This is a genomic window from Burkholderia seminalis DSM 23518, from assembly GCF_902832885.1.
Taxonomy (GTDB): domain Bacteria; phylum Pseudomonadota; class Gammaproteobacteria; order Burkholderiales; family Burkholderiaceae; genus Burkholderia; species Burkholderia seminalis.
The window spans coordinates 1-55,162 of record NZ_CADFDK010000020.1; the positions used below are offsets into that span (position 1 = coordinate 1).

Here is a 55,162-nt window from a genome sequence, read left to right on the forward strand (position 1 = left end):
GTCGGCGGCCGCTCGCCGCTCGCGCTCGACGAACGCCTGTTCCGCTTCGAATTCCCCGAGCGGCCGGGCGCGCTGATGAAGTTCCTGTCGTCGATGGCGCCGGACTGGAACATCAGCCTGTTCCACTACCGCAACCAGGGCGCGGACTACAGCTCGATCCTCGTCGGCATCCAGGTGCCGGAAGCGGACCGCGCGGCATTCGATCACTTCCTGTCGACGCTTGGCTATCCGTCCATCGAGGAAGGCGACAATCTCGCCTATCGCTTGTTCCTGTAGGACCGAAAGCGCATGCCGACGGCGCACACGACGCGCCGGCGGCATGCCCCCGCTCTCCTACTTCCCCGCGCCCGCCACCTTCTTCTGCCGCCACAGACACAGCAGATCGCACGCGACATGCGCGGCCGCGATCGCGGTGATGTCCGCGTGATCGTACGCAGGCGCGACCTCCACCACATCCGCGCCAATCAGATTCACCGCCCCCAGCCCGCGCACGATCGCCAGCGCCTGCGCGGACGACAACCCGCCCGCGACCGGCGTCCCCGTCCCGGGCGCGAACGCCGGATCGAGACAGTCGATATCGAACGTCAGATACGCGGGCCGCGACCCGACGATGTCGACGATCCGCTCGACCGCCGCACGCGAACCATGGTCATGCACCCACGCGGCATCGAGCCGCTCGATCCCGAGAAAATCGTCGTTCCACGTACGGATCCCGACCTGCACCGATGTCGCCGGATCGATCAGCCCTTCCTTCACGGCCTTGTAGAACATCGTCCCGTGATTGAGGCTGTCCGGCTCGTCGTCGGCCCACGTATCGCAGTGCGCGTCGAAATGGATCAGCGAAAGCGGTCTGCCGTAGCGCTCCGCATGTGCAACCAGCAGCGGATACGTGATGTAGTGGTCGCCGCCGAACGTCAGCATCTTCGCGCCGGACCGCAGGATCGTGCGCGCATGCTCGATGATCGCGGGCTTGATCGACAGCGGGTTGTGCGCGTCGAACCAGCAGTCGCCGTAGTCGACGGCCGCGAGATCGTCGAACGGATCGAAGCCCCACGGATACGGATTGAGTTCGGCCAACTGCACGCTCGCCGCGCGGATCGCGGCCGGCCCGAGCCGCGCGCCCGACCGATAGGTCGTCGCGAGATCGAGCGGCACGCCGGAAATCGCGACGTCGACGCCGTCGAGCGTGCGCGAATAGTTGCGGCGCATGAACGACAGCACGCCCGCATAGGTGTTTTCGATCGAGGAGCCGTACGGCGTCGTGCGACGGATCGCGCCGTCGCCGTGGAGAAGTTCGGTCATGGGTCGGACCTGTTTTCGTGGGGAGCCGGCGCCGCCCTGCTCCCTGTGAGCGCACGGGTCGGGCACGGCAGGGATTCATCGGGCACGCACCGGCTGCGCAGCCAGTCGCGCGGCCGGGCGGAACAGCGACAACGACAACGGCAATACCGCGGCGATCATAACAAGCCGAATTGAAGTCGTTGCCCCGGTTCAACCGGGGCAACGCGCCGAGAAATCCGGCGGCGGCATCGCCGCCGGCCGCCATCGATTCCTAGAAGGATTCGCCGGTTTTCGCCCGCGCGTTCTTCCGGATAATGGCCGGCAGCCGCGCCCTCGACGGCGCGCCGTCCACCGCGGACCACGACACACCGGAGACCCCCGCCTTGCTCGCCACGCTTCCCGCCACCTACCGCCGGCTCTGGCCGCTCGCCATCGCCGCCGCGCTGCTGTACGGGCTGTCGCTCGCCGCGGCGCCCTATCCGGGCCAGGCCGCCGCGAAGGCCGCGATGGGCATCCTGCTGCTCGCGGCCGGCGGCACCTGCGGCGCGCCGCGCGAACGCGCGTGGCTGTGCGCGGCGCTCGCGACCGCCGTACTCGGCGACGTCCTGCTCGCGCTGCCCGACTGGCCGCTGTCGTTCGTCCTCGGCCTCGGGTCCTTCCTGCTCACGCACGTGTGCTACTGCGCGATCTTCTTTCGCTGGCGCGCGCGGCCGCACGGCTGGCGCATCGTCGCGCTGATCGGCCTGTGGATCGCCGCGCCGGCGTTCTACGCGGCGTTCTTCCCGCATCTCGGCGCGCTGCTCGCGCCGGTGGCCGTCTACATGCTGGTGCTGTGCGTGATGGCGAGCTTCGCGCTCGCCGCCCGCACGCACGGCGCGCTCGTCGCGATCGGCAGCCTGATCTTCGTCGGCTCCGATACGCTGATCGGCGTCGGCCGGTTCCTCGGCGGTTTTCCGGGTATCGACTACCTGATCTGGGGCCTCTACGCGCTCGCGCAGGTCACGATCGTGGCCGGGGTTTTCCATGAGACGACCGCCCGACCGATCCGTCCCTGATACCGTTTCAAACAGGCCGCCGCGCGCCGGCGGTCTCGTCCATCGCCGGTCTCGTCCTGTCGACGGCCCTTTCCGCCGATCCCGCGGCGCGGAAAACGAACCGTTCCAAACCCCGCTCAGCCTTTTCCCGCCTGGCTTCCGGCCCTTAGAGCGCCGCTTCTAGCCTCTTGCGGTTTCCGGGTTCACCCACTATCGTTACATCAAACAATGTAACATTCAAAAATGAGCCAAATCGGAGACACCCGGATGAATGCTCGCACGTTGCCTTTCGGTCCACCCGGCCACGACGGCCAGGACGAAACCATCGACATCGCCATCATCGGCACCGGCTTCGCCGGCCTCGGGATGGCGATCCGCCTGCGGCAAACAGGCGTGACCGACTTCGTCGTCCTCGAGAAGGCCGCGTCGGTCGGCGGCACGTGGCGCGACAATCATTACCCCGGGTGTGCATGCGACGTGCAATCGCACGTCTATTCGTTCTCGTTCGCGCCGAACCCGCGCTGGACGCGCATGTTCGCGCCGCAGCCGGAGATCCGCGCGTATCTCGAAGACTGCGTGCAGCGTTTCGGCGTCGGCCCGCACCTGCGCATGAACCACGAGCTGCAGCGCGCCGAATACAACGAGGCCGCGCAACGCTGGCGCCTCACGTTCGCGAACGGCAAGCGGCTGTCCGCGCGCGTGCTGATCTCGGGGATGGGCGGCCTGTCGCGCGCCGCGCTGCCGGCGATTCCCGGCGTCGAGCATTTCCAGGGCCGCGCATTCCATTCGCAGCAGTGGGATCACGACTACGCGCTCGAAGGCAAGCGCGTCGCGGTGATCGGCACCGGCGCGAGCGCGATCCAGTTCGTGCCGCAGATCGCGCCGCGCGTGAAGACGCTCGCGCTGTTCCAGCGCACGCCGCCGTGGATCATGCCGAAGCCCGACCGCAACCTCACCCGCTTCGAGAAATGGCTGTTCCGCACGCTGCCGTTCACGCAGAAGGCCGTGCGCAGCGGCATCTACTGGATGCTCGAATCGCGCGTGCTCGGCTTCGCGATCCATCCGTCGCTGATGAAGAACGTGCAGAAGCTCGCGCTGCGCCATATCCGCAAGCAGATCCCCGATCCCGAGCTGCGCAAGACCGTCACGCCGAACTACACGCTCGGCTGCAAGCGCGTGCTGATCTCGAACGACTACTACCCGGCGCTGTCGCGCAAGAACGTCGACGTGATCACCACCGGCATCGACCACATCGAAGCCGACGCGGTCGTGACGACCGACGGCCGCCGCCATGAAGTCGACTGCCTGATCTACGGCACCGGCTTCCAGGTCGCCGATCCGTATCCGCGCGGCGCGATCATCGGCCGCGGCGGGCTCGACATCGTCGACGCATGGCGCGACGGCGCGCATGCGTATCTCGGCTCGACGCTGCCCGGCTACCCGAACTTCTTCATGATCGTCGGCCCGAACACCGGCCTCGGCCACAACTCGATGGTGTTCATGATCGAGTCGCAGATCGAATACATCCTCGGCGCGCTGCAGGCGATGCGCCGCGAGCGCGCCGAGGCGATCGAGGTGCGCCCGCTCGTCGAGGCGCAGTTCAACAGCGACCTGCAGGGCAAGCTGAAGAAGGCGATCTGGTCGACGGGCGGCTGCAAGAGCTGGTATCTCGATCCGCGCACCGGCAAGAACACGACGCTGTGGCCGGGTTTCACGTGGCGCTTCCGCCAGGCGACCGCGCACTTCTCGATCGCCGATTACCACGCGTATCGCGCACCGCAACACGACACGGCCGCGCGGCCCGCCGCCGCGCCCGCCGCTTCCACGTCCGCCGAAGCGGCCTGAGCCAGACAAGGAGTCACCGACATGAGAGATTTCGCCAACAAGGTCGCCGCGATCACGGGTGCCGGTTCGGGCATGGGCCGCGCGCTCGCGGTCCAGCTCGCGCAGGCCGGCTGCCACGTGTCGCTCGCCGACAAGAACGGCGTCGGCCTCGCCGAAACCGAACGGATCGTCCGCGCGATCGCGCCGAACGTGCGCGTATCGACGCGCGTGCTGGACGTCGGCGAGCGCGACGCGATGTTCGCGTGGGCCGACGACACCGCGAAGGAACATGGCAAGGTCAACCTGATCTTCAACAACGCGGGCGTCGCGCTGTCGAGCACGATCGAGGGCATGGAATACAGCGATCTCGAGTGGATCGTGAACATCAATTTCTGGGGCGTCGTGCATGGCACGAAGGCATTCCTGCCGCACCTGAAGGCATCGGGCGACGGCCATGTGATCAACACGTCGAGCCTGTTCGGGATCTTCGCGCAGCCGGGCATGAGCGGCTACAACGCGACGAAGTTCGCGGTGCGCGGCTTCACCGAATCGCTGCGCCAGGAACTCGACATGATGAAGTGCGGCGTGTCGGCGACCTGCGTGCATCCGGGCGGCATCCGCACGAACATCGCGCAGGCGAGCCGCGTGTCGAAGAACATGGTCGGCTTCATGGTCGCGAGCGAGCAGCAAGGCCGCGACACGTTCGAGAAGTTCTTCATCACGACCGCCGACGACGCCGCGCGCACAATCCTCGCCGGCGTGCGCAAGAACAAGCGCCGCGTGCTGATCGGCCGCGACGCGAAGGCCGGCGACTGGATGGCGCGCGTGCTGCCCGCCGCGTACCAGGCGCTCGTCGTGCTCGCGACACGCCGCGAGGCCGCGCGGGCCCGCCGCGAGGCCGCACGCGGCACGCCGGCGCCCGCGCCGCTGCACGCCGCCACCTACAACAATGCAGGCAATCAGGGAGGAGAACAATCATGACGACCCCGAACATGATGCCCGTGCGGCGCGACGTCCGTTTCGCGCTGCCGCCCGAACGCGCACGCGACTGGCACGTTCAAGGCGTGCCCGTCACGCACTTCATGAATGCGCTGTCGCTGCTGTTCCCGGCCGGCGAGCGTTTCTTCATGGATTCGGTGCGCAACTACCGCGACCGGATCGAGGATCCCGAGCTGAAGAAACAGGTGCTCGGCTTCATCGGCCAGGAAGCGATGCATACGCGCGAGCACATCGAATACAACGACCTGCTGCAGGCGTCCGGCCTGCCCGCGCACAAGCTCGACAAGCGCCTGTGGACGATCCTCGGCTGGTTCAAGAAGGTGCTGCCGCATTCGATGCAGCTCGCGATCACGATCGCGCTCGAACACTACACGGCGATCCTCGCGAACCAGCTGCTGTCGGGCCACGAGCACCGGATCGACGGCTCGATCGAAGGCTACCAGCAGATGTGGATGTGGCACGCGATGGAGGAAACCGAGCACAAGGCGGTGTCCTACGACGTGTGGAAGACCGTGATGAAGCCGGGCCTCGGCAGCTACCTGCTGCGCACGGGCACGATGCTGACGACCACCGTATTCTTCTGGACGATCGTGTTCGACTTCCACGTTCGGCTGATGCGCGCGCACCGTCGCGAACACGGCAAGTTCGGCGGCATGTGGCGCCTCGTGAAGTATCTGTACGGCCCGAAGCACGGCGTGTTTCCGAGCATCGCGCGCGAATGGCTCGACTACTTCCGCCCGGGCTTCCACCCGTGGGACCACGACAACCACCAGTACCTGCAGGGGCTCGACTCGCTGCTCGAGAACATCGACGCGACCAACGCACGCTACGCGGCGCAAGCCGCCCCGCGCCGCGTGCCGCTGCACCCGGTCCCGCAGGCATGACGCCATGGCGCGCGCCCACGAGATGCTGACCGTCCAGTCCGGCGACGTGAAACTCGCCGTCTACGTCAGCGGGTCGCGTCGCGCGCCGCCGCTGATCCTCGTGCACGGTTACCCCGACTCGGCCACCGTGTGGGCGCCGATCCGCGCGCGGCTCGCGAAGCGCTACCGCGTGATCGCATACGACGTGCGCGGCGCCGGCGCGTCCGATGCGCCGCGCCGCCGCGCCGACTACACGCTCGAGCGGCTCGCCGCCGATCTGAAGGCGGTGGCCGACGCAACCTGCGGCGGCCGGCCGTTCCATCTGGTCGGCCACGACTGGGGCTCGATCCAGTGCTGGGAGGCCGTGACCGATCCCGCGTTCCGCGGCCGGATCGCGTCGTACACGTCGATCTCGGGCCCGTGCCTCGATCACGTGTTCCGCGCGAAGATGCGGCTCAGGCAGAGCCTGAAGTCGTGGTACATCGCGTTCTTCCATCTGCCGGTCGTGCCGTCGCTCGTCTGGCGGCTCGGCGGCGCGGCGCTGTGGCCGCGCTGGCTGCAACTGACCGAGCGCGTGCGTGCCGAGCGCGATCCCGTGCAACTGAAGAACGCGCTGAACGGGCTGCAGCTGTACCGCGCGAATTTTCTCGCACGGGCACGCAAGCCGCGCGAACGATACGCGCAGGCGCCGGTGCAGATCCTCGTGCCGGTGCGCGACCGCTACGTGACGCCCGAGATGTCGGTCGACCTCGACCGCTGGCTCGGCGACCACGTGCGCGAGGAAATCGACGGCAGCCACTGGATCGTGCTGCGCCACCCCGACATCATCGCGTCGCGGATCGACCGCTTCGCGTCCGCGCAGGAGCGGCCGTCGATCGCGAACGCGGCGGTTCAGCGGCCCGCAAGTGCCGGCAGGCGTCTGAACAGCGTCTCGTAGTCGACGACGAGGCCGTCGTCGTCGATATCCATCTCGGCCGTGAAATTCCGGAAGATCCCTTCGTAGCGGTAGCGCCGGCCCGGCTCGATGCATGCGTAGGCCTGCTTGACCGGCGTGACCTTCAGGTCCGGCGTCGAGATGTACGCGACGTCGATCGGCCGCCGCTCGCCGCGCGCGAGCCCCAGGCGGCCGATCGGCAGCGAATTCGTGAACGGCGTCGCCGCGATGTCGATGTCGACGCAACCGTCGAGCTCAGGCAGCGCGCGGCCCGAGCCGTCGCGCCAGTGGCCGGCACCATCGCCATGCAGCTCGAGCGTGCCGCCGCCCATCACCTTGAGCACCGCGTAGGTCACCCGCCATTGCGGATCGCACTCGACGCGATACGCGAGCCCGTACGCGCGGCCGTACCGCTGGCCGACCACCGCGCTTTCGACGACGATCGCGCCGCCGCTCCGGTCGAACGTCAGATGTTCGACCCCGTCGCCTTCGAGCGACGCCCAACGCACTTCACGCATCTTTTCCCCTCCCGGTTGCCCGATGCCGGGCATCGTCGCACGAATTCGCCGGCGGCAACGCCAGCGAAGGCCGCCATTCGCCCACCACGCGGATTTCGTATCAAAAAAACGTTCATGCAGCGCCGGTACGACAGGGTCGCTCCGCCTCATTCCCCACCTCGGTGCATCGGCGACAAATCCTGACTATCCAGAATTCCCTATTCCGGTGCATGGGATTGTGTCCTATGCTCGCGGCTCGTCCTGCTACGCCACCATCATGCCTACCGCCCGCCCCGCCTCGCCGTCGATCGACCTGCGTACCCTGCTGCGCGGCATCGGGCAGATCGTGCTGCAGGCGAACGCGTTCACCGGCGCGCTGCTGCTCGTCGCACTGGCGCTGACCGACCTGCGGCTCGCGAGCGCGGCGCTGGTCGGTTCGGCCGCCGCCAGCATGACCGCCGTGCTCACGGGTGCCGAGCGCCGCGACGTCGAACAGGGGCTGCACGGCTTCAACGGCGCGCTCGCCGCGCTGATCGCCGTGCTGTTCGCGCCCGGTCAGCTTGCGGCCGTCGCGCTGGTGCCGCTGGTCTCGATCGGCGCGGCGCTCGTGCAGCGCGCGACGCGCGGGCCCCTCGCCCGGTTGCACCTGTGTCCGTATTCGAGCCCCTGTCTCGCCGTCACCGCGCCGTGGCTGCCGTTTGTCGCGCTGCAGCATGCCGACGGCGCGGCGACTGCCCCGGTGCCGACGCTTGCATCCGCTGCCGGCGCATTGCTGTCGGGCGTCGCGCAGACCACCTTCGCGCAAGGCGTCTGGCCCGGCGTATTGATCGTCGCCGGCCTCGCCATCGCATCGCGCCGCGCGGCCGCGTTCGCGCTCGTCGGCGCGAGCGTGTCGACCGTGCTGCTGGTCGCGCTCGGCGCGAACGGCGCCTGGTTGGCCGACGGCCTGCTCGGCTTCAACGGCGCGCTCGCCGCGCTCGCGCTGATGTCTCGCGGCCCGCGCGCCGCACTGGCCGCCGCCGCACTCGCCGCGCTGATCCAGTGGCTCGCGATGCGCGCGGGCGTCCCCGCGTTCACGGCCCCGTTCGCACTCGCGTCGTGGGCAACCGTCGCCGTCGCGCGCCGCTTCCCTCTCGGAGAACCCGATGTCGTCATTCGCACACCGTCCTGATGCCGTGAAGCCCGGCGGCCCGGTCTCGGATGCCGAACGCCGGATGCGCGTCGATCTCGCCGCCGCGTACCGGCTCGTCGCGCTGAACGGCTGGGACGACCTGATCTACACGCACCTGTCGGCGACCGTGCCCGGCGAGCCCGGCCACTTCCTGATCAACCCGTTCGGCCTGACGTTCGACGAGGTGCGCGCGTCGAACCTCGTGAAGATCGACCTGGCCGGCAACCGGATCGGCGACAGCGCGCACGCGGTCAACGTGACGGGCTTCGCGCTGCACGCGGCCGTGCATGCCGCGCGCGCCGACGCCGTCTGCGTGATGCATCTGCACAATACGGCCGGCATCGCCGTGTCGATCCAGCGCGACGGGCTGCTGCCCGCGTCGCAGCATGCGCTGCGCTTTCACGGCGACCTTGCCTACCACGACTACGAGGCGCTCGCGTTCTCGCCGGCCGAAGGCGTGCGGCTGACCGCGAGCCTCGGCGCGAAATCCGCGATGCTGCTGCGCAATCACGGCACGCTGACGGTCGGCCGCACCGTGGCCGAAGCGTATGTGCTGATGGATACGCTGATCAAGGCCTGTGACGTCCAGGTGCGTGCGCAGGCAGGCGGCGGGCCGCTCGTGCTGCCCGACCCGGCCATCGCCAATCGCACCGCCGAACAACTGCGCGACGGCGGCGCGATCGAAGGCGAACTGGAATGGCCGGCGCTGCTGCGCCGCCTCGACCGGATCGACCCGTCGTATCGCGACTGACGCCGCGTGCCTCATCCTCGTCCTGCCGAATCGTTCAACCTCAACCGGAGCATTGCCATGCCGACTTTCAATATCCAGCTGTTCGAAGGCCGCAGCGTCGACCAGAAGCGCGCATTCGTCGAAGCCATCACGCGCGTCACATGCGAGACGCTCGGCTGCACGCCGGGCTCGGTCGACATCATCCTGACCGACGTGAGAAAGGAGAACTGGGCGACGGGCGGGAAGCTGTGGAGCGACGAGGGCTGAGCATCGGCGGCGCCGCTTCGGCACCGCCCACCCCGCGTTGATTCACACGCTGCGGCCGCCTCGGGCCGCCCCGCGTTGTGCGCCCGCACATCGCTTTGTCACGCATTCGGCGCCATAATGCCGGACAGACGCAGCAGCCAATGGCCACCCGACGAGGAGACCGCCATGGAAGCGAAGAACGAGGAAGTCGTCACACACCTGCTCTCCGATGTCGTCGAATTCGCGCGCGGGCGCCTGCCCGAAGCCACCTTCCGGATCGTCGAACCCTTCCTGCGTCACTACTACGATTTCGTCGACGCCGACGATCTGCAGAGCCGCGGCATCGCCGACCTGTACGGCGCCGCGATGGCGCACTGGCAGACCGCGCAGAAATTCGTGCCCGGCATCGAGCGGCTGCGCGTGTACAACCCGATCCTCGAACAGCACGGCTGGCACTCCGATCACACGGTGATCGAGATCGTCAACGACGACATGCCGTTCCTCGTCGACTCGGTCACGATGGCCGTCAACCGCCTCGGGCTCGCCCTGCACTCGGCGCTGCACCCGGTGTTCCGCATCTGGCGCGGCGCCGACGGCGGCATCGCGCGTGTCGACGCGGGCGGCGCGACGCCCGGCGACGGCCAGTCGCAACTCGCGTCGTTCATCCATTTCGAAGTCGACCGCTGCGGCGACGCCGCGCTGCTCGACACGCTGCGCGCGGACATCGCGCGCGTGCTCGGCGATGTGCGCGCGTCGGTCGAGGACTGGCCGAAGATCGTCGACATCGCCCGGGCGACGATCAAGGAAATGAAGGCGCGCGAATCGACCGCGGAAGACATCGAGGCGCGCGCGTTCCTCGAATGGATGGCCGCCGATCACTTCACCTTCCTCGGCCAGCGCGACTATGCGCTGGTCTCGGACGGCACGGGCTTCGGCCTGCGCGGCATCGCGGGCTCGGGCTACGGCATCCTGCGCGAATCGCTGCGCACGTCGGGCACGCCCGACGTGACGCCGCTGCCGCCCGCCGCCGCCGACATCATCACCGGCGCGTGGCCGATCTTCCTGACCAAGGCAAACTCGCGCGCGACCGTGCACCGGCCCGGCTATCTCGACTACGTCGGCGTGAAGCTCGTCGGCGCGGACGGGAAAGTCACCGGCGAGCGCCGCTTCATCGGGCTCTACACGTCGACCGCCTATTTCGGTTCGTACACCGAGATCCCGATCGTGCGCCGCAAGTGCGCGAACATCGTGCGGCGCGCGGGCTTCCTGCCGAAGGGGCACCTCGGCAAGTCGCTCGTGACGGTGCTCGAAACCTATCCGCGCGACGAACTGTTCCAGGCCGACGAAGACCGGCTCTACGACATCGCGCTCGGCATCCTGCGCCTGCAGGAACACCAGCGCACGCGGCTGTTCGTGCGGCGCGACCGGTTCGACCGCTTCGTGTCGTGCCTCGTGTTCGTGCCGCGCGACAAGTACAACACCGACCTGCGCCGCCGCATCGCGAAGCTGCTCGTCGACGCGTACAACGGCGTGAACGTCGAATTCACGCCGCTGCTGTCGGAATCGGCGCTCGCACGCATTCATTTCGTCGTGCATGCCGAACCAGGCACGATGCCCGACGTCGACACACGCGAGCTCGAAACGCGGCTCGTGCAGGTCACGCGCCGCTGGCAGGACGATCTCGCCGATGCACTGCTCGACGCCTTCGGGGAAGAGCAAGGCAACCGCCTGCTGCAGCGCTATGCCGATTCGTTCCCGGCCGGCTATCGCGACGACTACCCGGCCCGCACGGCCGTGCGCGACATCGAGCTGATCGAGCGCGTGAAGGACACCGGCCAGCTCGCGATGAATCTGTACCGGCCGATCGAGGCCGAGCCGCGTGCATTCCGCTTCAAGGTCTATCGCGCGGGCGACCCGATCGCGCTGTCGCGCAGCCTGCCGATGCTCGAGCATCTCGGCGTGCGCGTCGACGAGGAGCGGCCGTACCGGATCCAGACGCAGGACGCGACGCACGCATGGGTGCACGATTTCGGCCTCGAACTCGCCGACGATACCGAGTTCGACATCGAGCGCGTGAAAGGCCTGTTCGAGGATGCGTTCGACCGGATCTGGACCGGCCGGATCGAGAACGACGACTTCAACCGCCTCGTGCTGCGCGCGCACCTGAGCGCACGCGAAGTGACGATCCTGCGGGCGTACGCGAAATACCTGCGGCAGGTCGGGTCGACGTTCAGCGATGCCTATATCGAACGCGCGCTGACCGGCAACCCGGCGATCGCGCGGCAGCTCGTCGAGCTGTTCCTGCTGCGCTTCGACCCGGCCACCGGCGATTCGCGCGACGTGCAGGCCGAACGGCTGCTGAAAGCGATCGAAGGCGCGCTCGACCAGGTGCCGAACCTCGACGAGGACCGCATCCTGCGTCAGTTCCTCGGCGTGATCAACGCGACCGAGCGCACGAACTACTTCCTCGCCGATGCGAACGGCGAGTCGAAGCCGTATCTGTCGTTCAAGTTCAATCCGGCGAAGGTACCGGGCCTGCCCGAACCGAAGCCGATGTTCGAGATCTGGGTGTATTCGCCGCGTGTCGAGGGCGTGCACCTGCGCGGCGGGCGCGTCGCGCGCGGCGGCCTGCGCTGGTCGGACCGCCGCGAGGATTTCCGCACCGAAGTGCTCGGGCTGATGAAGGCGCAGATGGTGAAGAACGTCGTGATCGTGCCGGTCGGCTCGAAAGGCGGCTTCGTCGTGAAGAACCCGCCGCCGCCGAGCGATCGCGAAGCGTGGATGCGCGAAGGCGTCGCGTGCTACCAGACCTTCCTGCGCGGGCTGCTCGACCTGACCGACAACCTCGTCGGCAACGCGATCGTGCCGCCGCCCGGCGTGGTCCGCCATGACGCCGACGATCCGTACCTGGTCGTCGCCGCCGACAAGGGCACGGCCACCTTCTCCGACTACGCGAACGCGATCTCGCACGAATACGGCTTCTGGCTCGACGACGCGTTCGCGTCCGGCGGCTCGGTCGGCTACGACCACAAGAAGATGGCGATCACCGCACGCGGCGCGTGGGAATCGGTGAAGCGGCACTTCCGCGAGATGGGCATCGATACGCAGACGACCGACTTCACGGTGGTCGGCGTCGGCGACATGTCGGGCGACGTGTTCGGCAACGGGATGCTGCTGTCGCCGCATATCCGGCTCGTCGCCGCGTTCGATCACCGGCACGTGTTCCTCGACCCGAACCCCGATCCCGCGGCGAGCTTCGCGGAGCGCGCGCGCCTGTTCGCGCTCGAACGCTCGAGCTGGGCCGACTACGATCCGGCCGCGATTTCGCCGGGCGGCGGCGTGTACCCGCGCACCGCGAAGACGATCCCGCTGTCGCCGGCCGTGCAGGCGGCGCTCGGCATCGACGCGCATGCGCTGCCGCCGACGGAGCTGATCCGCGCGATCCTGCAGGCGCCGGTCGACCTGCTGTACAACGGCGGCATCGGCACCTACGTGAAGGCCGCGCGCGAAACCCACCAGCAGGTCGGCGACCGCGCGAACGACGCGGTGCGCGTGAACGGCGCGGACCTGCGCTGCAAGGTGGTCGGCGAAGGCGGCAACCTCGGCTGCACGCAGTTCGGCCGCATCGAGTTCGCGCAGCGCGGCGGCCGCATCAACACCGATGCGATCGACAACTCGGCCGGCGTCGATTGTTCGGATCACGAAGTCAACATCAAGATCCTGCTCGGGCTCGTCGTGTCGGACGGCGAGATGACCGAGAAGCAGCGCAATGCGCTGCTCGCGGAAATGACCGACGAAGTCGGGCTGCTCGTGCTGCGCGACAACTACTACCAGACGCAGGCGCTGTCGATCGCCGGCCGCCATGCGGTCGAGCTGCTCGACGCGGAGGCGCGGCTGATGCGCTGGCTCGAACGCGCGGGCCGGTTGAACCGCGTGATCGAATTCCTGCCGACCGACGACGAAGTCGCCGAGCGGCAAGCCGCGAAGCTCGGCCTCACGTCGCCGGAGCGCGCGGTGCTGCTCGCGTACAGCAAGATGTGGCTCTACGACGCGCTGCTCGAATCCGACGTGCCCGAAGACCCGCTCGTCGCCGCGATGCTGGTCGATTACTTCCCGAAACCGCTGCAGCAGCGTTTCAGCGAACCGATGGGCCGCCATCCGCTGCGCCGCGAGATTCTCGCGACGCACCTGACCAATGCGCTCGTGAACCGTGTCGGCTGCGCGTTCGTGCACCGGCTGATGGAGGAAACCGACGCGCAGCCGGGCGATATCGCGCGTGCATGCATCATGGCGCGCGACGTGTTCGATCTCGATGCGGTCTGGCGCGACATCGATGCGCTCGACAACCGCGTGGCCGACGACGTGCAGGCGCGCATGTTCGTCGACGTCGCGCGGCTGCTGGAGCGCGCGGCGCTGTGGTTACTGCGGCATCTGCAATCCGGCGCGGTGGCCGACGGCGGCGTCGCCGAACTGATCGCCCGCTGCCGCGACGCGGCGCAACGGCTCGCCCCGCAACTGCCGGCGCTGCTGCCGGCCGACGATCTCGATGCGCTGTCCGAGCGGCAGCGCGTGCTGGTCGAAGCCGGCGTCGACAGCGCGCTCGCGGTGCGCGTCGCGAGCGGCGATATTTCGGCCGCGCTGCTCGACATCGCCGAGGTGGCGGCCACCTGCAACCGCAGCCTCGAACTCGTCGCGGGCGTCTATTTCTCGCTCGGCACGCTGCTCAATTACGGATGGATCAGCGAGCGCGCGGCGACACTGCCGACGCCGACGCACTGGGACATGCTCGCGCGCGCCGCCGCACTCGCGGAAGTCGCGCGCCTGAAGCGCACGCTGACGACCAGCGCGCTCGCGGAATCACCGGATTCGACGACGCCGGAGACGATCGTCGGCGCGTGGCGCGAGCGCCGCGACGCCGCGCTCGCGCGCTACGCGCACCTGCTGGCGGATCTGCGCGCGTCGGGGGGCGCGAGCCTGGCGGTGCTGCTCGTGGTCGTGCGGGAAATGGCCGTGCTCGAACGCGCGTGACGGTTCAGACCGTCGCGACCAGCAGCTCTTCCGCGTTGTTCGGCGGCCGCAGGCCGTCCGCGCGATCGGCGAAATAGCGGCGCGTCAGCTCCGCGGCCGATACATGCACGGCCTTCGCAAAACCGGCCTCCAGCGCGAGCGCCCGGATCTGCGCCGGCATGAAGAAGCTGATGAACGGCGTGCCGCTCGCGCGCGCGCCCTTCGCGGCCATGTCGAGCGCCGGACGCACATCCGGATCCGCGTTCTCCAGCGGCAACAGGAACGTCATCGCGAGCGTCGAGCCCGGCGCGAGCGACGCGACCTCGCGCAGCGCGGCCGCGTTCGCCTCGCGCGTCAGGTACATGCTGACGCCGGTCGACACCACGACGGCCGGCTTGCCGGCATCGAACCCCGCGCCGACGAGCGCGTCGCGCCACGACGCTTTCGCCTCGAAATCGACCGGCACGAAACGCAGCCAGTCGGGCACGCCGAAACCGAGCTCGGCCAGACGGCGCTGCTTCCAGGCCTGCGGCGCCGGCGGATCGACTTCGAACACGGTCACGCGCGACGCCATGTCCGGCCGGCGCTGCGCGAAGCTGTCGAGGCCCGCGCCCAGGATCACGTACTGGTTCACGCCGCGCGCGGCCTGCTCCGTCACGAGATCCTCGATGAAGCGCGCCCGCGCGACGATCGATGCGCGAAACGGCCGCGTGAACTGCGGATCCATGTCGCCGCGCTGTTGCCAGCCCGGCGGCGGCGCGAGCAACTGGAGCCCGACCTCGTCGGCCAGCACGTGCGGTGGCGCGTCGAGCCGCACGTGCAGCGCGCGCCACAGCGCGACGCGGGCGGCCGTGCTGTCGGGGGCGTCTTCGCGGATAGCGGTCATGCCGGCCTCACGCACCCTGCTTGCCCGGCGCCTGCAGGCGCCACACGCGGCCGTCGGGGTCGCGCACGGTCATGTCGCGCGTGCCCCAATGCGTGTCCTCGAACGGCGTGACGACGTCGACGATCGGTTGCGGCCGCACCGACTGCTCGTCGGGCACCTTGAGCACGACCTGCATGTCCGGCGTCTCGCTCGGCGGCACTTCGGCGATGAACAGGAACGGACCGTCGCCGCTGCGCAGCTGGCCCGACTGGTGATCGGTTTCGAATTCCAGCCTGAAGCCCAGCGCCTGGAAGAACTTCGCCGACTTGCCCCAGTTGTGCGTCGTCAGGTACACGGCTTCGATTCGCTCGGATGACATGTCACGGCTCCTTGATGGACGGTTCCGCGCCGGGCGGCGGCGCGGCGAGATACGCACGCAATGCGTCGGCCACCAGCGCGGACAGCGATTGCTCCGTTTCGATGGCGCGATGCTTCACCTGCCGGATCAGGCCGAGCGGCAGGTACACGTTGAACTGCTTCACTTCTTCGTCGGTCATGGATACTAGTATGCTAGCAATCTAGCAAATGTCAATCGCGCAAGCGGCGGGATCGACGATGAAAGCCGGAAGCGGCCCGCGCACGGGCCGCCCTGCGACGATCGTGCGTTCGCGTTATTGCGCGGCGGCACGCGCCGCGAGCCGCGCAAACAGCGCGTCGAGATCGAATCCGTCGGTATTGACGCCGATGGTGTCGCGCAGGCACGCGCTCCACTCCGCCGCGTTGTCGAACGTGACGGCGCGCCCCGCGCCCGCTGCGTCGCGCAGCGTCAGCGTGGTGTTGCGCAGCGCGGCGCGGCCTTCCGGCAGCACGCGGCACGCGATCAGGTCATGCAGGAAGATGGAGTCGGGATAGGTCGACGTGAACCAGTTGGCGGCGTCGTAATCGATCCATTCGACCGGCTTCGGCAGGAAGCGGTACGTGGTCTGCCAGCCGTCCGGCGTCTCGAGCTGCACGTCGAATTCACCGTCGACCGGCGCGGCGACGATACGAAACGCGCCGTGCGGCGTCGGTTGCCGCTCGTCGGGCACGAAACGCAGCGGCGCCGTCAGCGTCGCGCTGCCGAAACCGATGTCCGCGAGCCACGCCGCGCCGTCGAGGTCGATGCGCAGCAGCATGTGCGTGTGCGCGGCAGGCACGTCCGGCGGCCGCATCCAGCGTACGCGTGCGATCAGCGGCGTCACGCGAAAACCGATCGTCGCGAGCGCGGTGTAGAACAGCTTGTTGAGTTCGAAGCAGTAGCCGCCGCGGCGGCGTTCGATCACCTTGTCGACGATCGACGGCAGGTCGAGCGCGACCCGCGCGCCGGTCAGCGGGTTGAGGTTTTCGAACGGGATCGCCTGCGGATGCAGCAGATGCAGCCGGCGCAGCACGCCGAGCGTCGGCTCGGCCGGGCCGTCGTAGCCGATGCGGGAAAAATAGCGCGAGAGGTCGAACGAATCAGTCATGAACCGGCACCGATAACAGGGACACGCCACGATAGCATCGTGCGACATCCCCATGTTGGGCGGGGCGATCGTTCATCGCCGCACCCGATGCCGATGCGTCCACGCCCGCACCCGAACCCGCAACCGCAACCGCACGACGTTACGGCAGCAGCTTCAGCGCGGACGATGCGACCGACGGCACCGAAATGCCCTGGCTCGTCGCGAACTGCACGGCCTGGCTGAGCGTCGCCGCGAGCGACTGCAACTGGCCCGGCGCGCTTTGCGCGATATACGACGCGGCCTGCATGTTCTGCGGGTTCAGGCCCGACTGCAGCAGCGACGCCGCGCTCGTCGAACCGAGATTGCCGAGCCCCGACTGCAGTTGCGAATACTGCGTGAGCCCCTGCCCGAGCGACGCGAGGCCGTTGCTGAACGCCTGCTTGTCGATCGGGCCGTGCGTCGCGCCGCCGCTCGCGAACGCCTGGCCAAGCGCCTGCGACACCGATTGCTGCGCGCCGCCCATCTGCGACAGCGCGGCCGGCGTCAGCGCATTGCCGCCGGACAGCTGGCTCGCGGCCTGCTGCGCCTGCCCGGCCGCACCGGTCAGCCCCATCGCCGACGCGAGCGACGACTGGCCGGTCAGCACCTGCTGGTTCGCGCCGACATAGGCTTGCAGCAACTGCGCGACACCGCCGCCCTGCGCGGGGGCCGCCTGCTGCTGCCCGCCGCCGAGCAGCGATGCGCCGAGCGATTGCAGGTCGAGTTGCGCGTGCGCGGCACCGCTCGCCAGGATGCCGAACGCGATGCCTGCCGAGGCCAGGTACCGGCCGGTCGCGCGAATGTGCTTCATGTGTTTCCCTCGTGCCCGAATGGTCGAGGCGATATTGTCGAAGCGCGTCGCGCCGTACCGCAACGACTGAAACACATCGAAACGAAATCGCGGTGCGTAGCCGCTTGCCATTCCGCGACCGGTGGACGTCGTTGCGCGGATTCGTCCACGTTTGCCGTTCGATCTCACGCGCGCACCGGCATTCGTTCTTCCGTTGCGTCAATGCGGGCGGAGTCAAGCCTTGCATGCAGCAGGGCAACACGCATCGCCGCCGGACGTCGCGTTCGGCGGTCGAAACAAAACGGGCGGCTCGCCGCCGCCCGTTTCATCACCCCGATACCGGCCGTCGGCCGGCCGCGCCATTACGCGGCCATCCACGCCGGCAGCCGCCGGCCCACCCAGTCGGCCGCCTGCTCGTAGCCGCGCGCGAGTTGCAGCACCGCGAGATCGGCACGCGGGCGCCCGATCAGTTGCATGCCCATCGGCAGCCCCGCGTCATTGAAGCCGACCGGCACGTTGATCACCGGGCAGCCGGCCAGCGTCCACGGCACGACCGTCTCCATCCAGCGGTGATAGGTGTCCATCGCACGGCCGGCGATCTCCTTCGGCCAGCGCTGGTCGACGTCGAACGGGAAGACCTGCGCGGTCGGCGCCGCGATGAAATCGTAGCGCTCGAAGAAGCTCAGCACGGCCTGATGCCACGCGGTGCGCTCGACGCTCGCGTCGAACACCGCCGCGCTCTGCATCGCGAGCAGCCCCTCGACTTCGTAGATCGCCTCCGGCTTCAGCAGCGCGCGGCGCGCCGGGTCGCGATAGTGCGCGAGCAGCCCGCCGCCGGACAGCAGGTGCCGGTGCGCGAGCCACAAGCGCCAGATGCGGTCGGGGGCGAACGCCGGCAACGCGGCGTCGACGTCGCAGCCGATCTCGCGCAGCACCGCGAGCCCCTGCTCGCACTGCGCAAGCACGCCGGCCTCGGTCGCGAGATAACCGTTCCAGTCGCCGACCCACGCGATGCGCTTGCCCCGCAGGTCGGCGTCGAGCGGCCGCGCGAACACGGCCGGATCTTCCGCGAGCGACAGCGGATCGTTCGCGTCGTAGCCGGCCTGGATCGCAAGCAACTGCGCGACGTCGCCGACGGTGCGGCCCATCGGCCCTTCGATGCCGAGCTGCTGGATGAATACGTCGACGCCCGGCCAGCGCGGCACGCGACCCTGCGACGGACGCAAGCCGTAGATGTTGCAGAACGCGGCCGGGTTGCGCAGCGAACCGCCGAAATCGCTGCCGTCCGCGACCGGCAGCATCCGCGCCGCGAGCGCCGCCGCCGTGCCGCCGCTGCTGCCGCCCGCGCTCTTCGTCAGGTCGTACGGGTTGCGCGTGGCGCCATAGACCTCGTTGAACGTGTGCGAGCCGAGCCCGAACTCCGGCGTGTTGGTCTTGCCGATGAAGATCGCGCCGGCCGCGCGCATCCGCGCGACGCCGACGGAATCGGCCTGCGGCACGTTCTCGCGGAAGATCGGCGAACCGTAGGTCGTCCGCAGCCCCTTCGTCATCGCCAGATCCTTCGGCGCCTGCGGCATCCCGTGCATCCAGCCGTGGTACTCGCCGCGCGCCAGTGCGGCATCCTTTTCCGCGGCTTCGGTCAGCAACGCATCGCGCTCGCGCAGCGCGACGATCGCGTTGACCGCACCGTTCACTCGCTCGACGTGATCGAGATACGCGCGCATCGTCTCGACGCACGAGACCGCTTTGCTGCGGATCGCCGCGGCGAGCTCGCCGGCCGACAGGCGCACGATCGGATCGACGGAAATGGAAGCGGGAGCGAGAAGCTGCGGGGCGCCGTGCGGCATGCGGGGTCTCCTGGAATCGCAATGGAATGGCGGGCCGCGAGGCGGCGGTCGCTCCCGGCCGGCCGGAAGGGGCCGCCGCCGCGGCTGATGCTCTACTCTACGCGACGCCGGATCGGCGACCTCCGATATTTTCCGTCGCGATTCATTGCGGATCCGACTAAATCGGCGCGTGACGCGTCGGGCCATGCACACGGTCCCGGCCAGTGAAACCGTTTATGCGCATAAACTTAAATTTCTTATATTTCTAATTAGGCGCGTCACACGACGACGCGCGTTAACGACATTTTTACGCGGCCGCCCGATCTCTTTAGATCGCCCGCCGCGGCCGCACGCTACGCTGGAAGCATCTCGTTTCCTGGACATCGTTCATGCTCAAGCTGCTGGTTCCGGTCGGTCACTCGCCCCGCTCGCTGCAGGCGGTTCGCCATGCGACATTCCTGTATCGCGAACGGTGCGCGTCGGAGATCGTGCTGATCAACGTGCAGGCGCCGCTCGAATCGACGCGGCTCGAGGCCTATTACCCGCTGTCGCGGCTGCGTTCGATCGAGGAGAAGTTCGCGTCCGACGATCTGGCGACGGCGGAGCGGATCCTGCGGGAAGCCGGCGTCAAATACACCGTCGTGATGAAGGTCGGCCCGGTGGCCGACACGATCGCAACCGCGGCAGCCGAGACCGGATGCGACGAGATCGTGGTGGTCGCGCCGCGGCACGATCCGCTGCATGCGCTGATGTCGGTGTTTCGCCGCAGCGTGATGGGCCGGCTGGTGCGGATTTCGAATGTGCCGGTGACGGCCGTGCAATGACCGGCATCGGGCGCGGGGATGCCCTTGCCGCCGGTCGCGTGACGGGCCGCGGGCTTGCGCCGTCGGCCGTCGAACGCGCGGCGAGGACGTGCGCGCACGGTGCGTCGCGCACGTCCTGTCATCGAGCGGCGTTCAGTCGATGACCTTGCGCCAGAACACGAAATAGGCGGCGGCGGACGACGCCAGCAGCAGGATGGCCCACATCGGGGCGAGACTGAGCAGGACGGAAGAGACGTTAAGCATTTGGATTCCTCACTATTTCGACAGCGATATTCGACATGCACCTGCTTGCCGGAACCGGGGCATTGATCCGCCATCGCATTCCGTCAAATCATGTGTTCATGCTATCGCCTCGAGCGGCCGCGCAACCGCCGCCGCCCGTCCGCACCCTGACATTCGTCAAACTCGCGCGAATCACCCGCGCGCCGGCGCGGCGACGTTGGACAGGGCGGGATCACACCGCCCCCGCCGCCGTTTTCAGCAGATGTTTACCGGGGGAAGCCCCAAGTGCTTCGTCAGACGTATCCGCGTTACGCTGCAGCGACGAGGAGACGAATCATGAGACGAACCGTACATATCGCCGTATTCGCGCTGCTGGCCTATCTGATCGGCGATCGCGCGATCCTGCATGCACAGGGCCGCGACGCCAGCCCGCTCGCGTGCGAGCAAGGCGCCGCGCAGGTGAAGGCCGACGCGCTCGGCCGCGGCTTCGGCGAGGCCGCCGCCGGCAGCCAGAGCGAGGCCTACATGTCCGGTTGCCTGGTGACCGGGCGAGACGAGCGGGACGTCACGATGGCGAATCGTTGACGCGCATCCTGTAACATGCCGGCCGCGGGCGAAACCGCCCGCTCACGCCGCTCGGCGCCATTTTCCTTATCGACGCTTCGACGGACGTCATGGTCCGCCCATCCGCCACGCCCCACGATGAGTCATCCGAACACCGAACTGATCCAGCGCTTCTACACGGCCTTCCAGCAGCGCGACATCGACGCGATGCTCGCCTGCTATGCCGACGACGTCATCTTCAGCGATCCCGCGTTCGGCGAACTGCGCGGCGACCTCGCCCGCGACATGTGGCGCATGCTGGTCGCGCGGGCGCAGGAATTCTCGCTGACGTTCGGCGACGTGGCGGCGGACGAACAGGCCGGGCGTGCCGCGTGGATCGCGCACTACCGGTTCGCCGCGACCGGCCGGATGGTGGGCAACCGGATCGACGCGCGGTTCCGGTTTCGCGACGGACGCATCGTCGAGCATCGCGACAGTTTCGACCTGTGGCGCTGGGCGCGTCAGGCGCTCGGGCTGAAAGGCGCGCTGCTCGGCTGGACGCCGTTCATGCAACGCGCCATCCGCGCGCAGGCGCGGAAAAATCTCGACGCGTACCGGGCGAAGCGGAAATAAGTCACGCCCCGCAACCGCGCCGCTACGGCGCCATCGTCGCGCGAATCAGGTCATCGGCCATGTCGGGCAACACGCCGTCCGGGTTCCTGAGGCCGTACCGGCGATACCAGCTTTCATCGGCCTCGGGATGCGGGCCGGCGAGCCCGACGCGCCCTCTGCCGTAGCGGTACGTCGCGGCGGCGATATCGCGGTTCGGATACGTCGCCAGCACGACACCGCCCGAGCCGGCCGGCACGGCCGGGAGCATCGCGCCGTCCTGATAGTAGATCCAGCGCCTTTTGCCGCGCCAGACGACCGGCGTGACCGTGTCGGCGATGCCGTGAAGCGCCGAGCCCGGCCGGCCGACCTCGGAATCGATCTCGCCGTCGACCAGCCGGAAACCGTGTTCGCCCGCCAGGTACGCGCCCATGCAGAGCCCCAGGTAACGCCCGCCGTTCGACACGTAACGCCGCACGGCCCTGATTGCATTTTTCCCGATGCTGGCCGCCGCGCCGGAAATGTCCTGCCCCCCGCCGGGCTGCACATACAACGCCGCACCGGCCAGCGCGGCGGGCGTGATCTTGAGTTTTTCCGCCGGGCCGACGTAGATCACCTTGAACTTGTCGTCCGATTCCCGCAGGCGGCTGGCGATCGCCTCGGGGCAGCCATCGCACGCGGCGGGGCCGCGATAGACGAGCGCGACGGGCCGGCTCGCCTCGCGACGCGTTTCGTCGCCGGTCGCCGCCGCATGAACGGCCGACGACGCGACGAGCGACATCGCCAGGAAAATCGAGTCTCTGGATCGCATGGTCCTGAACACCGGAGTAAGAGGATCGCCGTCGCCGGGGACGAATCGGCGGGCACGCGCCAATTTCCGCCTCGCGCTGTCACACCCCGATCGCAAGCTGCGCGACAGGAAGCGTAGCCGCGCGAACGCGCCGCGTGTGTGCCGTTTCCCGCGTACTTGTGCAGAAATGTGCGGCACCGGCAACCTGATCCGGGCTCGCCGGCCGCCCACCGGGCCACGCCAGACAAGGCCAGCTCGGCCATGCAGCCCCGATGCCCGGCCCTTCGCACATCAACTCTTATATAAGACATAAGACATTTGACGTTCCAGACCATTGAGATTAGAATCCCGCTCAAAGCAGTGCCTGGAATCGCCCCGGAGTGCCGGCAAGGCCTTCCCCTCAAACGCAATATCAGCAGGTCTCCCCATGCTTGAAAACTTTCGTGCTCACGTGGCCGCCCGCGCCGCGCTCGGTATTCCTCCCCTGCCGCTGACGGCCCAGCAGACCGCCGAACTGGTCGAATTGCTGACGAACCCGCCGGCCGGCGAAGAGCAGACGCTGGTCGACCTGATCACCCATCGCGTGCCTGCCGGCGTCGACGAAGCCGCCCGCGTGAAGGCCGGCTTCCTGGCCGCCGTGGCCAAGGGCGAAACCGCCTGCCCGCTGATCTCGCGCGCACGCGCCACCGAACTGCTCGGCACGATGCTGGGCGGCTACAACATCCAGCCGCTGATCGAGCTGCTGTCCGACGACGCGGTCGCGGCCGTCGCGGCCGACGCGCTGAAGAAAACCCTGCTGATGTTCGACCAGTTCCATGACGTGAAGGAACTCGCCGACAAGGGCAACGCGCACGCGAAGGCCGTGCTGCAGAGCTGGGCCGACGCCGAATGGTTCACGAGCCGTCCGGAAGTGCCGCAAAGCCTGACCATCACCGTCTTCAAGGTGACGGGCGAGACCAACACCGACGACCTGTCGCCGGCGCCGGACGCCACCACCCGCCCGGACATCCCGATGCACGCGCTGGCGATGCTGAAGAATGCGCGCCCGGGCATCACGCCGGAAGAAGACGGCAAGCGCGGCCCGGTCAAGTTCATCGAATCGCTGAAGGAAAAGGGTCACCTGGTCGCGTACGTGGGCGACGTGGTCGGCACCGGCTCCTCGCGCAAGTCGGCCACCAACTCGGTGCTGTGGTTCACCGGCGAAGACATCCCGTTCGTCCCGAACAAGCGCTTCGGCGGCGTGTGCCTCGGCGGCAAGATCGCCCCGATCTTCTACAACACGATGGAAGATGCCGGCGCGCTGCCGATCGAGCTCGACGTGTCGCAGATGGAAATGGGCGACGTGGTCGAACTGCGCCCGTACGAAGGCAAGGCGCTGAAAGATGGCAAAGTGATCGCCGAATTCCAGGTCAAGTCCGACGTGCTGTTCGACGAAGTGCGCGCCGGCGGCCGCATTCCGCTGATCATCGGCCGCGGCCTGACCGCGAAGGCGCGTGAAGCGCTCGGCCTCGCGCCGTCGACGCTGTTCCGCCTGCCGCACCAGCCGGCCGACAGCGGCAAGGGCTTCTCGCTCGCGCAGAAGATGGTCGGCCGCGCATGCGGTCTGCCGGAAGGCCAGGGCGTGCGCCCGGGCACGTACTGCGAACCGAAGATGACCTCGGTCGGCTCGCAGGACACCACGGGCCCGATGACCCGCGACGAACTGAAGGATCTCGCCTGCCTCGGCTTCTCGGCCGACCTCGTGATGCAGTCGTTCTGCCACACCGCCGCGTATCCGAAGCCGGTCGACGTGAAGACGCACCAGACGCTGCCGAACTTCATCAGCACGCGCGGCGGTATCGCGCTGCGCCCGGGCGACGGCGTGATCCACTCGTGGCTGAACCGCATGCTGCTGCCCGACACCGTCGGCACCGGCGGCGATTCGCACACGCGCTTCCCGATCGGCATCAGCTTCCCGGCGGGCTCGGGCCTCGTCGCGTTCGCGGCCGCCACCGGCACGATGCCGCTGGACATGCCGGAATCGGTGCTGGTCCGCTTCAAGGGCAAGATGCAGCCGGGCGTCACGCTGCGTGACCTCGTCAACGCGATCCCGCTGTATGCGATCAAGCAAGGCATGCTGACGGTCGCCAAGCAAGGCAAGAAGAACATCTTCTCGGGCCGCATCCTCGAAATCGAAGGCCTGCCCGACCTGAAGGTCGAGCAAGCGTTCGAGCTGTCGGATGCGTCCGCCGAGCGTTCGGCCGCCGGTTGCACGGTGCACCTGAACAAGGAACCGATCATCGAGTACCTGAACAGCAACATCACGCTGCTCAAGTGGATGATCGCGCAGGGCTACCAGGATCCGCGCAGCCTGCAGCGCCGTATCGCGGCGATGGAACAGTGGCTGGCCGACCCGCAACTGCTCGCGCCGGATGCCGACGCCGAGTACGCGGCCGTCATCGAGATCGACCTCGCCGACATCCACGAGCCGATCGTCGCCTGCCCGAACGACCCGGACGACGTGAAGACGCTGTCCGACGTCGCCGGTGCGAAGATCGACGAAGTGTTCATCGGCTCGTGCATGACCAACATCGGTCACTTCCGTGCCGCGTCGAAGCTGCTGGAAGGCAAGCGCGACATCCCGGTCAAGCTGTGGGTCGCGCCGCCGACCAAGATGGACCAGAAGCAGCTGACGGAAGAAGGCCACTATGGCGTGTTCGGCACGGCCGGCGCACGCACCGAAATGCCGGGCTGCTCGCTGTGCATGGGTAACCAGGCTCAGGTGCGCGAAGGCGCGACGGTCATGTCGACGTCGACCCGCAACTTCCCGAACCGTCTCGGCAAGAACACGAACGTGTATCTCGGCTCGGCGGAACTGGCGGCGATCTGCTCGCGTCTGGGCAAGATCCCGACCAAGGAAGAGTACATGGCCGACATGGGTGTGCTCAGCGCGAACGGCGACAAGATCTACAAGTACATGAACTTCGACCAGATCGAAGACTTCAAGGAAGTGGCCGACACCGTGCAGATCTAAGCACGCAGTCGGGCTGCGGCGGGTGGTCGACGTCGCAGCGCACCGATAGGCGCCGCGGGCCGAATGGCTGCGGCGCCTTTTTTATGCGTCATCGGCCGGACGCGCCCGCCCGGTCAGTCGTACAGCGCGTGCAGTTGCTCGACCACGTCGAACGGCAAACCCTCGTCATACCCGTCCGCTTCTTCGAGATCGACGTACTCGCGGCCGTCGGTCGGCTGCAGCATCAGCGCCGGCACGGGCCGCGCGACCGGGACGTCCGGATAATCGTTCGGCCCCGCGCCATCGAAGTCGTACGGATCGAACCAGATTCCGTGATCGGCGTAATAGCCGTCGGCGTACCGTTGCTCGATTTCACGAAGCAGCCGGAACGTATCGCGTTGATACGACGCGTGGCCCAGATCGCTTTCGTTCGCGTACTGCACGAACCACGCAGCGCCGAGATTCCAGTAGATCAGCAACGCGGTCGCGCGATCGACGTTGCGGTTGTCCAGCAGCCAGCGCAACGCGCGGCCGTTGCCGTCGTAATTGGAGCGTGCGGCGAACCGGTGCCACTGCTCGGGCGTCGCGCCTTCGAGCCAGGCCCGGACGAGGTCCCACGCCTTCTGTTCGATGTCGGAGTCGTTCATGAATCGTATCTTGCGGAATGAGCGGTAACGAGAAGGGCTCGAATGATCGGCCATGCCAGCGCCGCGGCGCGACACTCATGCGGCGCCGCCACCCTGCCCTCGCCGGATGACCAGTTCGTTGAAGCCGGTGCCCGCGTCGAGCTCGCGCGAGAACCGGTGCGCGGGCAGCAGCACGAGCAGGATCTCGGCCGTCGTGCGCACCACGCAGCCGCTCGACACATGGCCGCCGGACACGCGACCATGCGCGTCGGAAACGGACATGTGCAGGTGCGCGCCGTCAGGCGACACCGAGCCGGCCAGCGTCAGGATTTCGAGGTCGCCGCGCAGTTCGGTCGGCGCGTCGACACCGGCGAAGCGCAGTTGCGCGACGCTCAGGCTGCCGATGCCCTGGATGACGAAGGCGGCGTGCGATTCGTGCTGGCGTAATGCCGTCTCGATGGCGCCGCGCAGATCGTCGCCGGGGGACAGACGCAGGGGATGGGCTTGCATGGACGAGAACCCGCTGGTGGACCGTGGTATCGACAAAGCGTACGTTCGTCTCGCGAATCGGGCAAGTCACACCGGCTCACCCGCGCCGATCGCTCGCCAGCAACCCGTACAACGCGCTGTCCGACACTTCGTCGCCGACGATCCAGCGTTCGCGCAGCAGCCCTTCCCGCGCGAAGCCGAGGCTTTCGAGCAGCCGCGCCGACGCGACGTTGCGCGGATCGATATCGGCCTCGATCCGGTTCAGCTTCAGCACGCCGAACGCATGCTCGATCACGGCCGTCGCCGCTTCGCGCATGTATCCGCCGCGCCAGAACCTGGGCCGCAGGCTGAAACCGATCTCGGCGCGCCGGCATTGCTCGTGCGCATGGAACAGCACGCATTCGCCGAGCGCCTCGCCGGTTTCGCGCAGTTCGAGCACGCAGATCAGGTCCTGCCCGCTCGCGGACGTCGTCAGGTTGCGCGCGACGCGCTCCGCGGCCTGCTCGATCCGCGTCATCGGCGAGAACGAGAAATAGCGCATCGCTTCGGCATCCGACCAGATCTCGAAGAACGCCTGCGCGTCGGCTTCGCGAGGCGGCCTCAGGACGAGGCGGGAGGTATCCAGCGTGACGGGTTCGAACAGGGGCATGGCAATGGTCTGACGAAATGGCGACCGTGAATTAGAACACGCCAGCCGTCCGTCAACAATTGCGCACCCGAGCGGCCAACCACGCGACACGACCGGGTCGCCCCGAAACAAGAAGGCCCGGGAAACCTCACCCGGGCCCTTCCGTTCACTTCATCCGCCATCGCGGCATGCGCTCACGCCTCCAGCGCCTCCAGCACCTTCCCCTTCGTCTCGATCCCGACGAAATGCACGGTCACCGCCGCGATCAGCGGCACGATGCCGATCAGGTAGAACGCCGGTGCGAGGTTCCCGCCGATGATCGCGTGCGGCACGACCATCGGCGCGACGAACGACGCGATCTTCAGCCATGCGCTGCCGAGCCCGCAGCCCGACGCGCGGATGCTCGTCGGATATTGCTCCGGCGTGTAGACGTACGCGGTGATGAACCCCGACGCCATCAACCCGAGCGACAGCGAGCAGAAGATCGCGACGACGTACACCGACGACGCGTGATAGACACCCGCGAGCGCCAGCGACAGCGCGCACAGCACGAACGACCACACGATCACCGGCTTGCGGCCGAGCTTGTCGACCAGCAGCGCGGAGGCCAGCGAGCCGAGCACGCCCATCACCGAGCCGATCACCGCGAGATTCAGCGCGAGCTGCAGCGGTGCGTGATAGAAGTTCTTGTAGATCGTCGGCAGCCACGTCGACAGCCCGTACTGGATGAACCCGCAGGTCGCCCACAACGTCGCCACCGCGAGCGTGCGCTTGCGATACGCGGCGCGGAACAGGTCGCTCATCCTGCGCTTCGGATGCTGGCGCACCATCTCGTCGAACGCGGCCGTCTGCGTGACGGGCGGCAGATCGCCGCGCACCGACGCTTCGAACGCGCTCGTCGCGCGCCCGGCTTCCGCGAGCCGTCCGCGCGACGCGAGCCAGCGCGGCGATTCCGGCACGAGGCGCGTCAGCACGAGCGCCAGGATCAGCGGCAACCCGCCGACGAAGTACATGATTTCCCAGCCGAAGCGCGGCACGAGCCACGCACCGAGCGCCATCGACACGAGCAGCCCGATCGGGAACACGATCTCGTACAGCAGCACGAAACGGCCGCGGCCATGGGCGCGCGTGATCTCGTTGATGTACGTCGCGGCGACCGGCAGCTCGCCGCCGAGCCCGAGCCCCTGCAGGATCCGCAGCAGCACGAACACCTCGAAGGTCGGCGCGAAGCCGCACGCGATGCTGGTGATGCCGATCACGGCCGAGCTCCACGCGATCGCCTTCACGCGACCGTGTTTTTCCGCGAGCGCGGGAAACAGGAACGCGCCGATCAGCTGGCCGATCGCGCCGGACGCGATCAGCATGCCGATCTGCGTCGGCGACAGTCCCCATTTGTGAATCAGCAACGGCAGCGTCGCCGCGATCGTGATCACGTCGAAGCCGTCGAAGAATGTCGCGGTGCCGATCAGCACGCGCGCGCGGATCTGCATCGCGTTGGCCGGAAGCCGCTCGAGCCGCGCGATGATCGCGCCGGGCGTGGAGGCGGCAGCTTCCATCGTGGCGCGACCGGCCACGACGTTGTCGAAAGTGCTCATGCGGGGGATCTCCTGGTCTTTCGCCGGTCAGGCAAGCGCTTGGGTTGTGTCTGCCAGGGCTTCCGTATCCACGGCCCGGCCCTGGTTCATCCACTTGCGCGCGAGCTTCAGCTCACGTGCGTTGTTCACGGCGATGACACCTCTCACCTGCCCATCGCCCACGAAAAACAGCGTCGCACGGCGCGCGGCGAGCTCGCCGCGCACGACGAGCTGCGCATCGGCCGGCAGATCGCCGAGAATCTGCAGGTTCACGTCGTACTGATCGGACCAGAACCACGGAATCTCCGCGTACGGCGCGCGCACGCCGAGCACGGCCTTCGCCGCCGCGATCGCCTGGTTCTGCGCGTTGGCCCACGATTCGAGCCGCACGCGCCGCTTCAGCCAGCCGTTGTGATGGTTCGCGACGTCGCCGCACGCGAAAATCGCCGGGTCGCTGGTCGCGCCGAATTCGTCGACGACGATGCCGTCGTCGACCGCCAGCCCCGCATCGCTCGCGAGCGACGCGTTCAGCGCGAGGCCGATGCCGGCCACCGCGAAATCGGCGTCGATCGTCGTGCCGTCGGCGAGCGTTGCGCGTACCTTCGATGCGTCGTCCGGCTGCGGGTCGAGCGACGCGAGCGCCGCGCCCGTGCGCACGTCGACCCCGTTCGAGCGATGCAGGTCGAGCAGGAAATCCGACACGATCTGCGGCACCGAGCGGCCGCACAGCCGCGGCGCGCCTTCGACCACGACGGCGTCGACGCCGAGCTTGCGCGCGGTCGCCGCGACTTCGAGACCGATCCAGCCGCCGCCGATCACGAGCACGCGCCGGCTCGCACGCAGTTTCTCGCCGAGCGCGGCCGCTTCGTCGAGCGTGCGCAGGTAATGCAGATTCGGCGTCCTGACGATCGAATCGGGCAGGCGGCGCGACGTGCCGCCGGTCGCGATCACGAGCCGGTCGTATTCGATCTCGCGCCCGCTCGCGGTCGTCACCACGCGTCGCGCACGGTCGATCGAGGCCGCGCGTTCCGGCTGCCACGCCTCGACGTTCAACGCGTCGAATTCGTCGGGACGCACGACGCGCACGGTCTCGATGTCGGCGTCGCCGGCCAGCACGGCCTTGGACAGCGGCGGACGCTCGTACGGCAGGTGCGGCTCGTCGGCGATCATCACGAGACGGCCCGCGTAGCCTTGCGCGCGCAGCGTCTTCAGCACCCAGCCGGCGGCCTGGCCGCCGCCGATCACGACGACCGTGCCCGGCGCGGGCTGCGCGGACGTATTCGCTTCGGTCATGATTTGCGCTCCGTCATGAACTTGCCTTCCGGCGCCTGCGCGTGCTTCTGCCGGCGCGTGTTGCCGTCGAGGCCGCCGTCGACGGCCCATTCGGCGAACACGGTCGGGCCCGGCTCGAATTCGCGCGGCTGCCATTCGGGCGTCAGCATGTCTTCGTCCGCGTAGTATTCGATCAGGCCGCCGGCGGGGTTCTGGAAGTACCAGAAGTACGCGGACGACACGGGGTGCCGCCCCGGACCGAGTTGCGTTTCCCAGCCGCAGCGGTCGATGTGCATGCCGCCGCCGAACACTTCATGGATGTCGCGCACGGTGAACGCGACGTGGTTCAGGCCACGCTTGCCCGTCGGCAGCGCGAGCAGGAACAGGTCGTGGTGGCCGCCGTGCGGCGCGCAGCGCATGAACGCGCCGCGGCCCGGGTAGCGGTCCGACGTCTCGAAGCCGAGCAGTTCGTGATAGAACTTTTCCTGCGCGTCGAGGCAGTTCGTGAAGAACACGACATGCCCGACCTCGACCGGCTCCGCGCGTGCATAGATCGGGCTCGGCTGGTCGACGCGCAGCGTCCGGCCCCACACGTTCGACGGCGAGCCCGTGATGTCGAGGGCGCGCTTGCGCGTGACTTCGATGCGGATCGCCATGCCGTTCGGGTCGATACAGCCGACCGCATCGTCCTGCGCGTAATAGCCGGGCTGGCCGGCGAGTGTCGTGCGCAGCGCGTCGAGTTCGCCCTGCGTCGCGACGCCCCACGTGACTTCCCGCAGCGTCGGACCCGCCTCGAATGCCGGCGGCAGCGCCGGATCGTCGGCCTTGACGGCCAGCACGGTGCAGCCGTTCAGCGTCTCGAAACGCGCACGCGTGTCGTCGTACGCGATTTCCTTCAGCCCCCAGTCGGCGAAAAAGCGCCGGCAGGTCGCGAGATCGTCGACGCCGTACGTGATCTGCTCGATTCCCAAAATGCTCATTGCGTCATTCCCCTTCGCTCAGTTCGCCCACGGCAGCGGCGCGTCGTTCAAGCCCCAGTAGAGGCTCTTCTGCTGCATGTACTCGCGGATGCCGAGACGCCCTTTCTCGCGCCCCATTCCGCTCTCCTTCCAGCCCGAGAACGGCGTGGAAATCGAAAACAGCTTGTACGTGTTGATCCATACGGTGCCCGTTTCGAGCGCGCGCGCGATGCGCCAGGCGCGCTTGTAGTCGCGCGTCCAGATGCCGGCCGCGAGGCCGAACACGCTGTCGTTCGCCTGCGCGATCAGCGACGCTTCGTCGTCGAACGGCATCGCGACGAGCACGGGCCCGAAGATTTCTTCCTGGCAGATGCGTGCACTGTTCGGCAAGCCTTCGAGAATCGTCGGCTGATAGAAGAAGCCGTTCTCGCGCCCGTCGCCCGACGGCCGCTCGCCGCCGCACAGCAGGCGGCCGCCTTCCTCGAGACCGAGCGCGACGTAGCGCTCCACCGATTCGCGATGCTTCGCGGTGATCAGCGGCCCCATCTGCGTGTCGGGCCGCGTCGGGTCGCCCACGCGCAGCTTGCGGGCGCCGGCCACCAGGCGCTTCATGAATTCGTCGGCCACCGCGCGCTGCACGAACAGCCGCGAACCGGCGATGCACGCTTCGCCCGACGAGCTGAAGATGCCGTACAGCACGCCGTTGACCGCGTGATCGAGATCGGCGTCGTCGCAGACGATCGTCGGCGACTTGCCGCCGAGTTCGAGCGACACCGGCATCAGCTTCTCGGCCGCGAGGCGCGCGATGCCGCGGCCCACTTCGGTGCCGCCCGTGAACGACACCTTCTTCACCAGCGGATGGCGCACGAGCACGTCGCCGATCACCGAGCCCTTGCCCGGCAGCACGCTCAGCACGCCCTTCGGCACGCCGGCTTCCTCGCAGATGCGCGCCAGCGCGAGCGACACGAGCGGCGTGACTTCGGCCGGCTTGAGCACGACCGCGTTGCCGCCGGCGAGCGCCGGCGCGAGCTTCTGCGCATCGGACGCGATCGGCGAATTCCACGGCGTGATGGCCGCGATCACGCCGATCGGCTCGTACACGCTCATCGTCAGGTAATCGCCGCGCGACGGCGTCAGTTCCTCGTCGAGCGTCTCGAGGCACGCCGCGAAATAGCGGAACGTGTTCGCCGCACTCGCCACCAGCACGCGCGTCTCGCCGATCGGCTTGCCGTTGTCGCGGCGCTGCAGATTCGCGAGCGCCTCGTGGCGCTGCATGATCAGGTCGGCAATGCGGTACAGCACCTGCGCGCGCTGGTGCGGCTTCAGCCCGGCCCAGTCGGCGCGACGCCAGGCGGCGTCGGCGGCCTCGACGGCTTCGGCCGCGTCTTCCGCGTTCGCCGTCGACACTTCCATGTTCAGCGACTGGTCGGCCGGATAAATGCTCGCGTAGGGCTCGCCACGGCCGCGCCGCCACTCGCCGCCCACCAGGATGGTGCCGTCGGGTACGAGGCTGGTATCGAAAGGAGTCATGTCACAAGTCCCACAATTCTGTGTCTGCGCGTCCGCCCTCGCCGTGGCGCGGGCGGACGGTCCAAGGCCCGGTCAGATCACGCAGCGGGCCGCGCGGTTGCGCAGCGCGCGGATCGCGCTGTACGCCGTCAGCGCGGACGTCTTCGGGTTGTCGGGCAACGGCTTGCCGCTCATTTCGAGCGACATCTCGCCGAACGCGCCGCGCGCGGTGATGCGGTGCACGTTGCGCTCGACCGCCGGATCGGCGATCAGCCGCACGTGCGTCGCGTCGAGGCCGAGGCCCGCGAGCGCCACGGTTGCCGCGACGTTCGCGTTCTTCGGATACAGCCGCGCGGCGTCGCGCGCGGTGCCTTCGAAGATCACCTTTTCCCCGGTCATCGCATGCAGGTCGCACAAGGCCTCGGCCGGCGTACCGAGCCAGCCGAGCGGCGGCTTGCGGCCGACGTACAGCACTTCGTCGAGGCCGCCCTGCTTCGCGGACGCCAGCGCGTCGATGCCGCCGATCGCGCCCGACAGCAGCGTCACCGTCGTGCCGCCTTCGTCGGCCGCCCGCGACAGCAGGTCGAGCAGCGCGAGATCGGACAGCGCGCCGATCGAGGCGACCGCGCAGTCGGTGCCGGCCTTCAGCAGCGGCACGACGTGATCGACGAGTGCGCCGTGGCCCGCGCATTCGAGCGCGAACTCGGGGCGGCGGGCCAGTGCGTCGACCGACGACACGACCTCCACCGCACCGCCGAGCACGCGCTGTACCTCCGCGCGCTGGTGTTCCGGCACGATCACGTGCGCGACGCGCAGCGACGCATCGTGCTCGACCGCGCGGTACACGGCCGCGCCGATCGCGCCGAAGCCGATCATCGCGACGTCGACGAGTGCGTGCGCGTTACGCATACTGGCGCTCCGTCGGCGCTTCCTTCTTCACCGGCGGGCCCGCGAACTGCGACGCGAACGTGCCGACCGACAGCATGTCGACTTCGACCATCACCGGCCCGTCCTTCGCCAACCCTTCGCGCACGATCGCCTCGGCGTCGTCGAGCGACGTGATCCGGTAGTGCGTGAGGCCGAAGCTCGCACAGAACTGCGCGAAATCGGGCTGGTGCAACTGCACGAAGCAGCGGCGGCCGCCGTAGTGCGCGTCCTGGATGTTGCGGATCACGCCGTAGCACTGGTCGTTCATCAGCACGATCATCACGTTCGCGTTTTCCTGCACGGCCGTCACGAGTTCGCCGACGTTGACCATCAGGCCGCCGTCGCCGACGAGGCAGACCGTCTTCGCCGCGGCGCCCGCGAGCGCCGCGCCGATGCCCATCTGGATGCCCTGGCCGATGCCGCCGCCGAGCGCATGCACGCCCGAGCGCGGCTCGAAGATCTTCAGCAGGCGGTTGCCCCACGTGCTGTTCGAGATCGTCACGTCGCGCACCCAGTTGTAGTCGCGGCCGACCGCGCCCTGCAGCGTGTCGACGAGCTTCTTGTACGGCCCGAGGCCCTTCGACACGTCGGCCACCGCCTGTTCGCGGGCCGCCGCGAGATCGGCCGCGAATTGCGGATCGACCGACAGGCGGCCTTCGAGGCAATCGGCCAGTTCGGCCAGCACGCGCTTCGAATCGCCGTGCACGAACAGTTCGTTGCGGTAGCCGCGGTTGTCGGCGAGCGCATCGGCGTCGACGCGGAACAGCGGCTGCGGCAGCGCGAGCTTGTACTTCAGCGTCTCGTTGCCGCGCAGGCGCGAGCCGACGACGACGAGCGCGTCGCAGGTCTTGTAGAACGCCTCGACGGACGCGTGCAGGTTGAACGCGCCGAGCGTCGCCGGATGATCCTCGGGCAGCACGCCGCGGCCCTGCACGCTCGTCACGACGCCGAAGCCGAGCTTCACGAGGCGTTCGACTTCCTCACGCGCGTGGCGCGCACCGCCGCCGAGCCACAGCAGCGGGCGGCGCTTCGCCGCGAGTGCGTCGGCGAGCTTCGCGACGCGCGCGGTGTCATGCTCGCGCACCGTGACGTGCGCCGGTGCGAGGTCTTCCGGCCATTCGATTTCGGCTGCCTGGATGTCGATCGGAATCTCGACCGACACGGGGCCCGTCGGCGCCGTTTGCGCGATGCGCACGGCTTCGCGGATCGTCGGCAGCACGGTTTCGACGGTGCGCACGCGGAACGCGGCCTTCGAGATCGAGTCGAGCATCGACAACTGGTCGGGCGCTTCGTGGATGTACGCCAGATCCTGGTCGAGGTAAGGCGTCTCGATCTGTCCCGTCACGTGCAGCAGCGCGGTGCCGGCCGTCAGCGCCTCGACCATCGCGCCGGCCGCATTGCCGGCCGCGGTGCCGGTGCTCGTGAACGCGACGCCGAGGCCGCCCGACACGCGGGCCAGCCCGTCGGCCATGTTCAATGCGCCCGCTTCGCCGCGCGCGCCGACATACCGGATGTTGCCGCGCGAGTTGATCGCGTCGAGGATCGGCATGTTGTGGATCGAGATGACACCGAATGCGGTTTTCACGCCGCACTGCTCGAGAAAGGCGGCAATCAGCTCGCCAACCGTGGTTTTTTTAGACATGGCGTGCAAAGCCTCCAGAAACGTCGATATGGCTGCCCGTCGTGTACGACGACAGATGCGTTGCGAGATAAAAGAGTGCCCAGGCGGCCTCGTCAGGCTTGCCGAAGCGGTTCAGCGGAATGTTCTTCTTGCGGGCGAGCGCGCCCGTCCAGTCGTCCCAGCTTTCGCCGGGCTGCGCCTGCGTGTCGTAGCGACGGCGCCACTGCCCCGACTCGACGATGCCGATCAGGATCGAGTTCACGCGGATGCGCTGCGGCGCCAGTTCGGTCGCGAGCGACTTCACGAGGCTTAGCACGCCCGCGCGCGCCGACGACGTCGCGACCATGTGCGGCTCCGGCTGCAGCGCGAGCAGCGAGTTCACGCACGTGATCGTCGGCGCCTGCGCGTCGCGCAGCAGCGGCAGGAACGCGCGCGTCGGGCGGATGATGCTGAAGTACTTCAGCTCGAGTTCTTCGCGCCATGCGTCGTCGGTCGTATCGGCGAAGGTCGACACGCGACCCTGGCCGGCGTTGTTGACCAGCATGTCGGCACGGCCGAAGCGCGCCGATACCGCCTGCGCGAATGCGGCCACGTCGGCTTCGTCGAGCACGTTGCAGCGCGCGGCGAGCAGTTGCGCGCCCGGGTATTTCCCGCCGAGCATCGCTTCGGCGCGCGCCAGGCGGTCGCCGTCGCGGCCGCAGATTGCAACCGACGCGCCCGCTTGCAGGAACCGTTCGGCCGTCGCGAGGCCGATGCCGGACGAACCGCCCGTCACCACCGCGACCTGCCCGGTCAGATCGATCTGAATCATCGGAGTCCTAAAGCCTTCAGAAACGTGTGCTCGTCATCCGAGCGGTAATTGAGCCGCCGCGACAATTCCGCCGCCGCGCGCTGCACCTTGTCGATCAGCCCGTCCGCGATCAGCGCCGCGTCAATCTCCGGACGCGGCACCGTCACCGTGATGCACGCGACGATCTTCTGCGTCTCGTTGCGCACCGGCGCCGTGACCACCGAGATGCCGCGCTCGAACGACGAATTGCTGACGCCGTAGCCGCGCAGCGCATCCTCGCGGATCACGTCGTACAGCGCGTCGACCGTTTCCGGCGTCGCGCTCGTCATCCGGGTCAGCGCGCCGTCCGGATACAGCGCATGCAGCTCCTTCAGCGACAGGTCGCCCATCAGCACATGGCCGTGGGTCGTCGCATGCGCGGGCAGGCGCGTGCCGACGTTCACGCGGATCGAGCTGAACACCGGCGACTGGCTCTGCGCCTTTGCGACGAACACCACGTCGCGGCCGTCGCGGATCACGATGTGCGTCGTGAAGCCGGTCGCATCGCGCAGGCTTTCGATCACCGGCAGGCCGAGATCGGTCAGCTCCAGCGAGCTCAGGTATTCGAAGCCGAGCCGCAACACGGCGATGCCGAGCTTGTAGTTGCGATCCTTGTCCGCACGCTCGAGAAAGCCGAGCGATTCGAGCGTCTGCAGCAGACGGAACACCGTCGTGCGCGGAATGCCGAGCCGCTTCGACAGTTCGGGCGCGCCGAGCACCGGCTCGCGCGGCGAGAATTCGGCCAGAATCCGCAGCCCGCGTTCGAGGCCCGGCACCACATAGTTCGCGTCGGCCTTCGCGTGTTCGGATGCCGGTCGTTGCAGCGGTTCGCTCATGCCAGCCCCCGCTGTGGGTCGCATTGACGGCAGAAACCGTCGATCAAGGCGGAATAAACGGCCGGCGCTTCCACGTAGCCGGCGTGGCCTGCTTGCGGAATCACCTGCAGCGCGACGTGCGCGGCCGCGGCGATCCGCTCGCACGCGGCGGGCGGCGTGATCGCGTCGTGCGCGCCGACGGCCACGGCCGTGCGGCCGCGAAAGCCGGCGAGATCGGTCGCGAGATCGGCATTCGCGAGCAGGTGCGTGGCCTGCGCGTAGCCGGCCGGCACGATGCGCGCCATGTTCCAGCGCACCCACGCCTTCGCTTCCTCGTTCGCGAAACCGGACAGCATGTTGCCGCTGCGCTGCTCGGCGAGCCCGGCCGGACCGAGCGCCGCGAGCATCGCGAGCCGCGCGTCGCGGCGCGCGTCGCGCGTATCGGCCGGCGCGCTGCCGTAACCGCCCGCGGGCGATACCAGCAGCAGGCCGGCGATCCGCGCAGGCACCGCGCGGGCGAGACCGCCCGCGACGATCGCGCCGAGCGAATGACCGACCAGCACGCAGCGTTCGATGCCGAGTGCCTCGAGCCACGCGTTCAGCGATGCCGCGTAATCGGCGGCATCCGGCGACGCGCCGTGCACGGGCGTCGACACGCCGTAACCGGGCGCATCCCATGCGAGCACGCGCCGCGACGCGCCGAGCGTGTCGAGCTGGCGAACCCACGATGCGGCGCCCGAGCCGATCCCGTGCAGCAGCACGACGGGCAGCGCGCGGCCCGCATGCTGCGCGCCGGCCTCGCGGTAACCGATCGTGCCCGCCGCGCCGGCCGCGCAACGCTGCTCGGGAAACTGCCCGAGCAGCGCGGCGAACGCCGCGGTGCGGTCGCGTTCACGTTTGTCGATGACACTCATTGCTTCACCGGCTCCGTCTCAACGCTTGATCTTCGCGAGCGGCGAATCGGGCGGATACGTCGGCGTGATCGGCTTCGGTGACCCGAGCATCACGCACATCAGCGCATCTTCCTCGCCAACGTTGATTTCCGTGCGATACACGCCCGGCGGCACCGAGATCAGGTCGCGCTCGCCGAGGATCGCTTCCCATGTCTCGCCGTCGCGCTCGCAGATGACCTTCATCTTGCCGCGCAGCACGAAGAAGATTTCCTCGACGTCGGTGTGGATGTGGCTCGGGCCGATGTTGCCGGCCGGAATGACCATCGTCGAGAACGTGAAGCCGCCGGCCGGCACCGTGTTGACGTCCTTCGCGACGCCCGTGCCGCCCGTGCCGACGTAGCGCATCTGCGCGCGGCGGTACTTCGGGTCGTAGTCGGCCTGGAACTTCAGCGCGTCCCAGTCGTAGCGCCGCGTCGCGTAACGCGCGACACGCCCTTCCATCCAGTCGTTGAAGCTTGCGCCTTCCGGCTGGTCCCACGACTTGCGTTCGAGATCGGCGTCCGCCATCGTCCACTCCTTCATTCAGTGTGAAAACATCAATTCATTACGAAGCCGCCGTTCACCGGCAGCAATTGACCCGTCACGAAGCGCGCGCCGTCCGACAGCAGGAACAGCACGGGGCCCGTCACGTCGTCGGGCACCTGCGCGCGCGTCAGCGCGCGGCCCTGCAGGTAGAACGCGTGACGCTCGGCCGGCACGTAGGCGGTCGCCTCGACTTCGGTGAGCCCAGGCGCAATCGCGTTGACCGTCACGCCGTGCGCACCGAACTCGCGTGCCTGCGCATGCGTCATCGCGATCACCGCGCCCTTGCTCGCGACGTACGCGAGCAGCTTCGGCGCGCCCCACAGCGCGGTGTCCGATGCGAGGTTCACGATTGCGCCGCGGCCCGACTGCGCGAGGTGCGGCAGCGCTGCATTGCTGACGAGCCACACGCCGCGCACGTTCACGTTCATCACGGCGTCCCACGTCGACACGTCGAGCTCCGTCGACAGCTTGCCGCCCGAGTTCGTGATCGCCGCGTTGTTGATCAGCGCATCGATGCCGCCGAGCGCCGCGGCACCTTGCGCGACGAACGCGTCGATGCTCGCCGGATCGGCCAGGTCGAGCGCGAGGAAATGCGCGGCGTGGCCCGCTTGCGCGAGTTCCGCGGCCAGCGCGCGGCCCTCTTCGACGAGCACGTCGCCGAACGCGACCTGCGCGCCCGCGGCGGCGAGCGCCCTCACGAACGCCGCACCGAGACCGCGTGCGCCGCCCGTGACGAGCACGCGGCGCCCCGGCAGCGGCACGACCGGAGCGAGCTCAGCCATTCGCGGGCTCCGAAGCGGCGTGTGCCGCGCGATGCGCATCGAGTGCGGACAGGTGTTCCTGCGCACGCTGGCGCAGCATCCGGCGCACGCGCGTGATGCCGACGTCGTGCTGGTACAGGTATTCGTGATCGCGCGCGTGCGGCGCGAGGCTTTCGAGGACGTAGCGGTCCTGCTCGAGCACGTCCCAGTGCAGGCCCTCGAGACGGTTGCGGTACATGAAGCGCCACACGTCGCGCCGCCAGCCGCCGACCTTGCGCGTCCGCCAGAAATAGACCTGGCAGTTGTCGCCGTCGACCGGCGTCGCGAAGCCGATGATCCCGAAGTTGCCGCCCGGACCGAACTTCTGCTTGTACGGAATCGCGAGGCGCATCCACAGGCAACCCGTTTCGCCGAGCTCGACCCAGTCGAAGTTCACGTCGCGCTGGCCGGTCTTCTCGAACATCAGGCCCGTTTCCGTCTTGCGCACGCGCATGTCGGCCTGCTTGTCGCCTTCGGCCATCGAGTGCGACGTCGCGTGCAGGTACGCGCCGTGCATCGGGTCCATCACGTTGTCGATCGCGTACTGGTAATTGCACTTCCAGTTCGACACGCACAGGAAATGGGCGTACTCGTCGGCGACCAGTTCCTCGGGCAGGTTCAGCGGCGCCGGCTCGCCGTGCGCTTCGTCGCCGAACCACAGGAAGATCGCGCCGGCCTTCTCTTCCACCGGGTACGACTTCACGCACTTCGTGCCTTCGAGCGGACAGTTCGATACGGCCGGCACGCGGTTGACGGTGCCGCCGCCGTCGACTTCGATGCCGTGATACCAGCACGCGATGCTGCCGCCGAGGTTCCAGCCGAGCGACAGGCGCGCGCCGCGGTGCGGGCAGCGATCCTCGAGCGCGTGGACCTTGCCGTCGTGATCGCGCCACAGCACGATCTGCTCGGACAGGCGCGTGAGGCCGACGGGTGCATTCGACACCTGCCAGCTGGGTGCAACGGGATACCAGTAGTTCTTGATGCCGCGGTCGAGATAGTCACGGACCGGGTCGTGTTGGACTGCGTGTTGGACTGCGTGTTGTACGGGGGACGTCATCAGTGTGCTCCGGATGCGGTTGTCGTCGGGTCGGCGTTCACGCGCGCGGCGCGCTCATTCCGCCAGCGCGGCCATTTCGGCGCGGAAACGTTCGGCGGTCCACGCAGTGCCGTCCGGTGCGCGGAAGCCGATGCGGTTCAGGCCCGCGACGACGTCGTCCAGCTCGGTCGCACCGGCTTCGAACACGCGCTCGAGCGCATCGCCGAGATCGTTCTCGTACTGCGTCGGCGCGGCCTTGCGGTTCTGCCAGACCTGGTTCTCGACCTGGCCGGGGATCTCGATCTGCCCCTTGCCCGCGACGTTGTTCGGCTGCGGCGCCACCCACGGCTTCAGGAAGGGATTGAAGTTGACGGTCGCTTCTTTCATGTCATTCCACCTTGATCTGGATTTCCTCGCCGGCGAGGCGCACCGCGTACTGCTTCAGCGCGCGCCCGCCCGGACCCTTCAGGCATTCGCCCGTCTTGATGTCGAACACGGCCTCGTGCAGCGGGCATTCGACCGTGCCTTCGTCGACGAACCCCTGCGTCAGCAGCGCGTACGCATGCGGGCACACGTTTTCGAGCGCATACACGTCGTCGCCGACGCGATAGATCCCGATTTCGACGCCGTCGGTCCGCTTGAACTCGATCGGCGTGTCTTCCGACAGCGCGCCGGCGTGACCGGCGCAAATCCATTGCTCTGACATCTCGCACCCTTCCTTCTGATCGACTCTCGGTTTGTTCCGATTTGTTCCATATCAGGAACATCAGTTTATGGATGGTGATTATAGGAGCGACCTTCCGTGAGTAAAATAAAAAGCTGCATGTCCTAGGGAAAACACTGACCGTGCGATCGGCGATCGCCTTCGATCACCTTGTCAAATGTAATTTTTTGTTGTGTGACGGGCATTTATCGTCATTTTCGGGGCATCACGCACCGATGCCGGGCATCGTCGGAAAACCCTTCCGGCCCGAAAAATTTATTTTTGATACGGTGCTTGACGACTCTATACTCCATTCCATCAGAGGCACGTCGTTCCTTGTATGGAACACAAAAATGCCCACCAAATGGCGAACCCCAGTGCGACGGCCGGCCGTCCCCGCACATGCCGCCATGGCACGTTTTCATCAGGTTGGAGATTCAGGAGATCAAATGGTCAAGCATGCGGTAGCAGCAGCAGTGGTCGGATTGGGCGCCGCGTCGGGCGCGTGGGCGCAGAGCAGCGTGACGCTGTACGGCAGCCTGGATGCGGGCGTCGCATACGTGAACAACGTCGGCGGCCATGCAAAGTGGGCGATGATCCAGGGCAACACCCAGCCCGACCGGTGGGGCCTGAAGGGCAAGGAAGATCTCGGCGGCGGCCTGTCGGCGATCTTTCAGCTCGAAAACGGCTTCTATACGAACAACGGCCAGTTCGCGACCGCGAACACGATCTGGAACCGCGCGGCATTCGTCGGCCTGAGCTCCGACCGCTACGGCACGCTGACGCTCGGCCGCCAGACGCCGCTGTCGTTCGACTATCTCGATCCGCTCAGCACGGCCTACCTCGCGTTGAGCTGGTACGCGTTCCACCCCGGCAACATCGACGGGCTCGCCGCGACCGGCAACGTGCCGTACAACAACGCGGTCAAGTACCGCTCGCCGACCTTCGCGGGCTTCTCGGCCGCGGCCACGCTGGCGCTCGGCAACACGACGAACTTCTCGACCGGCAAGTCGGTCGGCGTCGCGCTGAACTATGCGAACGGGCCGTTCAAGGCGTCGGCCGTGTACTCGAACGAGCACGACCGCTCGATCCTGATCAGCCAGACCGGCATTACGTCGTTCCAGGGGCAGAACACCGCGAACGGCTATCTCGCGAACAAGGTCGAGAACATCGGCGCGGGCGCGTCCTACCAGTTCGGCGACTTCCTCGTGCATGGCCTCTACACGCGCACGAAGATGCAGTCGAACGGCTATTCGGATACGTTCCAGAGCTACGACGCGGGCGTGAACTACCGCAGCAGCGCGTTCAACACGATCGCGGGCGGTGCGGCGACCACGACGCTGGCCGGCCGCCGCTGGACGCAGGTCGAGCTCGGCGACATCTACGCGCTGTCGAAGCGCACGCAGCTCTATGCGAACGTGCTCTACGAACACGGGTCGGGCGGCGCGAAGGCCGCGTTCTTCACGGCCGGCGTGTCGAGCACCGCGAACCAGGTGATCGTCCTGACCGGGATCCATCACTCGTTCTGAGCGGTGCCGGGCGTCCGGCGCCTGAAACGAAAAGAGCGGCCCGCGGGCCGCTCTTTCTTCTGTGCGCGGCCGCGTGCGGCGGCCTGCCCGAAGCGTCGATGTCAGAACATCGCGACCTTGTGGCGCGCGTGCGCGAACGTCGGATCGCTTTCGAGCGGACGATAGTTCAGCCGCTGCGACAGGTCGACCGCCGCGCCGCACACGGCTTCGACGAGCCGTTCCTTCTCGCCGGCCTCGCCGATCTCCGAACGCGGCACCGTCGCGGTGATCGCCGCGACGATCGAGCCCGACTGATCGCGCACGGGCGCGGTCACCGCCGAAATGCCGCTCTCGAACGCCGCCTCGCTGACCGCGTAGCCGAGCCGCGCGTAGTGGCGCACGCGTTCGTACAGCTCGTCGACGCTGCCCGGCGTGCGCTCGGTGAACTGCTCGAGTTTTTTCTCCGGATAGAGCTGACGCAACGCGTCGCGCGTGAGGTCGCCCATCAGCACGTGGCCGTGCACGGTCGCATGCGCGGGCAAGCGCGTGCCGACGTGCACCTTCACCGAACCGAACATCGACGTATTGCTCTGCGCCTTCGCGACGAACACGACGTCGCGCTGGTCGCGGATCAGCAGATGCGTCGACAGGCCGGTCGCATCGCGCAGCCGTTCGAGCACGGGCGTACCGAGATCGGTCAATTCAAGCGAGTTCAGGTATTCGAAACCGAGCCGCAGCACGCCGACGCCAAGCCGGAAATAACGGTCGCCGTTCACGCGCTCGAGGAAGCCGAGCGCCTCGAGCGTCTGCAGCAGGCGGAACGTGGTCGTGCGCGGAATGCCGATGCGCTTCGACAGTTCCGGCGCGCCGAGCACGGGCTCGCGCGCGGAGAATTCGGCCAGGATCCGCAGCCCGCGTTCGAGCCCCGGCACCAGGTAGGACGACGCGCCGCCGGACGATTCGTCGTCGCCGGGCGCCGCCGGATCGGGTGCGCCGCTCATCGTTGTCTTGACCATGTGGACATGGACGAAAGGAAATCAGTCACGAAACAGGTCATGGATCATCGTGGATATTCAGTCATGCTACCTCAGCGCGCGCGCCGGATCGCACCGGCACGCACGCCGTGACGCAACATGCGCATCCACACCGCGATGCGGTGTCATTCAAGGTCGAGAGGATAGCAGCGTTGGACGGCGCGACGCCATGCGGGAATCGCCGAACGGCGGGCAGCCGGCCGCACCGCCGAGGTGCGGCCGGCCCGTGTCCGGCGTGGCGCGCCGGATCGCCTACAGGCGCGACAGGTAGACGCGAATGTTCGCGCGGTCGTAGGTGAAGCCGCCGGCCGGATCCGGCTCCAGCACCCGCGCGAGATCGACCGCATACATCCAGCCGCTGCCCAGCAGGCCGCCGTTGATCGCGCGGATCCGGCTGCCGCCGACGGCGATCGCCGCATGAAACACGTTGCCGTTTCTGGAGAAGCCGACCGCGGTGCCCGCCGGAATGCTCGCGCGTCCGTCCCATTGATCGCCGGTCTCGAAGTTGAACCGCGACTTCCACAGCTGGCCGATCGTGTCGAGCAGCGCACCGGGCGCGATCAGCGCGTCGGCACGCAGCAGATACCGGACATAGGCCGCGGCGTCGTAGCAGACGCCGCCGGACACGTACTCGTTGATGTTGGCCATCCCGAACATCAGCGCCTGCGCGTGTTTTTGCCTTTCGCCGAGGCCGGATTGGGCGACATGCCCGCCTAGCTGGGTCAGTTGCATGGATAGCTCCTTGTGAGGAAAACGGACGCCGTCGTCCCGCCGGCGCGATAACCTCATATCTTATTACGATATCCGCCGGCGCCGACCCTGCTCCGGGTGTCACGGCGTGCGCGCCGCCGCCAACGCGTCGGGATTCGGCGCGAGCCGCGGGCGCACCCGCAACGGCTGCGGCATGTCGGGCCGCGGCTCCGCCAGCGGGCCGGTCATGAGCAGTTGCCGCAGCGTCGCATCGGCACCGGGATCGCCGAGCGACACGAACTCGACGCGCGTGACGACGTCCCGCATGCGGTGTCGCGCGATGCGCGCCGCGCGGCGGACAAAAAGCTGAAAACGGAAAGGAATCGGGCAAGCACCGCCCGGCGGCGGGCGGCGAAAGGGGGACGGCGAGAGGCGATCCTCGGGCGGACCGCCGCGACGGCGTCAGGCCGTCACGGCTGCGTCATATTCGGCGCGGGCAAGCTGGCCGGCGGCGTACGCCTCGGCCTCGCCGCGAAAGCCTTCCTGGCTGAACGCAACGACTTTCACACCGACGCCGGTCGCCCGCTTCACCGTCAGCGCCCATTGCCATCCGCCGTCTTGCTCGAAGACGTGCAGCGAGGGTTCGAAGGAAGGGTCGAGTACGGTCACGCGTTTTGCTCCCGCCCCTTGCGCGCCGCATAGGCCACACTCGAGGCATGTCGAAAGGGTCGCGCCGGTGTGCCGACGCGCTTCTGCCATTTGACAGTCTAGTCAATAATTGTTGCGACGCACCATCAGAGGTTTCACTCATCTATCGGAACCGGCCGGTCGATCGAAACTGACTGAAACCCATACGGCACGGGCTTCCGCACCGCGCGGGGCGATGCGGCATCGCATTCGTGCGGCAACGTGCCGCACACGCGAACGATTGCTTGCGTCGGCCATTCGTGGATCGCATAAACGGGGCGCGACCTATCCGGCGGACATCACGCGCCGGAAAGTCAGGTTGACGCGCTCGCCCTGCACACCCGGCGCCTTCGGCACGCGGTGCTGCCATTCCGCCTGCGTGCGCCCGCGCATCACGAGCAGGCTGCCGTGCACGAGGCGATACGCATGCGTGATGCCGGTCGCGCGGTGGCGCAGATCGAACACGCGCATCGCCCCGAGGCTCACCGATGCGATCACCGGTTCATCCCCGAGCGCCGGCTCGTTGTCCGCATGCCAGCCGAGGCCGTCCAGCCCGTTCCGATAGCGATTGAGCAGCACGCTGTTGAAGCGCGTACCGCACGTCGCCTCGACCGCCTGCTTCAGGTCGAGCACGGCCGGCGTCCACGGCGCGGGCACGTTGCGGATCCCCGAGTACACGTAGACGGCATCCGGCTCGCCCTGCCACGCGGTCAGCCTCGGCAACGGAAGGCGGCCGCGCGGCGTGCGGATCGTGTCCTGCCGCCAGGCGACCTCGCCGATCAGCGCGGCCAGCGCGCGATCGGCATCGGGTTGCGCGAGCCAGTCGGGATACCAGTCCACGTCGGGCACGGGCGTGTCAGCGAAGAAATCGGGGGTCGACATGTCGGAAGGAACGGGCGAGAAACGGAACGAACGAGGCCTGTCTGCATACTAGCCAACGGCGCCCCGCCCCGCCATGCGCTGTCATTCGCCGATGAAAGGAAGCGGCCGCGTGCCGCGATGCGCATTCGCGCATCACGCTATCATCGCGGCGTGTCGCGGCACGCCCCGCCGAGGGGCGCCGCTTTTCTCCGCCATGCCGGCCGGCGCGACCCGGCCGCATTCTTCCCGGATCCCATCATGACGACGCTCTCCGATTCCGCCCTCGATCAACTGTTTCGCTCCGCCCGCACGCACAACGCGTGGCAGGACAAACCCGTCGACGACGCGCTGCTGCACCGCCTGATCGACCTGACGAAATTCGGCCCGACGTCGGCGAACTCGAGCCCCGCGCGCTTCGTGTTCGTGAAGTCGCCCGATGCGAAGGCGCGCCTGAAACCCGCGCTGTCCGAAGGCAACCTCGCGAAAACGATGGCCGCGCCCGTCACCGTGATCGTCGGGATGGACTACGCGTTCCACGAGCACCTGCCGCGCCTGTTCCCGCACGCCGACGCACGCAGCTGGTTTGCCGGCAACGATGCGCTGATCGAGGCCACCACGTTCCGCAACGCGTCGCTGCAAGGCGCTTACCTGATCCTGGCCGCACGCGCGCTCGGCCTCGACGCGGGCCCGATGTCGGGCTTCGACGGCGCGAAGGTCGATGCCGAATTCTTCGCGGGCACCGCGATCAAGAGCAACTTCCTCGTGAATCTCGGCTACGGCGATCCGGCCGGCCTGTTCCCGCGCAGCCCGCGCTTCGATTTCGACGACATCGCACGCATCGAATAACGGTTGCGAGCGCGGGCCCGTTCACGCCGATAACGGGCTTGCGCCGGCCTCAACCACGCGTCAAGCGGATCAGCGCGATCTCGGACGGCACGCCGAAGCGGTTCGGCGGCCCCCAGTATCCGGTGCCGCGGCTCGTATAAAGCCACATGTCGCCGAAGCGGTTCAGCCCGCCGATCACCGGCTGCTGCATCCGTACGAACGGCGGCCACGGCAGGAACTGGCCGCCGTGCGTATGGCCCGACAGCTGCACGGTGTAACCCGCGCGATTCGCCGCTTCCGCGCTGCGCGGCTGATGCGCGAGCAGGATCTTCGTGCCGACGTCGCGCGGTGCACCCGCCAGCGCCTGCTCGGGGTCGCTGCGATGCGCGGGATCGAACCCGCCGGCCGTGAAATCGGTCACGCCCGCGAGCACCGCGCGCGCGCCGTCATGCTCGATCAGCACGTGCTCGTTCAGCAGCACCGTCAGCCCGATGCGGCGGAACTCGTCGATCCACTCGTGTGCGCCCGCGTAATACTCATGATTGCCGGTCACGAGGAAGCTGCCGTGCCGCGACCGCATCTGGCCGAGCGGCGCCGTGTGGTCGCGCAGGCGCTTGACCGAACCGTCCACCACGTCGCCGGTCACGACCACCAGGTCGGCGTCGAGCGCATTGACCGCACGCACGATCCGTTCAATGTACGGCCGCTTGATCGTCGGCCCGACGTGGATGTCGGACAGCTGGACGATCGTCAGCCCGTCGAGCGCCGCCGGCAGCCCCGCCACCGGAATCGACACGCGCTTGACCGCCGCCGTGCGGCGCGCGCCGACGAACCCGATCGCGGTAACGAGCACCGCGGCCGCCAGCACGCCGAGCGCCGTGTCGGTCGCGGCGCCGCGCCACCCGCCGTCGTGTCCGAGATACCGCCACGCGACCACGCCGAGCAGCACGAACTCGCGCAGCAACGTCAGCACCAGCAGCGACGAAAAAAAACCCATCACGAGCGCGCCGGCCCAGCCGACCAGCGTCGCCGCCCAGCCTTCGTCGAAGCGGCGCGAGAACATGCCGACCGGAATCAGCACGACGAAACTCGCCAGCACGAGCGCCGCGATCGTGCGCGCGACCGGCGACGCGAATGCATCGGGAATGATCCGCATCCCGACGTACAGATGGAACAGCACGCCGATTGCAATGAACCGGACAAAGAAACTTCGCATGGAACACTCACCTTCGTTGCGATACCGCTTCCGCGACGCGCGGCACGGGGCTGTCCCGTACCGCACGTCGCGCCATACGCACGATGGTACACAGATCCCGCCCGTGACGACCGGTCGCGGCCGCGGGTGGAGGGCCGCGCGGCTTCACGCGACGGTCGGCCGTCCTCGCGCCGTGCTGTCCGTGCGCTGTAGCGCGTCGACCTCGAGCGCTTCACGCCCATCGCGGAGGCGGCCTGCCGGTGCCGGCAGCCAGCATGCGCATCGAGAATCTCGAAGAGCAGATCGTGACGAGCCCGCTGAGCCGCACGAGTCAGGGCGTCACGCCGACCGCGCCCGGTGAGGCGCTGCTTGCGCATGCACGCCGCGTGCCGCGCGACTATCTCGTCAACTACCCCGACGTGACGATCGACACGCAGGAGCGGCCGAGCCCCCACCTCGTGCGCGCGGTGCAGGAAGGCGTGGCCGACATCGGCATCGTCGCGGACGACGTGCGCACCGACGGGCTGCAAGCGATACCGTACCGGCGCGCCCGCCTCGCGCTCGCGGCCACGCCCGGCCGGCAGGACCGGCCGGATTCGCATACGGTCAGGCAGCAATCGATCGTTTCCACCGTCATTGCACTGCGTCGGCATGACAAAAGCCGCCTCCCTTCTTTCATCTGACGATCCTTTACAGTCCGTTAGCAACCCTACGCGAGCGTGCACTGGCAGAATCGCGGCGGGCCAGCCATCGTTGCGGAAACGCGCGGCCGGACGGACCGGCACGACCGTCGGCGCGTCCGCGAGCGCGCACCGCCCGTGCCGTGCACGCGCGCCGGATGGCTGGCGATCCGCATCGCGCTGATTTATGATCGGCTCCGTACCCTGGAATCGTCGTCGCGGCGACGATCCGCATTGCGCCGCGCCCGGCATCCACCCCCAACGTCGAGCTCGTCACACCATGAGAAAAACAATGCCGCGCGCGCCCCTGCGCGTTGCCGCCGCCCTGGCGCCCGCCCTGCCGCTCGCGGGCTGCGCGTCGCGAGGCGCCCCGTCGTACGTGCTGTTCGGCGCGTATTTCCCGCTCTGGCTCGTCAGCGCGATCGTCGGCGTCATCGGCGCGATCGTCGCGCACCGCGTGTTCGTCGCGACCGGCTGGGCCGCCACCGTGCCTTACCAGCTCGCCGTCTGCACCGCGATCGGGCTCGTGGTCGCCGTGATCGTCTGGCTCACCGGCACGGGGCCGTTCGCATGAAGGCCGCCGGACTCCCCCGCCCGTCCGTGAAAGGCCGCGTGATCGCGCTCGCGATCGTCGCGCTCGGCATCGCCGCGCTCGTGTATGCGTACTACCGCACGGCGGCCTACCCGTCCACCGACGACGCGTCGATCGACGCCGACGTCGTGCACGTCGCGTCGCCGGTCGGCGGCCGCATCGTGCAGCTCGCGGTGCACGAGAACCAGCGCGTCGCGAAGGGCGACCTGCTGTACGAGATCGATCCCGTGCCGTATCGGCTGTCGGTCGCGCAGGCGCAGGCCGACGTCGAACTCGCGCGCGCATCGCTCGACACGCGCCGCCGCTCGCTGATCGGCGAGCGTTCGAACGCGGCGGTCGCCGCCGAGCAGGTCAAGCGCGCGACGCAGAACTACGATCTCGCGACGCGCGACGTGAACCGCCTCGCGCCGCTTGCCGCGCAGGGCTACGTCAGCGCGCAGCAGTTCGACCAGGCGAAGGTCCGCCAGCGCGACGCGTCCGTGTCGCTCGCGCAGGCGCAGGAACAGCAGCACGCATCGGCCCGGACGATCGGCGACGAAGCCGACGCGATCGCGACGCTGCATGCGCGCGAAGCCGCGCTCGCACGCGCACAGCATGCACTCGACGATACGGTCGTGCGCGCGCCGCACGACGGGCTCGTGACGGGCCTGACCGTGCTCGCCGGCGAAACCCTCGCGCCGAACCAGTCGATCTTCACGCTGATCGACGCGCGCGAATGGTTCGCCGTCGGCAACTTCCGCGAGACGGCGCTGAGCCGCATCGCGGTCGGCGATTGCGCCACCGTCTATTCGATGATCGACCGCAGCCGCCCGCTGACGGGCAAGGTCGTCGGCATCGGCGCCGGCATCGCGGACAGCGCGCGCATCAACCTGCCGCGCTCGCTGCCGATCGTGCAGAACTCGGTGAACTGGGTGCACGTCGCGCAGCGCTTCCCGGTGCGCGTGAAGCTCGACGAGCCCGACGCCGCGCTCGTACGCGTCGGCGCCAGCGCGATCGTCGAGGTCCGGCATGGCACTGCCTGCCGCTGACGTTCGCGCGCCGGGCCCGCGCGAAGTCCTGCGACTGCTCGCGCCGTTTCCGGGGCGCACGGCCATCGCCGTGCGCGTCGCGCTCATCTGCGCGCTGACCGCGCTCGTGACGGCCGCGAATGGCACGCCCGAAGCCGCGCTGTCCGCGTACGTCGTGTTCTTCATGATCCGCGCCGACCGCGTGACGAGCATCGTGCTCGCGGCCGCGCTGCTGCTGATCGTCACGATCGTGATCGGGCTCGTGCTCGGCATCGCGATCTTCAGCATCGACTATTCGATCCTGCGGGTCGCCTGCATGGCCGTGCTGTCGGTCGCCCTCCTCTATCTGACTTCCGCCAGCAAGCTGCGCCCGGTGGGCGCGATCCTCGCGATGATCGTCGGCTTCGGGCTCGACCAGCTCGGCCTCGCGCCGTTCGGCGAGGCCGCGACGCGCGCGTTGCTCTATATCTGGCTGACGATCGCGATCCCCGTCGGCGTGGCGATCGTCGTCAACCTGCTGATCGCGCCGTCGCCGCGCAAGCTCCTGCACGCGCAACTCGCGAAGCGGCTGCGGCTCGCCGCGCGACGACTGCGCGGCGGCGACGATACACGCGCCGCGTTCGACGCGAGCCTGCGCGAAGGCGACAAGCAGTTGCTCACGTGGCTCAAGCTGTCGAAACTCGAAGGCTCGTCGAGCGCCGCCGACGTCGCGGCGCTGCGGCAGGCCATCGCGTCGAGCACCGCGCTGATGGTCGGCGTCGCGCTGGCCGATCGCGAACCGGACGCACGGCTGCCCGATGCGTTCGCCGCGCCGATCGCCGCGACGCTCGACGACATGGCCGCCATTCTCGAACGCGGCGGCTACCCGGTCGACGTGACGCTCGCGCTGCCGCCCGCCGACGCGCTGCCGCCGCTCGCGCGCATCGCCGCGACCGACCTCCATGCCGCGATCACGCGTTTCGCGGAGCCGGGCGCGACGGCCGATGCCGCGGCCGCCGCCCCTGCCGCCATACCCGAAGCCCCCGCGCCGGCCGCACGCGGCGGCTTCTTCCTGCCCGACGCCCGCACCAATCCCGACCACATCCGTTATGCGCTGAAGACGACCGCCGCGGCGATCTTCTGCTACCTGCTGTACTCGCAACTCGACTGGTCGGGCATCCATACCTGCGTCGTCACCTGCTACATCGTGTCGCTCGGCTCGACGGCCGAAACGGTCGAGAAGCTCACGCTGCGGATCGTCGGCTGCATGGTCGGCGCGCTGCTCGGCACCGCCGCGCTCGTGTTCGTCGTGCCGGCGCTGTCGTCGGTCGGCCACCTGATGGCGCTCGTGTTCGCCGGCGCGTGGCTGTCCGCGTGGATCGCATTCGGCTCGCCGCGCATCGCGTACGCGGGTTTCCAGATCGCGTTCGCGTTTTTCCTGTGCGTGATCCAGGGCGCCGGCCCCGGCTTCGACCTGACGATCGCGCGCGACCGCACGATCGGCATCCTGCTCGGCAACGTCGTCGTGTATCTCGTGTTCACGCGCATCTGGCCCGTCAGCATCGGCAAGCAGATCGACGTCGCGCTCGCCGCGCTGCTCGACCAGTGGCGGCGGATCGCGCGGATCGCGCAGCCGGCCGAGCGACGCACACTCGCGGCCGAAGCGTTCGCGCGCCATGGCGCGATCACGCAGGAGCTCGGCCTGGTCCATTACGAACCGTCGTGGGTCCGACCGGCCGCGACGTGGCTGGCCACGCGGCGGCGCGCGCTCGCGGAACTCGGCGCGCTCGAAGGCCCGCTGTTCCTGCTCGCCGAACGCCAACCCGGCGACATCGCGATCGACTCGCAACTCGCGCGCGTGACCGAACCGGGCGGCGACAACGCCGTGCCCCGTCCGGACGCCCGCGCACCCTCGGCCGCGCCGCCGGGCGCCGCCCCCACCGACCCCGCACGCGACGCGCTGCTGAACCTGATCGACACGCGGCTCGCGCAGATCGCCGACGCCGCCCGTCCAGCCACACCGAAGGAGCCTGCCCCCCATGCGTCGACCTGAACCGCCGGCCGCCTCGATCGCCGTAGCCGCCCTCGCGACCGCCGTCGCACTGGCCGGTTGCGCGACGTCGTCGATCGACCTGGCGCCGGAGGCATCCGACCGCCCGTGGCAGCCGCAAACGTCGGCCGCGGGCGACATCGTGCCGGGCCCGCCGCGCGCGTCCGCGCCAGGCGCGCACGACTACACGCTGCCCGCGTCGCCGGCGCTCGCGTCGGTCTCGCCGCCGGCCGTGCTCGATGCCGCGCATCCGTACACGCTGCCCGAGCTGATCGATCTCGCCGAATCGGCGAACCCGCTCACCCGCATCGCATGGAACGACGCACGCAATGCGGCGCTCGCGGTCGGCCTCGCCAAGGCCGCCTACCTGCCGCGCCTGTCGGCGACCGCGATGGGCGCGTACCAGACGAGCCACGGCTCGACGTCCACGATCCTCGGCGATTCGTCGAGCGACACCACCGTGCACGGCACGATTTCGGCGCTGTCGCTGCAATGGCTGCTGTTCGATTTCGGCGGTCGCGCGGCGCGCGTCGAAGCGGCCGAACAGGCCTCGATCGCGTCGAACGTCGCGTTCACGGCCGTGCACCAGCAGGTGATCCACGACGTGACGGTCTCGTACTACCGTTACGAAGCCGCGCGCTCGCGCGCCGTCAGCGCCCAGCAGGGTCTCGCGAACGCGGACGCGATCCTCGCGGCGGCGCGCGCGCGGCTCAAGCACGGCGTCGGCACGGTCGTCGAGCTCGCGCAGGCGACGCAGAACCGCGCGCAGGCGAACCTCGCGCTCGTCCAGGCAAACGGCGCGGAAAGCGACAGCTACCTCGCGCTCGTCTCCGCGCTCGGCATCTCGCCGCTGTCGAAGCCGACGATCGCCGCGCTGCCGAAGCGGCCGCTGCCACCCGCGCTCGGCTCGTCGGTCGATGCAATCGTGTCGGATGCGATCGCGCGCCGCCCCGACCTGCAGGGCGCGTTCGCGCTCGAAAAGGCCAATCGCGCGAAGATCAAGGCCGCCGAAGCCGCGTTCATGCCGAAGATCTTCCTGTCCGCGTCGACGTCATACGCGAGTGGCGGCACGGCCATTTCCGCGCTACCGGCGATCGGCGACCAGGCGCCGACCGTCAACCTGAACGGCAGCCGCTACGGCGGCGGCGTGTTTCTCGGCGTGACGATCCCGCTGTACGACGGCGGCCTGCGCTCGGCCGTGCTGATGCAGGCGCGCAACGATGCGGAAAGCGCGTCCGCGCGCCTCACGCGGACCAAGGAGGAAGCCGTGCGGCAGGTCGTCGCCGCGCAGAACGCGGTGCAGACGAGCCTCGCGTCGCACGACGCGGCCAAGGCGCTCGTCGATGCCGCGCAGACCAGCTACGACGCGGCGCTGACCGCGTACCGCAACGGCGTCGGCTCGGTCACCGATGCGACGATCGCGCAGAGCCAGCTGCTCGCGGCCCGAAACGCGGAGGTCGACAGCTATGCCGGCGCGCTATCGGCCGCCGCCGCGCTCGCGCTCGCGACGGGCACGATCGGCGCCGCGCAGTAGCACGGCCGCCGCAAGGCGGTTGACGCCTGCGCGCGCCGCCCACTAGAATGCCGCCCATTCTTCCTTCAGGAACCATCGTGGACAGTTGCAGCACTCCGTTGCGTGCGCCGCTTGCCGCCTGAACGCCTGTCCGACGCAGTTCTCCTGCCCCGGCTCGCGTTCCGCGAGCCCGCACGCCCCCCGTTACACACTGAATGACGCATTCGCGCGGTACAGTACCGCGCGATGACGGCCGTCCACGCGTCGCCCATGGCCTTGCGCCGCGGCGACGACGGCCGGCGCGCGCTTCTTGCACGGCAGGACAACCATGACTTTCGATTTCGCACTCCGTCTTTTCACCGCGTTCGCCTGCGGCGTCGCCATCGGCCTCGAGCGCCAGATGCGCCAGCGCACGGCCGGCCTGCGCACCATCACGCTCGTCGCCAGCGGCGCGTGCCTGTTCGTCACGCTCGGCGTACTGACCGGCAATGGCGTCGCGGGCGTCACGCAGATCGCCGCCTACGTCGTGTCGGGCGTCGGCTTTCTCGGCGGCGGCGTGATCATGCGCGACAAGGGCTCGATCCAGGGCATCAACACGGCCGCGACGCTGTGGTGCTCGGCCGCCGTCGGTGTGCTGGCCGGCTCCGGCCATTACGTGCCCGCACTGGCCGGCACCGGCGTCGTGCTGCTCACCAATACCGTGCTGCGCGGTGTCAGCCAGGCGATCAACGCGACGCCCGTCTCGAACGCCGATCTCGTGCGCGAATACCAGATCACGGTGATCTGCCTGGCCGCCGACGAAGTGCACATCCGCACGCTGCTGTCGAACGCGATGTACGCGAAGCCGCTGTCGTTCCAGAGCCTGACGAGCGAGGACGTACCCGATCAGCCGGACCGGCTGAAGGTGACCGCGACGTTGAAGCTGCATCCGAAGGATCAGCAGAAGCTCGAACAGATCGCGAGCCGGATGAGCATGGAGAAGAGCATTTCCAGCGTGAGCTGGACCGCGAAGGAAGCGGAACCGATGATGGAGTGAGCGGCGTGGCGGCCGCCGCATCCGGCGCCGCCCTCGCCTGCGTCACGGCGCGTCGATGAGCCCGGCCGAAATCGCCTTCACGACCGCCTGGACCTTGTTGGTCGCGCCGAGCTTCTCGAGGATGTTGTTGACGTGGAAGTTGACCGTCCGCTCCGAGATGCTGAGGATCTGGCCGATTTCGCACGCGGTCTTGCCCTCGGCCGTCCAGCACAGCACCTCGCGCTCGCGCGCGGTCAGCGTGACGCCCGCCGCGGGCGACAGCTTCGGCACCATGAAGCGGCTCATCAGCGAATGCGACAGGTTCGCGAGCCAGTTCGTCTGCAGCGTCAGCATGTTGATTTCGGCAGGCGTCAGCCGGTCGGCATGGCGCGCGATGCTCAGCAGGCCGAACGCGCCGCGGGCCGCCCAGCTCGACTGCGCGACGCCCACCGACAGCCCGAAATCGCGCGCGTCCTGCCACAGCGGGCACGGGTCGATCCGGTCGACATCCGGCCAGACGATCATGTTGGTGCTCAGCGCGCCGTCGCGAACCGTCGAATCGATCTCGATGTAGTTTTGCGCCTGGTAGTGCGCCATCCAGCCGTCGGGATAGGTATTGAAGATGGCGACCGACGGCTTCGATACGGGCAGCGGTACGCGAATGCCGTAGCAGCAGTATTCGAATCCCAG

At 68.4% G+C, this 55,162-nt stretch carries 54 protein-coding genes and 1 pseudogene (1 of these 55 cut by a window edge); 22 read left to right on the forward strand and 33 right to left on the reverse strand.

Features of this window, described 5'->3' with window-relative positions; genetic code table 11:
- Positions 1-276: pseudogene (locus HWX00_RS33620) on the forward strand (threonine ammonia-lyase, biosynthetic); the annotation flags it as partial.
- 57 nt (positions 277-333) lie between these two features.
- Here HWX00_RS33620 and speB read toward each other — a convergent pair.
- Positions 334-1,302 carry an agmatinase gene (gene speB, locus HWX00_RS33625; protein WP_175027912.1) on the reverse strand — a complete coding sequence of 323 codons (969 nt, stop codon included), beginning with the start codon at positions 1,300-1,302 and terminating at the stop codon, positions 334-336.
- 362 nt (positions 1,303-1,664) lie between these two features.
- On the opposite strand from speB, the gene HWX00_RS33630 reads away from it, so the two are divergent.
- From HWX00_RS33630 to HWX00_RS33650, 5 genes are all read left to right on the forward strand, one after another.
- A complete protein-coding gene (locus HWX00_RS33630) occupies positions 1,665-2,336 on the forward strand; it encodes a lysoplasmalogenase (RefSeq protein ID WP_034189946.1) in 672 nt (223 codons plus the stop codon).
- Between the two features lie 246 nt (positions 2,337-2,582).
- On the forward strand, positions 2,583-4,160 hold the full coding sequence (locus HWX00_RS33635; protein ID WP_175027913.1) for a flavin-containing monooxygenase: 1,578 nt from the start codon (positions 2,583-2,585) through the stop codon (positions 4,158-4,160).
- A 21-nt stretch (positions 4,161-4,181) separates the two neighbouring features.
- Positions 4,182-5,120: an SDR family NAD(P)-dependent oxidoreductase gene (locus HWX00_RS33640; RefSeq protein WP_034189866.1), complete on the forward strand. Its 939-nt coding sequence runs from the start codon at positions 4,182-4,184 to the stop codon at positions 5,118-5,120.
- Positions 5,117-6,022 (forward strand): metal-dependent hydrolase, encoded by a 906-nt coding sequence (locus HWX00_RS33645; protein WP_175027914.1) that lies wholly within the window; start codon positions 5,117-5,119, stop codon positions 6,020-6,022. Before HWX00_RS33640 ends, HWX00_RS33645 begins: the two co-directional genes overlap by 4 nt.
- A gap of 4 nt (positions 6,023-6,026) precedes the next feature.
- Positions 6,027-6,938, forward strand: a complete 912-nt coding sequence (locus tag HWX00_RS33650; RefSeq protein WP_069706384.1) for an alpha/beta fold hydrolase — start codon at positions 6,027-6,029, stop codon at positions 6,936-6,938.
- On the opposite strand, the gene HWX00_RS33655 is transcribed toward HWX00_RS33650, so the two are convergent.
- The gene (locus HWX00_RS33655) at positions 6,893-7,453 is read right to left on the reverse strand and encodes a putative glycolipid-binding domain-containing protein (protein ID WP_175027915.1); all 561 of its coding nucleotides are present in this window, start codon (positions 7,451-7,453) and stop codon (positions 6,893-6,895) included. The genes HWX00_RS33650 and HWX00_RS33655 overlap by 46 nt on opposite strands.
- Positions 7,454-7,709: 256 nt before the next feature.
- Between HWX00_RS33655 and HWX00_RS33660 the strand changes: the two genes are divergently transcribed.
- The 4 genes from HWX00_RS33660 to HWX00_RS33675 all read left to right on the forward strand — a co-directional run bounded on the left by HWX00_RS33660 (position 7,710) and on the right by HWX00_RS33675 (position 14,607).
- A complete protein-coding gene (locus HWX00_RS33660; protein ID WP_175027916.1) occupies positions 7,710-8,603 on the forward strand; it encodes an urea transporter in 894 nt (297 codons plus the stop codon).
- Entirely contained in the window at positions 8,578-9,354 is a 777-nt protein-coding gene (locus tag HWX00_RS33665) for a class II aldolase/adducin family protein (protein ID WP_034189871.1), read from the forward strand. The genes HWX00_RS33660 and HWX00_RS33665 overlap by 26 nt, the downstream gene beginning before the upstream one ends.
- A gap of 57 nt (positions 9,355-9,411) precedes the next feature.
- The gene (locus HWX00_RS33670; RefSeq protein ID WP_124610038.1) at positions 9,412-9,600 is read left to right on the forward strand and encodes a 4-oxalocrotonate tautomerase; all 189 of its coding nucleotides are present in this window, start codon (positions 9,412-9,414) and stop codon (positions 9,598-9,600) included.
- Between the two features lie 165 nt (positions 9,601-9,765).
- Positions 9,766-14,607 (forward strand): NAD-glutamate dehydrogenase, encoded by a 4,842-nt coding sequence (locus HWX00_RS33675; RefSeq protein WP_175027917.1) that lies wholly within the window; start codon positions 9,766-9,768, stop codon positions 14,605-14,607.
- 4 nt (positions 14,608-14,611) lie between these two features.
- On the opposite strand, the gene HWX00_RS33680 is transcribed toward HWX00_RS33675, so the two are convergent.
- From HWX00_RS33680 to HWX00_RS33705, 6 genes are all read right to left on the reverse strand, one after another.
- A complete protein-coding gene (locus HWX00_RS33680; RefSeq protein WP_059557602.1) occupies positions 14,612-15,472 on the reverse strand; it encodes a class I SAM-dependent methyltransferase in 861 nt (286 codons plus the stop codon).
- A 7-nt stretch (positions 15,473-15,479) separates the two neighbouring features.
- Positions 15,480-15,830: a VOC family protein gene (locus HWX00_RS33685; protein WP_034189875.1), complete on the reverse strand. Its 351-nt coding sequence runs from the start codon at positions 15,828-15,830 to the stop codon at positions 15,480-15,482.
- 1 nt (position 15,831) lies between these two features.
- A complete protein-coding gene (locus tag HWX00_RS33690) occupies positions 15,832-16,008 on the reverse strand; it encodes a ribbon-helix-helix protein, CopG family (RefSeq protein ID WP_034189876.1) in 177 nt (58 codons plus the stop codon).
- Between the two features lie 114 nt (positions 16,009-16,122).
- Positions 16,123-16,956: an arylamine N-acetyltransferase family protein gene (locus HWX00_RS33695; RefSeq protein WP_175027918.1), complete on the reverse strand. Its 834-nt coding sequence runs from the start codon at positions 16,954-16,956 to the stop codon at positions 16,123-16,125.
- A gap of 139 nt (positions 16,957-17,095) precedes the next feature.
- Complete coding sequence (locus HWX00_RS33700; RefSeq protein WP_049030883.1) at positions 17,096-17,785, reverse strand: hypothetical protein; 690 nt, start codon at positions 17,783-17,785, stop codon at positions 17,096-17,098.
- Between the two features lie 341 nt (positions 17,786-18,126).
- The gene (locus HWX00_RS33705) at positions 18,127-19,611 is read right to left on the reverse strand and encodes an amidase (RefSeq protein ID WP_175027919.1); all 1,485 of its coding nucleotides are present in this window, start codon (positions 19,609-19,611) and stop codon (positions 18,127-18,129) included.
- A gap of 368 nt (positions 19,612-19,979) precedes the next feature.
- On the opposite strand from HWX00_RS33705, the gene HWX00_RS33710 reads away from it, so the two are divergent.
- The 3 genes from HWX00_RS33710 to HWX00_RS33720 all read left to right on the forward strand — a co-directional run bounded on the left by HWX00_RS33710 (position 19,980) and on the right by HWX00_RS33720 (position 21,812).
- Complete coding sequence (locus HWX00_RS33710) at positions 19,980-20,414, forward strand: universal stress protein (RefSeq protein ID WP_034189880.1); 435 nt, start codon at positions 19,980-19,982, stop codon at positions 20,412-20,414.
- A 558-nt stretch (positions 20,415-20,972) separates the two neighbouring features.
- Entirely contained in the window at positions 20,973-21,221 is a 249-nt protein-coding gene (locus tag HWX00_RS33715) for a hypothetical protein (RefSeq protein ID WP_034189881.1), read from the forward strand.
- A 117-nt stretch (positions 21,222-21,338) separates the two neighbouring features.
- Positions 21,339-21,812 carry a nuclear transport factor 2 family protein gene (locus tag HWX00_RS33720; protein WP_034189882.1) on the forward strand — a complete coding sequence of 158 codons (474 nt, stop codon included), beginning with the start codon at positions 21,339-21,341 and terminating at the stop codon, positions 21,810-21,812.
- A gap of 22 nt (positions 21,813-21,834) precedes the next feature.
- Here HWX00_RS33720 and HWX00_RS33725 read toward each other — a convergent pair whose 3' ends face one another.
- A complete protein-coding gene (locus HWX00_RS33725) occupies positions 21,835-22,776 on the reverse strand; it encodes a BPL-N domain-containing protein (RefSeq protein ID WP_226194301.1) in 942 nt (313 codons plus the stop codon).
- A gap of 229 nt (positions 22,777-23,005) precedes the next feature.
- Between HWX00_RS33725 and acnB the strand changes: the two genes are divergently transcribed.
- The gene (gene acnB, locus HWX00_RS33730) at positions 23,006-25,591 is read left to right on the forward strand and encodes a bifunctional aconitate hydratase 2/2-methylisocitrate dehydratase (protein ID WP_034189884.1); all 2,586 of its coding nucleotides are present in this window, start codon (positions 23,006-23,008) and stop codon (positions 25,589-25,591) included.
- Between the two features lie 113 nt (positions 25,592-25,704).
- Here the strand turns inward: acnB and HWX00_RS33735 are convergent, their stop codons facing one another.
- The 17 genes from HWX00_RS33735 to HWX00_RS33815 all read right to left on the reverse strand — a co-directional run bounded on the left by HWX00_RS33735 (position 25,705) and on the right by HWX00_RS33815 (position 40,839).
- The gene (locus HWX00_RS33735; RefSeq protein ID WP_124610035.1) at positions 25,705-26,217 is read right to left on the reverse strand and encodes a DUF4274 domain-containing protein; all 513 of its coding nucleotides are present in this window, start codon (positions 26,215-26,217) and stop codon (positions 25,705-25,707) included.
- Positions 26,218-26,292: 75 nt separating this feature from the next.
- Positions 26,293-26,706 carry a PPC domain-containing DNA-binding protein gene (locus HWX00_RS33740; protein WP_124610034.1) on the reverse strand — a complete coding sequence of 138 codons (414 nt, stop codon included), beginning with the start codon at positions 26,704-26,706 and terminating at the stop codon, positions 26,293-26,295.
- A gap of 76 nt (positions 26,707-26,782) precedes the next feature.
- Entirely contained in the window at positions 26,783-27,334 is a 552-nt protein-coding gene (locus tag HWX00_RS33745; RefSeq protein WP_049032715.1) for a GNAT family N-acetyltransferase, read from the reverse strand.
- Between the two features lie 173 nt (positions 27,335-27,507).
- The gene (locus HWX00_RS33750; RefSeq protein WP_034189888.1) at positions 27,508-28,908 is read right to left on the reverse strand and encodes an MFS transporter; all 1,401 of its coding nucleotides are present in this window, start codon (positions 28,906-28,908) and stop codon (positions 27,508-27,510) included.
- 27 nt (positions 28,909-28,935) lie between these two features.
- Entirely contained in the window at positions 28,936-30,180 is a 1,245-nt protein-coding gene (locus HWX00_RS33755; protein WP_034189889.1) for an NAD(P)/FAD-dependent oxidoreductase, read from the reverse strand.
- Positions 30,177-31,139 carry a VOC family protein gene (locus tag HWX00_RS33760; RefSeq protein WP_034189890.1) on the reverse strand — a complete coding sequence of 321 codons (963 nt, stop codon included), beginning with the start codon at positions 31,137-31,139 and terminating at the stop codon, positions 30,177-30,179. The genes HWX00_RS33755 and HWX00_RS33760 overlap by 4 nt, the downstream gene beginning before the upstream one ends.
- Before the next feature lie 18 nt (positions 31,140-31,157).
- Entirely contained in the window at positions 31,158-32,648 is a 1,491-nt protein-coding gene (locus HWX00_RS33765) for an aldehyde dehydrogenase (RefSeq protein WP_175027920.1), read from the reverse strand.
- A gap of 72 nt (positions 32,649-32,720) precedes the next feature.
- On the reverse strand, positions 32,721-33,536 hold the full coding sequence (locus tag HWX00_RS33770; RefSeq protein ID WP_175027921.1) for an aspartate dehydrogenase: 816 nt from the start codon (positions 33,534-33,536) through the stop codon (positions 32,721-32,723).
- Positions 33,529-35,196 carry a thiamine pyrophosphate-binding protein gene (locus HWX00_RS33775; RefSeq protein WP_175027922.1) on the reverse strand — a complete coding sequence of 556 codons (1,668 nt, stop codon included), beginning with the start codon at positions 35,194-35,196 and terminating at the stop codon, positions 33,529-33,531. Before HWX00_RS33775 ends, HWX00_RS33770 begins: the two co-directional genes overlap by 8 nt.
- Positions 35,189-35,986 (reverse strand): SDR family oxidoreductase, encoded by a 798-nt coding sequence (locus HWX00_RS33780; RefSeq protein WP_049030514.1) that lies wholly within the window; start codon positions 35,984-35,986, stop codon positions 35,189-35,191. The genes HWX00_RS33775 and HWX00_RS33780 overlap by 8 nt, the downstream gene beginning before the upstream one ends.
- The gene (locus HWX00_RS33785; RefSeq protein WP_069706375.1) at positions 35,983-36,840 is read right to left on the reverse strand and encodes an IclR family transcriptional regulator; all 858 of its coding nucleotides are present in this window, start codon (positions 36,838-36,840) and stop codon (positions 35,983-35,985) included. The genes HWX00_RS33780 and HWX00_RS33785 overlap by 4 nt, the downstream gene beginning before the upstream one ends.
- Positions 36,837-37,733, reverse strand: a complete 897-nt coding sequence (locus HWX00_RS33790; RefSeq protein WP_034189896.1) for an alpha/beta fold hydrolase — start codon at positions 37,731-37,733, stop codon at positions 36,837-36,839. Before HWX00_RS33790 ends, HWX00_RS33785 begins: the two co-directional genes overlap by 4 nt.
- 18 nt (positions 37,734-37,751) lie before the next feature.
- The gene (locus HWX00_RS33795; protein ID WP_034189947.1) at positions 37,752-38,279 is read right to left on the reverse strand and encodes a cupin domain-containing protein; all 528 of its coding nucleotides are present in this window, start codon (positions 38,277-38,279) and stop codon (positions 37,752-37,754) included.
- 29 nt (positions 38,280-38,308) lie between these two features.
- Complete coding sequence (locus tag HWX00_RS33800; RefSeq protein WP_034189897.1) at positions 38,309-39,079, reverse strand: SDR family oxidoreductase; 771 nt, start codon at positions 39,077-39,079, stop codon at positions 38,309-38,311.
- On the reverse strand, positions 39,072-40,154 hold the full coding sequence (locus tag HWX00_RS33805) for an aromatic ring-hydroxylating dioxygenase subunit alpha (RefSeq protein ID WP_175027923.1): 1,083 nt from the start codon (positions 40,152-40,154) through the stop codon (positions 39,072-39,074). The genes HWX00_RS33800 and HWX00_RS33805 overlap by 8 nt, the downstream gene beginning before the upstream one ends.
- Before the next feature lie 54 nt (positions 40,155-40,208).
- On the reverse strand, positions 40,209-40,520 hold the full coding sequence (locus tag HWX00_RS33810) for a recombinase-like helix-turn-helix domain-containing protein (protein ID WP_034189899.1): 312 nt from the start codon (positions 40,518-40,520) through the stop codon (positions 40,209-40,211).
- A 1-nt stretch (position 40,521) separates the two neighbouring features.
- Positions 40,522-40,839: a non-heme iron oxygenase ferredoxin subunit gene (locus tag HWX00_RS33815; RefSeq protein WP_006489883.1), complete on the reverse strand. Its 318-nt coding sequence runs from the start codon at positions 40,837-40,839 to the stop codon at positions 40,522-40,524.
- A gap of 446 nt (positions 40,840-41,285) precedes the next feature.
- Between HWX00_RS33815 and HWX00_RS33820 the strand changes: the two genes are divergently transcribed.
- Complete coding sequence (locus HWX00_RS33820; RefSeq protein ID WP_034189900.1) at positions 41,286-42,365, forward strand: porin; 1,080 nt, start codon at positions 41,286-41,288, stop codon at positions 42,363-42,365.
- Between the two features lie 101 nt (positions 42,366-42,466).
- Here HWX00_RS33820 and HWX00_RS33825 read toward each other — a convergent pair whose 3' ends face one another.
- The 5 genes from HWX00_RS33825 to HWX00_RS33845 all read right to left on the reverse strand — a co-directional run bounded on the left by HWX00_RS33825 (position 42,467) and on the right by HWX00_RS33845 (position 45,637).
- Positions 42,467-43,360, reverse strand: a complete 894-nt coding sequence (locus HWX00_RS33825) for an IclR family transcriptional regulator (RefSeq protein WP_175027924.1) — start codon at positions 43,358-43,360, stop codon at positions 42,467-42,469.
- Between the two features lie 270 nt (positions 43,361-43,630).
- The gene (tecA, locus tag HWX00_RS33830; protein WP_049035372.1) at positions 43,631-44,110 is read right to left on the reverse strand and encodes a type 6 secretion system effector deamidase TecA; all 480 of its coding nucleotides are present in this window, start codon (positions 44,108-44,110) and stop codon (positions 43,631-43,633) included.
- 99 nt (positions 44,111-44,209) lie between these two features.
- A complete protein-coding gene (locus HWX00_RS33835; RefSeq protein ID WP_069706373.1) occupies positions 44,210-44,395 on the reverse strand; it encodes a hypothetical protein in 186 nt (61 codons plus the stop codon).
- 135 nt (positions 44,396-44,530) lie between these two features.
- Positions 44,531-44,737 (reverse strand): hypothetical protein, encoded by a 207-nt coding sequence (locus HWX00_RS33840; protein WP_034189904.1) that lies wholly within the window; start codon positions 44,735-44,737, stop codon positions 44,531-44,533.
- Between the two features lie 303 nt (positions 44,738-45,040).
- Positions 45,041-45,637, reverse strand: a complete 597-nt coding sequence (locus HWX00_RS33845; RefSeq protein WP_175027925.1) for an alpha-ketoglutarate-dependent dioxygenase AlkB family protein — start codon at positions 45,635-45,637, stop codon at positions 45,041-45,043.
- Between the two features lie 237 nt (positions 45,638-45,874).
- Here HWX00_RS33845 and HWX00_RS33850 point away from each other — a divergent pair, with 237 nt between their 5' ends.
- Positions 45,875-46,462 (forward strand): malonic semialdehyde reductase, encoded by a 588-nt coding sequence (locus HWX00_RS33850; protein ID WP_175027926.1) that lies wholly within the window; start codon positions 45,875-45,877, stop codon positions 46,460-46,462.
- 49 nt (positions 46,463-46,511) lie between these two features.
- Here HWX00_RS33850 and HWX00_RS33855 read toward each other — a convergent pair whose 3' ends face one another.
- A complete protein-coding gene (locus tag HWX00_RS33855; RefSeq protein WP_175027927.1) occupies positions 46,512-47,657 on the reverse strand; it encodes a metallophosphoesterase in 1,146 nt (381 codons plus the stop codon).
- Between the two features lie 254 nt (positions 47,658-47,911).
- Between HWX00_RS33855 and HWX00_RS33860 the strand changes: the two genes are divergently transcribed.
- The 6 genes from HWX00_RS33860 to HWX00_RS33885 all read left to right on the forward strand — a co-directional run bounded on the left by HWX00_RS33860 (position 47,912) and on the right by HWX00_RS33885 (position 54,493).
- Entirely contained in the window at positions 47,912-48,319 is a 408-nt protein-coding gene (locus HWX00_RS33860) for a LysR substrate-binding domain-containing protein (protein ID WP_175027928.1), read from the forward strand.
- 277 nt (positions 48,320-48,596) lie between these two features.
- Complete coding sequence (locus HWX00_RS33865) at positions 48,597-48,890, forward strand: hypothetical protein (RefSeq protein ID WP_034189907.1); 294 nt, start codon at positions 48,597-48,599, stop codon at positions 48,888-48,890.
- The gene (mdtN, locus tag HWX00_RS33870) at positions 48,887-49,936 is read left to right on the forward strand and encodes a multidrug transporter subunit MdtN (RefSeq protein ID WP_175027929.1); all 1,050 of its coding nucleotides are present in this window, start codon (positions 48,887-48,889) and stop codon (positions 49,934-49,936) included. Before HWX00_RS33865 ends, mdtN begins: the two co-directional genes overlap by 4 nt.
- Complete coding sequence (locus HWX00_RS33875) at positions 49,917-51,947, forward strand: FUSC family protein (RefSeq protein WP_175027930.1); 2,031 nt, start codon at positions 49,917-49,919, stop codon at positions 51,945-51,947. Before mdtN ends, HWX00_RS33875 begins: the two co-directional genes overlap by 20 nt.
- Positions 51,934-53,478, forward strand: a complete 1,545-nt coding sequence (locus HWX00_RS33880; RefSeq protein ID WP_175027931.1) for a TolC family protein — start codon at positions 51,934-51,936, stop codon at positions 53,476-53,478. Before HWX00_RS33875 ends, HWX00_RS33880 begins: the two co-directional genes overlap by 14 nt.
- Positions 53,479-53,785: 307 nt before the next feature.
- Positions 53,786-54,493, forward strand: a complete 708-nt coding sequence (locus HWX00_RS33885; RefSeq protein WP_006483946.1) for an MgtC/SapB family protein — start codon at positions 53,786-53,788, stop codon at positions 54,491-54,493.
- Positions 54,494-54,535: 42 nt separating this feature from the next.
- Here the strand turns inward: HWX00_RS33885 and HWX00_RS33890 are convergent, their stop codons facing one another.
- Positions 54,536-55,162: the 3' portion of an autoinducer binding domain-containing protein gene (locus tag HWX00_RS33890; RefSeq protein WP_034189911.1), read on the reverse strand. 93 nt of this gene lie beyond the right edge of the window; 627 of the gene's 720 nt are visible here — the last part of the coding sequence; the start codon falls outside the window, past its right edge; the stop codon is at positions 54,536-54,538.

Bases quoted from the DNA above. Each gene is read 5' to 3' on its own strand.
- speB (WP_175027912.1), bottom strand. From the start codon at position 1,302: ATGACCGAACTTCTCCACGGCGACGGCGCGATCCGTCGCACGACGCCG.
- HWX00_RS33635 (WP_175027913.1), top strand. From the start codon at position 2,583: ATGAATGCTCGCACGTTGCCTTTCGGTCCACCCGGCCACGACGGCCAG.
- HWX00_RS33640 (WP_034189866.1), top strand. From the start codon at position 4,182: ATGAGAGATTTCGCCAACAAGGTCGCCGCGATCACGGGTGCCGGTTCG.
- HWX00_RS33645 (WP_175027914.1), top strand. From the start codon at position 5,117: ATGACGACCCCGAACATGATGCCCGTGCGGCGCGACGTCCGTTTCGCG.
- HWX00_RS33650 (WP_069706384.1), top strand. From the start codon at position 6,027: ATGGCGCGCGCCCACGAGATGCTGACCGTCCAGTCCGGCGACGTGAAA.
- HWX00_RS33655 (WP_175027915.1), bottom strand. From the start codon at position 7,453: ATGCGTGAAGTGCGTTGGGCGTCGCTCGAAGGCGACGGGGTCGAACAT.
- HWX00_RS33660 (WP_175027916.1), top strand. From the start codon at position 7,710: ATGCCTACCGCCCGCCCCGCCTCGCCGTCGATCGACCTGCGTACCCTG.
- HWX00_RS33665 (WP_034189871.1), top strand. From the start codon at position 8,578: ATGTCGTCATTCGCACACCGTCCTGATGCCGTGAAGCCCGGCGGCCCG.
- HWX00_RS33670 (WP_124610038.1), top strand. From the start codon at position 9,412: ATGCCGACTTTCAATATCCAGCTGTTCGAAGGCCGCAGCGTCGACCAG.
- HWX00_RS33675 (WP_175027917.1), top strand. From the start codon at position 9,766: ATGGAAGCGAAGAACGAGGAAGTCGTCACACACCTGCTCTCCGATGTC.
- HWX00_RS33680 (WP_059557602.1), bottom strand. From the start codon at position 15,472: ATGACCGCTATCCGCGAAGACGCCCCCGACAGCACGGCCGCCCGCGTC.
- HWX00_RS33685 (WP_034189875.1), bottom strand. From the start codon at position 15,830: ATGTCATCCGAGCGAATCGAAGCCGTGTACCTGACGACGCACAACTGG.
- HWX00_RS33690 (WP_034189876.1), bottom strand. From the start codon at position 16,008: ATGACCGACGAAGAAGTGAAGCAGTTCAACGTGTACCTGCCGCTCGGC.
- HWX00_RS33695 (WP_175027918.1), bottom strand. From the start codon at position 16,956: ATGACTGATTCGTTCGACCTCTCGCGCTATTTTTCCCGCATCGGCTAC.
- HWX00_RS33700 (WP_049030883.1), bottom strand. From the start codon at position 17,785: ATGAAGCACATTCGCGCGACCGGCCGGTACCTGGCCTCGGCAGGCATC.
- HWX00_RS33705 (WP_175027919.1), bottom strand. From the start codon at position 19,611: ATGCCGCACGGCGCCCCGCAGCTTCTCGCTCCCGCTTCCATTTCCGTC.
- HWX00_RS33710 (WP_034189880.1), top strand. From the start codon at position 19,980: ATGCTCAAGCTGCTGGTTCCGGTCGGTCACTCGCCCCGCTCGCTGCAG.
- HWX00_RS33715 (WP_034189881.1), top strand. From the start codon at position 20,973: ATGAGACGAACCGTACATATCGCCGTATTCGCGCTGCTGGCCTATCTG.
- HWX00_RS33720 (WP_034189882.1), top strand. From the start codon at position 21,339: ATGAGTCATCCGAACACCGAACTGATCCAGCGCTTCTACACGGCCTTC.
- acnB (WP_034189884.1), top strand. From the start codon at position 23,006: ATGCTTGAAAACTTTCGTGCTCACGTGGCCGCCCGCGCCGCGCTCGGT.
- HWX00_RS33735 (WP_124610035.1), bottom strand. From the start codon at position 26,217: ATGAACGACTCCGACATCGAACAGAAGGCGTGGGACCTCGTCCGGGCC.
- HWX00_RS33740 (WP_124610034.1), bottom strand. From the start codon at position 26,706: ATGCAAGCCCATCCCCTGCGTCTGTCCCCCGGCGACGATCTGCGCGGC.
- HWX00_RS33745 (WP_049032715.1), bottom strand. From the start codon at position 27,334: ATGCCCCTGTTCGAACCCGTCACGCTGGATACCTCCCGCCTCGTCCTG.
- HWX00_RS33750 (WP_034189888.1), bottom strand. From the start codon at position 28,908: ATGAGCACTTTCGACAACGTCGTGGCCGGTCGCGCCACGATGGAAGCT.
- HWX00_RS33755 (WP_034189889.1), bottom strand. From the start codon at position 30,180: ATGACCGAAGCGAATACGTCCGCGCAGCCCGCGCCGGGCACGGTCGTC.
- HWX00_RS33760 (WP_034189890.1), bottom strand. From the start codon at position 31,139: ATGAGCATTTTGGGAATCGAGCAGATCACGTACGGCGTCGACGATCTC.
- HWX00_RS33765 (WP_175027920.1), bottom strand. From the start codon at position 32,648: ATGACTCCTTTCGATACCAGCCTCGTACCCGACGGCACCATCCTGGTG.
- HWX00_RS33770 (WP_175027921.1), bottom strand. From the start codon at position 33,536: ATGCGTAACGCGCACGCACTCGTCGACGTCGCGATGATCGGCTTCGGC.
- HWX00_RS33775 (WP_175027922.1), bottom strand. From the start codon at position 35,196: ATGTCTAAAAAAACCACGGTTGGCGAGCTGATTGCCGCCTTTCTCGAG.
- HWX00_RS33780 (WP_049030514.1), bottom strand. From the start codon at position 35,986: ATGATTCAGATCGATCTGACCGGGCAGGTCGCGGTGGTGACGGGCGGT.
- HWX00_RS33785 (WP_069706375.1), bottom strand. From the start codon at position 36,840: ATGAGCGAACCGCTGCAACGACCGGCATCCGAACACGCGAAGGCCGAC.
- HWX00_RS33790 (WP_034189896.1), bottom strand. From the start codon at position 37,733: ATGAGTGTCATCGACAAACGTGAACGCGACCGCACCGCGGCGTTCGCC.
- HWX00_RS33795 (WP_034189947.1), bottom strand. From the start codon at position 38,279: ATGGCGGACGCCGATCTCGAACGCAAGTCGTGGGACCAGCCGGAAGGC.
- HWX00_RS33800 (WP_034189897.1), bottom strand. From the start codon at position 39,079: ATGGCTGAGCTCGCTCCGGTCGTGCCGCTGCCGGGGCGCCGCGTGCTC.
- HWX00_RS33805 (WP_175027923.1), bottom strand. From the start codon at position 40,154: ATGACGTCCCCCGTACAACACGCAGTCCAACACGCAGTCCAACACGAC.
- HWX00_RS33810 (WP_034189899.1), bottom strand. From the start codon at position 40,520: ATGAAAGAAGCGACCGTCAACTTCAATCCCTTCCTGAAGCCGTGGGTG.
- HWX00_RS33815 (WP_006489883.1), bottom strand. From the start codon at position 40,839: ATGTCAGAGCAATGGATTTGCGCCGGTCACGCCGGCGCGCTGTCGGAA.
- HWX00_RS33820 (WP_034189900.1), top strand. From the start codon at position 41,286: ATGGTCAAGCATGCGGTAGCAGCAGCAGTGGTCGGATTGGGCGCCGCG.
- HWX00_RS33825 (WP_175027924.1), bottom strand. From the start codon at position 43,360: ATGGTCAAGACAACGATGAGCGGCGCACCCGATCCGGCGGCGCCCGGC.
- tecA (WP_049035372.1), bottom strand. From the start codon at position 44,110: ATGCAACTGACCCAGCTAGGCGGGCATGTCGCCCAATCCGGCCTCGGC.
- HWX00_RS33835 (WP_069706373.1), bottom strand. From the start codon at position 44,395: ATGCGGGACGTCGTCACGCGCGTCGAGTTCGTGTCGCTCGGCGATCCC.
- HWX00_RS33845 (WP_175027925.1), bottom strand. From the start codon at position 45,637: ATGTCGACCCCCGATTTCTTCGCTGACACGCCCGTGCCCGACGTGGAC.
- HWX00_RS33850 (WP_175027926.1), top strand. From the start codon at position 45,875: ATGACGACGCTCTCCGATTCCGCCCTCGATCAACTGTTTCGCTCCGCC.
- HWX00_RS33855 (WP_175027927.1), bottom strand. From the start codon at position 47,657: ATGCGAAGTTTCTTTGTCCGGTTCATTGCAATCGGCGTGCTGTTCCAT.
- HWX00_RS33860 (WP_175027928.1), top strand. From the start codon at position 47,912: ATGCGCATCGAGAATCTCGAAGAGCAGATCGTGACGAGCCCGCTGAGC.
- HWX00_RS33865 (WP_034189907.1), top strand. From the start codon at position 48,597: ATGAGAAAAACAATGCCGCGCGCGCCCCTGCGCGTTGCCGCCGCCCTG.
- mdtN (WP_175027929.1), top strand. From the start codon at position 48,887: ATGAAGGCCGCCGGACTCCCCCGCCCGTCCGTGAAAGGCCGCGTGATC.
- HWX00_RS33875 (WP_175027930.1), top strand. From the start codon at position 49,917: ATGGCACTGCCTGCCGCTGACGTTCGCGCGCCGGGCCCGCGCGAAGTC.
- HWX00_RS33880 (WP_175027931.1), top strand. From the start codon at position 51,934: ATGCGTCGACCTGAACCGCCGGCCGCCTCGATCGCCGTAGCCGCCCTC.
- HWX00_RS33885 (WP_006483946.1), top strand. From the start codon at position 53,786: ATGACTTTCGATTTCGCACTCCGTCTTTTCACCGCGTTCGCCTGCGGC.